This window comes from Hungatella hominis (assembly GCF_014288005.1).
Taxonomy (GTDB): Bacteria; Bacillota; Clostridia; order Lachnospirales; family Lachnospiraceae; genus Hungatella; species Hungatella effluvii.
In genome coordinates this window covers 403,700-461,244 of sequence record NZ_JACOPB010000004.1, presented here as the reverse complement: position 1 = coordinate 461,244, position 57,545 = coordinate 403,700, and the positions used below count along the sequence as shown (strand labels likewise).

General features: G+C 50.0%; 42 protein-coding genes and 1 pseudogene (1 of these 43 cut by a window edge). 31 read left to right on the top strand and 12 right to left on the bottom strand.

Features of this window, described 5'->3' with window-relative positions; translation table 11 throughout:
* Nucleotides 1-347: 347 nt before the first annotated feature.
* The 7 genes from rpsO to H8S75_RS12460 all read left to right on the top strand — a co-directional run bounded on the left by rpsO (nucleotide 348) and on the right by H8S75_RS12460 (nucleotide 11,995).
* Nucleotides 348-614, top strand: a complete 267-nt coding sequence (rpsO, locus tag H8S75_RS12490; RefSeq protein WP_055657257.1) for a 30S ribosomal protein S15 — start codon at nucleotides 348-350, stop codon at nucleotides 612-614.
* Between the two features lie 203 nt (nucleotides 615-817).
* Complete coding sequence (locus H8S75_RS12485; RefSeq protein WP_187021914.1) at nucleotides 818-3,073, top strand: polyribonucleotide nucleotidyltransferase; 2,256 nt, start codon at nucleotides 818-820, stop codon at nucleotides 3,071-3,073.
* Nucleotides 3,074-3,145: 72 nt separating this feature from the next.
* Nucleotides 3,146-4,774, top strand: coding sequence for an amidohydrolase (locus H8S75_RS12480; RefSeq protein ID WP_187021913.1), 1,629 nt, complete (start codon nucleotides 3,146-3,148; stop codon nucleotides 4,772-4,774).
* 21 nt (nucleotides 4,775-4,795) lie between these two features.
* Entirely contained in the window at nucleotides 4,796-6,823 is a 2,028-nt protein-coding gene (locus H8S75_RS12475; RefSeq protein ID WP_187021912.1) for a DUF2264 domain-containing protein, read from the top strand.
* 61 nt (nucleotides 6,824-6,884) lie between these two features.
* Entirely contained in the window at nucleotides 6,885-7,559 is a 675-nt protein-coding gene (locus H8S75_RS12470; protein WP_187021911.1) for a GNAT family N-acetyltransferase, read from the top strand.
* 456 nt (nucleotides 7,560-8,015) lie between these two features.
* The gene (locus H8S75_RS12465) at nucleotides 8,016-10,637 is read left to right on the top strand and encodes a cation-translocating P-type ATPase (protein WP_187021910.1); all 2,622 of its coding nucleotides are present in this window, start codon (nucleotides 8,016-8,018) and stop codon (nucleotides 10,635-10,637) included.
* Between the two features lie 56 nt (nucleotides 10,638-10,693).
* On the top strand, nucleotides 10,694-11,995 hold the full coding sequence (locus tag H8S75_RS12460) for a DUF1576 domain-containing protein (RefSeq protein ID WP_187021909.1): 1,302 nt from the start codon (nucleotides 10,694-10,696) through the stop codon (nucleotides 11,993-11,995).
* Nucleotides 11,996-12,074: 79 nt separating this feature from the next.
* On the opposite strand, the gene H8S75_RS12455 is transcribed toward H8S75_RS12460, so the two are convergent.
* The 4 genes from H8S75_RS12455 to H8S75_RS12440 form a co-directional block, all read right to left on the bottom strand.
* Complete coding sequence (locus H8S75_RS12455) at nucleotides 12,075-12,401, bottom strand: hypothetical protein (protein WP_187021908.1); 327 nt, start codon at nucleotides 12,399-12,401, stop codon at nucleotides 12,075-12,077.
* A gap of 90 nt (nucleotides 12,402-12,491) precedes the next feature.
* Nucleotides 12,492-12,761, bottom strand: a complete 270-nt coding sequence (locus tag H8S75_RS12450) for a hypothetical protein (protein WP_187021907.1) — start codon at nucleotides 12,759-12,761, stop codon at nucleotides 12,492-12,494.
* Nucleotides 12,762-12,899: 138 nt separating this feature from the next.
* Complete coding sequence (locus tag H8S75_RS12445; protein ID WP_243270259.1) at nucleotides 12,900-13,850, bottom strand: anti-sigma factor domain-containing protein; 951 nt, start codon at nucleotides 13,848-13,850, stop codon at nucleotides 12,900-12,902.
* On the bottom strand, nucleotides 13,834-14,553 hold the full coding sequence (locus H8S75_RS12440) for a sigma factor (protein ID WP_187021905.1): 720 nt from the start codon (nucleotides 14,551-14,553) through the stop codon (nucleotides 13,834-13,836). Before H8S75_RS12440 ends, H8S75_RS12445 begins: the two co-directional genes overlap by 17 nt.
* Nucleotides 14,554-14,695: 142 nt before the next feature.
* Here H8S75_RS12440 and H8S75_RS12435 point away from each other — a divergent pair, with 142 nt between their 5' ends.
* The 4 genes from H8S75_RS12435 (at nucleotide 14,696) to H8S75_RS12420 (ending at nucleotide 18,446) form a co-directional block, all read left to right on the top strand.
* A complete protein-coding gene (locus H8S75_RS12435; protein WP_187021904.1) occupies nucleotides 14,696-14,971 on the top strand; it encodes a hypothetical protein in 276 nt (91 codons plus the stop codon).
* A gap of 247 nt (nucleotides 14,972-15,218) precedes the next feature.
* On the top strand, nucleotides 15,219-17,162 hold the full coding sequence (locus tag H8S75_RS12430; RefSeq protein ID WP_187021903.1) for an ABC-F family ATP-binding cassette domain-containing protein: 1,944 nt from the start codon (nucleotides 15,219-15,221) through the stop codon (nucleotides 17,160-17,162).
* 97 nt (nucleotides 17,163-17,259) lie between these two features.
* Nucleotides 17,260-17,619, top strand: a complete 360-nt coding sequence (locus H8S75_RS12425) for a YccF domain-containing protein (RefSeq protein WP_002600776.1) — start codon at nucleotides 17,260-17,262, stop codon at nucleotides 17,617-17,619.
* 2 nt (nucleotides 17,620-17,621) lie between these two features.
* A complete protein-coding gene (locus tag H8S75_RS12420; RefSeq protein WP_187021902.1) occupies nucleotides 17,622-18,446 on the top strand; it encodes an EcsC family protein in 825 nt (274 codons plus the stop codon).
* A 185-nt stretch (nucleotides 18,447-18,631) separates the two neighbouring features.
* On the opposite strand, the gene H8S75_RS12415 is transcribed toward H8S75_RS12420, so the two are convergent.
* Complete coding sequence (locus H8S75_RS12415) at nucleotides 18,632-19,498, bottom strand: AraC family transcriptional regulator (RefSeq protein WP_187021901.1); 867 nt, start codon at nucleotides 19,496-19,498, stop codon at nucleotides 18,632-18,634.
* A 225-nt stretch (nucleotides 19,499-19,723) separates the two neighbouring features.
* Here H8S75_RS12415 and H8S75_RS12410 point away from each other — a divergent pair, with 225 nt between their 5' ends.
* From H8S75_RS12410 to H8S75_RS12375, 8 genes are all read left to right on the top strand, one after another.
* A complete protein-coding gene (locus H8S75_RS12410) occupies nucleotides 19,724-21,091 on the top strand; it encodes an ABC transporter substrate-binding protein (RefSeq protein ID WP_187021900.1) in 1,368 nt (455 codons plus the stop codon).
* A gap of 339 nt (nucleotides 21,092-21,430) precedes the next feature.
* Complete coding sequence (locus tag H8S75_RS12405) at nucleotides 21,431-22,315, top strand: carbohydrate ABC transporter permease (protein WP_055657284.1); 885 nt, start codon at nucleotides 21,431-21,433, stop codon at nucleotides 22,313-22,315.
* A 17-nt stretch (nucleotides 22,316-22,332) separates the two neighbouring features.
* Nucleotides 22,333-23,157, top strand: coding sequence for a carbohydrate ABC transporter permease (locus H8S75_RS12400; RefSeq protein ID WP_187021899.1), 825 nt, complete (start codon nucleotides 22,333-22,335; stop codon nucleotides 23,155-23,157).
* A gap of 7 nt (nucleotides 23,158-23,164) precedes the next feature.
* Entirely contained in the window at nucleotides 23,165-24,016 is an 852-nt protein-coding gene (locus H8S75_RS12395; RefSeq protein WP_187021898.1) for a sugar phosphate isomerase/epimerase family protein, read from the top strand.
* Nucleotides 24,013-25,065 (top strand): zinc-dependent alcohol dehydrogenase, encoded by a 1,053-nt coding sequence (locus tag H8S75_RS12390; protein ID WP_187021897.1) that lies wholly within the window; start codon nucleotides 24,013-24,015, stop codon nucleotides 25,063-25,065. Before H8S75_RS12395 ends, H8S75_RS12390 begins: the two co-directional genes overlap by 4 nt.
* A 1-nt stretch (nucleotide 25,066) precedes the next feature.
* A complete protein-coding gene (locus tag H8S75_RS12385) occupies nucleotides 25,067-26,452 on the top strand; it encodes a glycoside hydrolase family 57 (RefSeq protein WP_187021896.1) in 1,386 nt (461 codons plus the stop codon).
* Nucleotide 26,453: 1 nt separating this feature from the next.
* Nucleotides 26,454-27,464: a radical SAM protein gene (locus H8S75_RS12380; RefSeq protein ID WP_187021895.1), complete on the top strand. Its 1,011-nt coding sequence runs from the start codon at nucleotides 26,454-26,456 to the stop codon at nucleotides 27,462-27,464.
* A 201-nt stretch (nucleotides 27,465-27,665) separates the two neighbouring features.
* Nucleotides 27,666-30,365 (top strand): translation factor GTPase family protein, encoded by a 2,700-nt coding sequence (locus H8S75_RS12375; protein WP_187021894.1) that lies wholly within the window; start codon nucleotides 27,666-27,668, stop codon nucleotides 30,363-30,365.
* A gap of 36 nt (nucleotides 30,366-30,401) precedes the next feature.
* Here H8S75_RS12375 and H8S75_RS12370 read toward each other — a convergent pair whose 3' ends face one another.
* The gene (locus H8S75_RS12370; RefSeq protein WP_187021893.1) at nucleotides 30,402-32,258 is read right to left on the bottom strand and encodes an LTA synthase family protein; all 1,857 of its coding nucleotides are present in this window, start codon (nucleotides 32,256-32,258) and stop codon (nucleotides 30,402-30,404) included.
* Between the two features lie 201 nt (nucleotides 32,259-32,459).
* Between H8S75_RS12370 and H8S75_RS12365 the strand changes: the two genes are divergently transcribed.
* Both H8S75_RS12365 and clpA read left to right on the top strand, forming a co-directional pair.
* Nucleotides 32,460-32,756 (top strand): ATP-dependent Clp protease adaptor ClpS, encoded by a 297-nt coding sequence (locus tag H8S75_RS12365; protein ID WP_002600764.1) that lies wholly within the window; start codon nucleotides 32,460-32,462, stop codon nucleotides 32,754-32,756.
* Between the two features lie 75 nt (nucleotides 32,757-32,831).
* Nucleotides 32,832-35,021 carry an ATP-dependent Clp protease ATP-binding subunit ClpA gene (clpA, locus tag H8S75_RS12360; RefSeq protein ID WP_187021892.1) on the top strand — a complete coding sequence of 730 codons (2,190 nt, stop codon included), beginning with the start codon at nucleotides 32,832-32,834 and terminating at the stop codon, nucleotides 35,019-35,021.
* Nucleotides 35,022-35,072: 51 nt separating this feature from the next.
* On the opposite strand, the gene H8S75_RS12355 is transcribed toward clpA, so the two are convergent.
* Nucleotides 35,073-36,026: a ComEC/Rec2 family competence protein gene (locus tag H8S75_RS12355; RefSeq protein ID WP_187021891.1), complete on the bottom strand. Its 954-nt coding sequence runs from the start codon at nucleotides 36,024-36,026 to the stop codon at nucleotides 35,073-35,075.
* A 604-nt stretch (nucleotides 36,027-36,630) separates the two neighbouring features.
* Complete coding sequence (locus H8S75_RS12350; protein WP_187021890.1) at nucleotides 36,631-37,620, bottom strand: serine hydrolase domain-containing protein; 990 nt, start codon at nucleotides 37,618-37,620, stop codon at nucleotides 36,631-36,633.
* 291 nt (nucleotides 37,621-37,911) lie between these two features.
* Between H8S75_RS12350 and H8S75_RS12345 the strand changes: the two genes are divergently transcribed.
* The 5 genes from H8S75_RS12345 to H8S75_RS12325 all read left to right on the top strand — a co-directional run bounded on the left by H8S75_RS12345 (nucleotide 37,912) and on the right by H8S75_RS12325 (nucleotide 45,032).
* The gene (locus tag H8S75_RS12345; RefSeq protein ID WP_187021889.1) at nucleotides 37,912-39,318 is read left to right on the top strand and encodes an ABC transporter substrate-binding protein; all 1,407 of its coding nucleotides are present in this window, start codon (nucleotides 37,912-37,914) and stop codon (nucleotides 39,316-39,318) included.
* A gap of 84 nt (nucleotides 39,319-39,402) precedes the next feature.
* Nucleotides 39,403-40,290, top strand: coding sequence for a carbohydrate ABC transporter permease (locus H8S75_RS12340; RefSeq protein WP_187021888.1), 888 nt, complete (start codon nucleotides 39,403-39,405; stop codon nucleotides 40,288-40,290).
* Entirely contained in the window at nucleotides 40,290-41,144 is an 855-nt protein-coding gene (locus tag H8S75_RS12335; protein WP_034534560.1) for a carbohydrate ABC transporter permease, read from the top strand. Before H8S75_RS12340 ends, H8S75_RS12335 begins: the two co-directional genes overlap by 1 nt.
* 520 nt (nucleotides 41,145-41,664) lie before the next feature.
* The gene (locus H8S75_RS12330) at nucleotides 41,665-43,500 is read left to right on the top strand and encodes a sensor histidine kinase (RefSeq protein ID WP_187021887.1); all 1,836 of its coding nucleotides are present in this window, start codon (nucleotides 41,665-41,667) and stop codon (nucleotides 43,498-43,500) included.
* On the top strand, nucleotides 43,497-45,032 hold the full coding sequence (locus tag H8S75_RS12325) for a response regulator (protein ID WP_187021886.1): 1,536 nt from the start codon (nucleotides 43,497-43,499) through the stop codon (nucleotides 45,030-45,032). Before H8S75_RS12330 ends, H8S75_RS12325 begins: the two co-directional genes overlap by 4 nt.
* Nucleotides 45,033-45,036: 4 nt before the next feature.
* Here H8S75_RS12325 and H8S75_RS12320 read toward each other — a convergent pair.
* Together H8S75_RS12320 and H8S75_RS12315 are read right to left on the bottom strand one after the other, a co-directional pair.
* A pseudogene (locus H8S75_RS12320) lies at nucleotides 45,037-45,240 on the bottom strand (HDIG domain-containing metalloprotein); the annotation flags it as partial.
* Nucleotides 45,241-45,756: 516 nt separating this feature from the next.
* Nucleotides 45,757-48,000: a helix-turn-helix transcriptional regulator gene (locus H8S75_RS12315; RefSeq protein WP_187021885.1), complete on the bottom strand. Its 2,244-nt coding sequence runs from the start codon at nucleotides 47,998-48,000 to the stop codon at nucleotides 45,757-45,759.
* A gap of 233 nt (nucleotides 48,001-48,233) precedes the next feature.
* Here H8S75_RS12315 and H8S75_RS12310 point away from each other — a divergent pair, with 233 nt between their 5' ends.
* From H8S75_RS12310 to H8S75_RS12300, 3 genes are all read left to right on the top strand, one after another.
* A complete protein-coding gene (locus H8S75_RS12310) occupies nucleotides 48,234-49,160 on the top strand; it encodes an ABC transporter permease (RefSeq protein ID WP_055657343.1) in 927 nt (308 codons plus the stop codon).
* 130 nt (nucleotides 49,161-49,290) lie between these two features.
* Nucleotides 49,291-50,181, top strand: a complete 891-nt coding sequence (locus tag H8S75_RS12305) for a carbohydrate ABC transporter permease (protein WP_002600741.1) — start codon at nucleotides 49,291-49,293, stop codon at nucleotides 50,179-50,181.
* Nucleotides 50,182-50,275: 94 nt separating this feature from the next.
* Nucleotides 50,276-51,838 (top strand): extracellular solute-binding protein, encoded by a 1,563-nt coding sequence (locus H8S75_RS12300; RefSeq protein ID WP_187021884.1) that lies wholly within the window; start codon nucleotides 50,276-50,278, stop codon nucleotides 51,836-51,838.
* Between the two features lie 110 nt (nucleotides 51,839-51,948).
* On the opposite strand, the gene H8S75_RS12295 is transcribed toward H8S75_RS12300, so the two are convergent.
* Nucleotides 51,949-53,046 carry an alpha/beta hydrolase family protein gene (locus tag H8S75_RS12295; RefSeq protein ID WP_187021883.1) on the bottom strand — a complete coding sequence of 366 codons (1,098 nt, stop codon included), beginning with the start codon at nucleotides 53,044-53,046 and terminating at the stop codon, nucleotides 51,949-51,951.
* Nucleotides 53,047-53,286: 240 nt separating this feature from the next.
* On the opposite strand from H8S75_RS12295, the gene H8S75_RS12290 reads away from it, so the two are divergent.
* Entirely contained in the window at nucleotides 53,287-54,705 is a 1,419-nt protein-coding gene (locus H8S75_RS12290) for a glycoside hydrolase family 28 protein (protein ID WP_187021882.1), read from the top strand.
* Nucleotides 54,706-55,010: 305 nt separating this feature from the next.
* Here the strand turns inward: H8S75_RS12290 and H8S75_RS12285 are convergent, their stop codons facing one another.
* Entirely contained in the window at nucleotides 55,011-56,222 is a 1,212-nt protein-coding gene (locus tag H8S75_RS12285) for a winged helix DNA-binding domain-containing protein (protein ID WP_187021881.1), read from the bottom strand.
* Between the two features lie 269 nt (nucleotides 56,223-56,491).
* Between H8S75_RS12285 and H8S75_RS12280 the strand changes: the two genes are divergently transcribed.
* Nucleotides 56,492-57,545: the 5' portion of a glycoside hydrolase family 88 protein gene (locus H8S75_RS12280; RefSeq protein WP_187021880.1), read on the top strand. Its footprint extends 110 nt past the window's final position; 1,054 of the gene's 1,164 nt are visible here — the first part of the coding sequence; the start codon lies at nucleotides 56,492-56,494; the stop codon falls past the right edge of the window.

Here is a 57,545-nt window from a genome sequence, read left to right as displayed (position 1 = left end):
AATTGGACATCTAATTTTAAAATCTCCATGTAGCTAGGCTTATTTAAGTTACCCTTTTTTAGGATAATAAAAATATCAACTTTTTTCACATCACCTCTTGACATTTCTTAGCTGGACTTTTGCAGACATTTTCAAAAGGAAACGAAAACCGCGCCGGCCCGGTACCGCCGTCTGAACGGTTATAAAAAATAGAAAAGAAGGCGGAAATATGAGGAAAAAATCATTGACAACAGAGGACAGCTTATGATAAAATAGATCGGTATGAAAACGCGCCAATGCTCAGCGCTTTGGAAACTCCAACCAGCGCCTGGTATTTGGTGAGACTGAAAATTAAGGAGGAAATCATCATGATTTCAAAGGAAAAGAAAGCAGCAATTATCGAACAGTATGGCAGAAAGGCTGGCGACACAGGTTCACCGGAAGTACAGATCGCAATCTTAACAGAGAGAATCACAGAATTAACCGATCACCTTCAGAAGAACCCGAAAGACCATCACTCCAGAAGAGGACTTTTAATGATGGTTGGACAGAGAAGAGGACTTCTTGACTACTTAAAGAAGACCGACTTAGACGGCTACCGTGCATTAATCGAGAAGTTAGGAATCAGAAAATAAAACCATTTAGGGTGGAGAAACTTCTCCACCCTATCTGTCTATTATCAGAGAATTGAAACGTGCGTATTAAAAGCGGAGGGAAAATCCGAGACCGCTGATGTACGCGTAATAAGCAGCATCGTTTCTTATTGCGCGCAGATCAGTAGTTTCGGCCCTCCTCTGCTTATAATATATATTAATTATAATCAAAAGGAGATTCAAACATGTTCAAGAGTTACAGCATGGAACTTGCCGGCCGTACCTTAACGGTAGAGGTTGGAAGAGTAGCGAAGCAGGCCAGCGGCGCTGCATTTATGCATTACGGAGATACTGTTGTATTATCGACTGCGACAGCATCTGACAAGCCAAGAGAGGGTATCGATTTCTTCCCGTTAAGTGTAGAGTACGAAGAGAAATTATACGCAGTAGGTAAGATTCCTGGCGGTTTCAATAAGAGAGAGGGAAAGGCTTCTGAGAATTCCGTTCTGACTTCCCGTGTTATCGATCGTCCGATGAGACCGTTATTCCCGAAGGATTACCGCAACGACGTGACTCTGGACAACATCGTTATGTCCGTAGACCAGGACTGCAGCCCTGAGCTTACCGCTATGTTAGGCTCTGCGATTGCAACCTGTATATCCGATATCCCGTTTGACGGTCCATGTGCGACGACCCAGATCGGTATGGTTGACGGTGAACTGGTTGTGAACCCGACTCAGGCGCAGAAACAGGCGTCCGATATGGCGCTCACAGTCGCTTCTACCAGAGAAAAAGTAATCATGATCGAAGCAGGAGCCAATGAGGTTCCGGAAGATATCATGATCGAAGCTATATTTAAGGCTCATTCCGTAAACCAGGAAGTGATCAAATTTATCGATACCATCGTGGCGGAGTGCGGAAAACCGAAGCATACCTACATCAGCTGTGCGGTTCCGGAAGAGTTATTCGCAGCCATCCGGGAGATCGTTCCGCAGGAAGAGATGGAAGTAGCGGTCTTTACAGATGACAAGCAGACAAGAGAAGAGAATATCAGAAACATTACCGCTAAATTGGAAGAAGCATTTGCTGATAAGGAAGAATGGCTGGCAGTATTGGGAGAGGCCATCTATCAGTATCAGAAGAAGACTGTTCGTAAGATGATCTTAAAAGACCACAAGCGTCCGGATGGCCGTGCTGTCGATCAGATCCGTCCTCTGGCGGCTGAGATCGATATGCTCCCGAGAGTACACGGTTCCGCCATGTTTACACGTGGACAGACTCAGATTTTAAACATCTGTACACTCGCTCCGTTATCCGAGAGCCAGAGATTAGACGGCATCGACGATATGGAGACATCCAAGAGATATATGCACCATTACAATTTCCCGTCATTTTCCGTAGGCGAGACAAAGCCATCCAGAGGACCGGGACGCCGTGAGATCGGCCATGGCGCGCTGGCAGAGAGAGCCCTTGTTCCGGTGCTTCCATCAGAAGAAGAGTTCCCATATGCAATCCGTACCGTATCCGAGACCATGGAATCCAATGGTTCCACCTCTCAGGCGAGCATCTGTTCCTCCTCCATGTCCTTAATGGCGGCTGGTGTTCCGATCAAATCCGCGGTAGCAGGTATTTCCTGCGGCCTGGTGACCGGCGATACTGATGATGACTATATCGTATTAACCGATATCCAGGGGCTGGAAGATTTCTTCGGCGACATGGATTTCAAGGTTGGCGGTACTCACAAGGGTATCACCGCGATTCAGATGGATATCAAGATTCACGGCCTGACAAGACCGATCATCGAAGAGGCCATCAGAAGAACGAGAGAAGCAAGAATCTACATCCTTGACGAGGTTATGGCAAAGGCAATCGCAGAGCCGCGCACAGAGGTTGGCAAGTACGCTCCGAAGATCGAGCAGATATCCATCGATCCTCAGAAGATCGGCGATGTTGTCGGCAAGCAGGGTAAGGTAATCAATAAGATTATCGAGGAGACCGGCGTTAAGATCGACATTTCCGACGACGGAAGCGTATCCGTATGCGGAACCGATAAGGAGATGATTGCACGCGCGATTGAGATTATCAAGAGCATCGTGACAGACATCGAAGCGGGCGCCATCATGAAGGGCAAGGTTGTCAGAATTATGAACTTCGGCGCATTTGTGGAGCTGGCACCGAACAAGGATGGTATGGTTCACATCTCCAAATTATCCGACAAGCGCGTAGAGAAAGTGGAAGACGCGGTAAATATCGGCGATGAAGTGACTGTAAGGGTTATGGAAGTCGATAAGATGGGAAGAATCAACTTAAGCATGAAGCCGGGCGATATGGATCCCAACGTGGACGTATCGACTCTGGACAGCGGCAGAAGAGATTCTGACAGAAGAGACTCCGGAAGAAGAGATTCCGGCAGACGCGACGGCGGCAGAAGAGATTCTGACAGACGTGATTCTGATCGTAGAGATTCTGACAGAAGAGATTCCGACAGAAGAAATTCCTAAAAAATCTGACAGGCGGCAGAAACGGAGAATATCCGGTTTTGCTGCCTGTTTTTTCAGAGAGGTATATAAAAAATGAGGGAAATCTATTATAATGGAGTTATCTATACGGGAACCGGGAGGGATGCAGAGGCGATGGCCGTCGAGGACGGACGGATTGCCGCCGTGGGGAACTTTACTGATCTGGAGACTTGTTCCGAAGCGGTGTACCATAATCTGGACGGCCATTTTGTCGTTCCGGGATTTAACGATTCCCATATGCATCTGCTGAATTACGGCCACACGCTGAAGCTTGTGGATTTAACGGCGGCAACCTCGTCCCTGGAAGCGATGTGCTCCGCCCTTTCCCATTTTATTTCAAAGGAAAAGCCTGCACCGGGTACATGGGTAGTAGGGCGGGGCTGGAATCACGATTACTTTCAGGATGAGAAACGTTTTCCCAACCGGTACGATTTGGACCGGGTGTCCACGGAGCATCCCATTCTGGTGATCCGCGCCTGCGGCCACATTGCCTGTGCCAATACGAAAGCCATGGAGGCGGCCGGCATTACGAGGCTGACACCGCAGCCGGAAGGCGGCTGTTTCGACATGGATGAGGACGGAGAACCTGTCGGGATTTTCCGGGAATTCGGCGTGGATCTGATCCATGGGAACATCCCGAAGCCGGCGAAGAAGGAGCTGAAACAGTATCTCCGTCTGGCCATGAGGGATTTGAACAGCCGCGGCGTCACATCGAGCCAGACCGATGATCTGGCGGCATTTCCCGGCGTACCCTTTGAGACGGTGCTGGAGGCGTATCGGGAACTGGAACGGGAGGGGGCGATGACGGTACGGGTCTACGAACAGTGCCTGCTTCCGACCATGAAGCAGCTGGAGGATTTTCTGGCCCGCGGCTACCGCACGGGCCAGGGAAGCGCATATTTAAAAATCGGGCCGCTGAAGCTTCTGTTGGACGGATCCTTGGGGGCCAGAACTGCTTTCCTCAGTCAGCCTTACGAGGATGGGGAGCCCCCCGCTGAGAGAGGGATCGCCATCTACAGCCAGGAAGAGCTGGAGAAGCTGATCACCCTGGCCGATGGGGCGGGGATGCAGATCGCTGTACACGCTATCGGAGACGGCGCCATGGAGATGGCAGTGAGGGCGTATGAACGGGCTGTGGAAGCCAATCCGGACCGCACGGACAGACGGCATGGAATTGTCCACTGCCAGATTACGACGGGCAGGCTTCTGGAGGCATTTCGAAGGTTAAAGCTGCACGCCTACATTCAGTCCATTTTTCTCGATTACGACAATCATATCGTGGAGGCCCGGATCGGAGCAGAGCGGGCTGGAGAGACATATCAGTTTAAGACGCTGCTATCCATGGGAGTCTCAGTCTCTAACGGGTCAGACTGCCCGGTGGAGAGGCCGGATGTCATGGCGGGAATTCAGTGCGCGGTGACCCGCACCACATTGGATGGGTCGAAGACATTTCTGAAGGAGCAGGCGCTTACGGTGGAAGAGGCAATATCCACTTATACTGCCATGGGTGCGGAGGCCAGTTTTGAGGAACAGGAAAAGGGGACGCTGTCAGTGGGAAAGCTGGCGGACTTTGCCGTGCTGGAACGGGACATCAGGGCGTGCGCACCCGACAGAATAAAGGACACGGCCGTGCTGGAAACGTATGTGGGCGGTGTCTGTGTATACAAAAAAGAGAACAGCTGAGAGGCGGAGAGGGGAAGAACGATGAAGTTTACAGTAGAAAATCCGGATGAGAAACGGAGTCCCTATACGGGAATGACAAGAGAACACTGGATTGGTATCAGCCATTTTTTCCTGGAAGGGATTTTTGAGCATGTGGAGAAGCTGGAGGATCCGATCGTGGTTTTGCGCCATGAGACAAAGGTCAGCTATCCGCAGCCGGACGGGCCGAAATGGAGAATTGCGGCGGAACGGTTCGAGGGACTTGCCAGGAGCTTTTTGATCGCTGCTCCGCTGCTTCATAACGAGCCGGAGGCAGCGGCGGGAGGCTACTCTCTGAAGGAGTATTACTCGAAACAGATTCTTCTCTCCGTCACGCCCGGAACGCCCAATTATCTGCTTCGGGTGGAGGAGATATTTCCGGAGGCGCAGGAGGGGGAGATGGCGTTCCAGCACACGTGTGAGTGCGCCTCCCTGGTGATCGGCCTGTCCATATGCCGGGAAATAATCTGGGAGAATTATACGAAGGCAGAGAAGGACCGCATTGCGGATTACCTGTCGAATTTCGGCCACTCGTATACGGGCCACCACAACTGGCGTCTGTTCAACATGCTGATTCTGGCATTTCTGGACAGGGAGGGATATCCGATCGATCATGGGATGATGCGGGATCACGCGGCCGCCATTCTCTCTTATTACGCGGGGGACGGCTGGTACCGCGACGGCCATTTATTTGATTATTACTGTCCGTGGGCCTTTCATGTGTACGGACCGCTGTGGAACCAGTGGTACGGTTATGAAAAGGAGCCGTACATAGCGGCGAAGATTGAGGAATATTCCAACCGCCTGGTGGAGACCTTCCATCGCATGTTCGATGAGGAGGGGCATGTGACCATGTGGGGGAGAAGCGGCATCTACAGAAGTGCGGCATCGGCCCCGCTGGCGGCCAATTTCCTCCTGAAGAATCCGGCTGCGGAGCCGGGGCTGGCCAGAAGGATCGCCTCAGGCGCCGTGCTGCAGTTTGCTTCCAGGGAGGAGTGTTTCTATGAGGGTGTTCCATGCCTCGGCTTCTACGGGCCGTTCCAGCCATTGATTCAGACTTACAGCTGCGCAGCCAGCCCCTTCTGGATCGCCAATGCGTTCGTCTGCCTGGCGCTTCCGGAGGACCATCCGTTCTGGACCGATACGGAGACAAACGGAGTATGGGAGGAGATGAAGGACAGAGAAGTGAGGACCACGGTGCTGGACGGTCCGGGAATCGTGGTGGACAACCACAAGGACACCGGAATTACGGAATTCAGGACGGCGAAGGTCCTGATGAAGAAAGAGAATCCGTCCCTCAATACGTATTCCCGACTGTCCTTTAACAGCCAGTTTTTATGGGAAGACTTTGATTTCAAGGGAATCGAGGCCATGCAGTACAGCGTGACCTACGACGGCAGGGTGAAGAGCCTGATCCCGAATATCCTGATGTACGGCGGTGTGAAGGATGGAGTGCTCTACCGGAAAGAATATTTTGAATACGAATTTACCTTCCAGAACAAGGCGTCGATCGATCTGGCCGATTTTCCGGTGGCGGACGGCATCGTGCGCGTGGACAGGACCAGGATCCCGGATAAGCCGTATACCCTGACACTGGGCTCCTATGGAATGCCGGATGTGGACCGTTCGGGAGTCGATGTGAGAATCCGCACGGATCAGAAGACAGGGGCCAAGGCCATTCTTTTGAAGTCCTCGGAAGGGCAGATGGCGATGGTCATCTATGGCGGATTCGATGACATTGAAATCATGTCGAGACAGGGCGTAAGCGCCGTGACGAAACAGAGCTGCATCATGTATGGCGTCAGCCGCAGGAAGAGATACTATGAATATCTTCCGTATGCGATGATCAGCGTAATTCTGACAAAGAAGAGCCAGGAAGAATGGCGGGATGAAGACCTCTTCCCAATCCGCAGCATCACCTATACCGATAAAGAGAAATGCGGGGCTTACGGTCCTGTTGTTCTGGAGATGAAGGATGGAAGGACGGTTACGGTCGATTATGATGGACTGGAAGGGCGGCTCCATATATAATGAGATTGGAATGATATAATTTCCTTTGGAAGGGAAATGGAAACGGAGACTGAGACGGCAAATGGATGTAATGATCAGAAACGAGAGACCCGGGGATTACCGTGAGACAGAGGAAGTGACGAGAGAGGCGTTCTGGAACGTCCACGAGCCGGGATGCTGTGAGCATTATCTGGCACATCTTATGAGAGAGAGGCCGGAATTTATCAGGGAGTTGGATTTCGTGGCAGTGCGGGACGGTCGGATTGTCGGAAATATCATGTATGCCCGCACGGAGATTCAGTGTGACGATGGAACGACTCATGCGGCAGTGACCTTTGGGCCGATCAGCGTCCTGCCGGCATATCAGGGGCAGGGGATCGGAAAACGGCTCATTGAAACCTCGAAGGAGCTGGCGGCAGACATGGGAGCAGACGTTATTATTATCTACGGAGATCCGGATTACTATTCAAAGACCGGTTTTGTGCCTGCGGAAACGTACGGCGTCAGAAACGGGGAGAATCAGTGTGCGGCGGCGCTTCTGGCCTGTTTGCTGAAACCGGAGGCCGCGGCATCGATAAAAGGCCGATATTCGGAAGGACCGGCCTACGAGCTTCCGCCGGTGACAGATCCGGCGTTCCTGGAATTTGAGGAGACATTTCCTCCCAAAATCAAGGGGAAAGCGCCGTCCCAGGAGCGTTTTGCAGAGCTGGTGAACAGCACGGTTCCATGGGAAGAGAGGGCAAAGGGGCGGGATTAAGAATCTGTGAAGATTGCCTCAGATGAGAAAAAATGTCAAATATGCCTTGACACCCCTTACGAAAACGGATATACTACTAATCACAAATCGAATACGAAACATCTGCTGAATCAGATTCATTAAGAGGGAGTAGTTTTAGTGCATCATCAACATCCTGGCTGTGAAAACAGTCTGGTGATGCATACCAACAGTTGGTTACCAGACTTTTAATGTATTTATTTTGAGAAATGGGTTATTTCTTAATAATAGGTACATTAAGAGTCTTTTTTGTTTCATAGGAAAGTTGGTTCTATGAAATAAAAACCCTCCGGGCAGGATGCGCACTCCGCGCTGAGGAAGTATGGCCGCTGAAGCGACCGCGCTCCGGCGCGAGAGGCTGGTGAACCGGACGTTTTGTGGATTCTGCTTAAGTCTGATGCAGAGCCGTTTTTTGAAAACGGCAGAATGGAGGAAAATTTGAAGGATTGGTATCAGAAAGATGAACAGGAAATATTAAAGGAACTGCATGTGACGAAGGAGGGACTTACGGCCGGTCAGGCGGAAACGCTTCTCCTCGAAAAGGGCGAAAATGTGTTAATGGAAGGAAAGAAAAAGAGTGTGCTTGCGGTGTTTGCTGAGCAGTTCTGTGATCTTCTGGTGGTGATCCTGATTGCGGCGGCCATCATTTCCATGTTTTCGGGAAATGTGGAGAGCACCATCGTCATCGTGGCGGTTATTATTTTGAATGCTGTCTTAGGAACCGTACAGCATGAAAAAGCGAAGAAGTCCCTGGAGAGCTTAAAGAGCCTTTCATCACCCAATGCAAAGGTGATCCGCGGCGGACAGAAGATTGAGGTCCCATCTGCCAGGGTGGTTCCCGGCGACATTCTCCTCCTGGAAGCGGGAGACATGGTTGTGGCCGATGGAAGAATCTTAAATAACTATTCGCTTCAGGTCAATGAGAGCTCCCTGACAGGAGAGTCGACCAACGTGGATAAGGAGGAAGGGACGATCGACGGCGAGATGCCGTTGGCGGACCGGACCAATATGGTATATTCCGGAAGCCTGGTCACTTATGGAAGGGCCATGGTGGTGGTGACCGGAACGGGAATGGATACGGAGATCGGTAAGATCGCCAGTCTGATGAACGCGACAAAGGAAAAGAAGACACCTCTTCAGGTGAGTCTGGACCAGTTCTCCGGACGTTTGGCAGCGGTGATCATGGTCATCTGTGCCATTGTATTCGCCTTAAGCTTATACCGGAAAATGCCGGTTCTCGACTCTCTGATGTTTGCCGTGGCGCTGGCCGTGGCGGCGATTCCGGAGGCACTCAGTTCCATCGTAACTATCGTGCAGGCCATGGGAACACAGAAGATGGCAAAGGAAAACGCCATCATCAAGGAGCTGAAGGCGGTAGAGAGTCTGGGGTGCGTCTCTGTTATCTGCTCCGATAAGACAGGAACCCTGACCCAGAATAAGATGACGGTCCAGGAGATTTACATTGACGGAAATACATTCCGTCCGGAAGAACTGGATCTGCACGAGCAGCTTCACCGTTATATCTTATACGACTCGATTCTTACCAATGATTCCACCCTCGTTGACGGTAAGGGAATCGGAGATCCCACCGAGTACGCCCTTCTGGAAATGGCCAGAAAAGTAAGTGTCAATGACGATGTCCTACGGACGATGATGCTCCGTCTGGAAGAGATTCCCTTTGATTCAGACCGAAAGCTGATGAGTACCAAATATGAACTGCACGGTGTGCCTACTATTTTGACGAAGGGTGCTGTCGATGTCCTTTTAGACCGGACAACCCATATCCGCACTGCGGAAGGAATCCGGGACTTTACGGAGGCAGACCGGGAGGAGATCAACCGGCAGAATATGGAATTCTCCCAGAACGGTCTGCGTGTGCTGGCATTTGCCTATAAAGAGGTGGAAGATGACCACGTCCTCTCCTTAAAAACGGAGAACGGCTTTACATTCCTCGGACTGGTAGCCATGGTGGATCCGCCGAGGGAGGAATCGAAAGAGGCCGTGTCCGACGCTAAACGGGCCGGAATTCGACCGGTTATGATCACTGGTGACCATAAGATCACGGCGACGGCCATTGCGAAGCAAATCGGTATCTTTGAAGAAGGCGATCTGGCGGTGACAGGAACGGAACTGGACGCCATGAGCGATCAGGAGCTGGATGGGAAGATTACGAAGATATCCGTTTACGCCAGGGTGTCTCCGGAAAATAAGATCCGGATTGTCGATGCATGGCAGAGACGGGGCAACATTGTATCCATGACGGGAGACGGTGTCAATGACGCGCCGGCCCTTAAGAAAGCAGACATCGGTGTAGCCATGGGAATTACGGGAACCGAGGTGTCCAAGGATGCGGCTTCCATGATTCTGGCGGACGATAATTTCGCAACCATCATCAAGGCTGTGGCCAACGGCCGTAACGTATACCGGAACATCAAAAATGCAATACAGTTTCTATTATCAGGCAACATGGCGGGGATCCTGTCGGTACTGTACACGTCCATCATGGCTCTTCCCGTTCCGTTTGCACCGGTACATCTGCTGTTTATCAACCTTCTGACGGACTCGCTTCCGGCCATCGCAATCGGTATGGAGCCGGCGGAAAAGGATTTGCTGTCACAGAAACCGAGAAATCCGAAAGAAGGAATATTGACAAAGGAATTCATGATGAAGCTGTTCCTGCAGGGCGGCCTGATCGCTGTCTGTACCATGACAGCCTTCCATCTGGGACTGAACCAGGGCGGTGCCGCGGTCGCCAGCACCATGGCGTTCTGTACGCTGACACTGGCGCGTCTGTTCCATGGATTTAACTGTCGAAGCAGCCATTCGATTTTCCGAATTGGATTTTCCGGAAACTGGTACAGTCTGGGTGCATTTCTGGCGGGTGTCGCACTCCTGAGCCTGGTGATGTTTGTACCGTTCCTGGAAAGACTGTTTTCTGTCGCACCTCTGACAGGCAGCCAGATCGGACTGGTCTATCTGCTGGCGGTAATACCGACTGTGGTGATACAGCTTACGAAGATAGTCAGAGAACAGAGACTAAATAACGCTTTTCACCAATAAAATAGTATGATAAAATAATCCGGTACCGATATTACGTAATATGGGAAGGAAACGACATGACAGGACAATTATTACACAAGTTCAGAAATCACGGACCTTTGTCAAGACGGACGAAGTTTCTGATTCTTGCCCTGGTGCCGGTTTATTTTATGGCTGCGGGGCTGTTTCTCCAGCCGTTAAATGAAGTATTAAAGGGAATTATTACGATTATCAGGGAACCGGATTTCCTGATCACGGATTATATTGCGATCGGAGGAATTGGGGCCGCGTTTGTCAACGCCGGTGTGATGGCTCTGATTTCCATTGCCATTGTCTATTATCTGGGGATGGAGATGAGCGGTCACACGATTACCTCCTGCTTTCTAATGTTTGGTTTTTCTCTGTTCGGAAAGAATATTTTAAATATCTGGTCGATCATGATGGGCGTCTGTCTTTATGCCTTTTATCATAAGACCTCAGTTACGCGGTACATCTATGTTGGTTTCTATGGAACCAGCCTGTCACCGATTATCACCCAGCTTATGACGGTGGGACATCTGCCGCTGGCCGTAAGGCTGCCGCTTAGTATACTTGTGGGTATTATTATCGGGTTCGTACTGCCGCCGCTTTCCACACATACTCATTACTCCCATAAGGGCTACTCCCTTTATAATGTGGGCTTTGCATCTGGAATTATAGCGACGGTTATCGTCTCTCTGATGAGATCCTTTGGGCTTCAGACGGAGGCTCGTCTGATCTGGTCCACGGGAAATGATTTGCTTTTTACCAGACTGCTTCTCGGGCTGTTCGGCGGTATGATCCTGTTTTCCTGCCTCATCGCGGAGTCGGTCTGGAAACGTTATATGGAAATCTGGAAGACGTATGGCTTAAGCGGCACAGATTACGTGAAAAGCGAGGGCTTTGCGCCGACGCTGTTTAACATGGGTATTAATGGAATCGCTTCCACGCTGATTGTGCTGCTGGTTGGAGGAGATTTGAACGGTCCCACCATCGGAGGTATCTTTACCATCGTCGGATTCAGTGCCACGGGAAAGCATCTGAGGAACATACTTCCGGTTATGGCCGGAGTGATTCTGGGAAGTTTTGTGAAGACGTGGAATATCACCGATCCCAGCGCCATGCTGGCCCTTTTACTCTCCACGACACTGGCGCCGATCGCCGGTGAGTTCGGCGTGGTAGCGGGGGTGCTGGCCGGATTCCTGCATGCATCTGTGGCGCTGAACGTGGGAATTGTCTACGGAGGAATGAATCTTTATAACAATGGATTTGCCGGTGGTATTATCGCCATGTTCCTGGTACCGGTGATTCAGTCGGTCCGGGACAGAAGAGCGAGAGCGCGCACGCATGATTCCCTGTAAAAAAGTCGAAAACTGCTGAGAATTATTTCGGCAGTTTTCGACTTTTTATGTGGGTATTATTGTGAGGAAAAACTGGTATTTATGCGGGGAAAACCTGCGTACAGTTTTCCAGGTCTTCTGTTTCATTTTCTGAAATATATAGTTCTGCTGACAGGGATAAGTCGTTGTCTAAAAATTTCTCTTCGTGGAACAGCTTGTCGATGACAGGCCAGCTCTGGGCGGCGTTCTCTGTCTCAAGCCATATTCCCAGCAGCGGGCCGGCGCCTTCGCAGTCAATATAATCGTAACCGTTATCACGTATGGCGCCTTCTGTGATCTCGCTGACGCGGTCTGGTATGAGATAGCGTAAGTCCAGATCGGGATTTGTTAGTTTACCCGGGTTTAATACTATAATGATAGTCTGCATATCGTTTTCTCCTTATGGTTTGATTTTTTGATTGTTTTTTGAGGGGAAGACTGGAATTATGCTGCGATCCTGGGAGGGGAATGTGCCGCATTAGGAATCGGGTGAGATCGCTCTTTCATACTGAACATTTTCCATATACTCTTCGAGCGTTTCAACATCGAACCACATTCCGGCCTTATCCATCTCGAAAAGCTTTTCATACCCATATAAATGAATTAGAAAGTCCCAGCCTTCTTTGGTGATCAGGCCTTCTAAAATACCGCAGTAGCCGAATAACTCAATAACTTTATCCGGCTCTTCGAGATCGGCCGCTGTGTATTCAGTTCCTTTGGGCGGCGGATAAATATATATGCCTAACATGATTGATCCCCCCTTAGATTCAGTTTTCGTTCTTTTATAATGATACGCATGTAGAGATTTTAGACTGCATTCGGCAAAGGATTTTTTCAGGATGGAATCGGAGGTGTCTTAGCTGGAAATGCCTGAATGCGAGTATTTCTAATTAGAGTATCCCGATCTTGAATGTTTCCAATCCGAGCGTTCCGCCCCGGAGTGCCCTGACCCGGAATGTTCCAAATTTGAACGTTCCGAATTTGAGCGTTCCGAATCTGATTGTTCCGAATCCGAGCGTTCCGAATCTGAGTGTTCGGAATCCGAGTGCCTCGAATCTGCGTGTTCGGATCCGGAATATTTCGATCCGGATCCCGCCTTTCCGGATCCCTCGTAATCTGGCTGGTGCCGGCTTTCACAGCTGGAGATATGTTCCTTGATTTCATCGATAGAGCAATGGCTATACTGGGTAATATCCGTTTCAGGTGCCGCTGCCTCCAGTTTCTGCAGGTAAATATATTTGCCTGCGGTCACTCCGCAGGAATGAGCGGCTTCCACCTCCTCAGAGGTCACAGCCCGGTATTCCGTATTCCCGTCTGGGCGCAGCGTGGTTACGGTAGTATCTGCCGTCTCTCGAATTTCCTTCAGGAGCCGGGATTGTCTGGCCTCATTGGCTGAGTAGACGGTGACTACCACGTTCTTATTTCCGGACAAATACGGTTCTCCGCTCTCGGATTGCAGCAATTTTTTTACCGCTTCCCCGCACTCCATGCCGGTCAGCCGGACGCCCGAGAGCAGAACTTCCCCTTCTTCATTGAGAGACGAGGAAGAGGTTACGCGGTCCAGGCGGTTGACAGACAGTTCAATGGAAGGATTGACGTCCACACTGATTAATGCCGCCTGTGCATAATAATAGTGGTAACCGCCTCCGGTTACTACGAAGCACAGGCAGGCTGCAATGGCAGTGGCGGCTGTGAGAAAATGGCGGGATCGCTGTTTCGTCTTTACAGGGACGATATCCCCCTTTTTCCAGCCTTTTTTTGCCGGGAGTGAGACGAAATCTCCGCCATTTTTCATTATAACAGCTTCTTTTCCTGTTATTTCAATGATAATTCCCATCTTCAATCGGTATCACCTCCCTGTATTGTGGAAGAAATGCTCTGATTCCGGGATAATCTCCGGATAAGAGGATGATCAGAGTTACAATGTATTTCCGGTGCTTTTCTATGGTTTTCGGAGAAATAAAGAGAGCCGAGGCAAGCTGTGCCTGCGGGAGTTTTTTCTGTTCAAAAAACATGGCGTGAAATTCCGGATTTAAAAGTACGGCCGCAGCTAACTGGCGGCACGTGGCTTTTGCACGCTCCTGTTTGGGGCAAATACGGGGCAGATCTTTCCAGACGACGCCGTATACGCCGATTGCCTCAGAAAGGCGGTCAATCTCCTCGCAGAGGGAGAGACGTTCCTGTTCCCTGTCGTAGGCCTCTAAGGAGGCTTTCCACGCTGCGGCTTCCAGCTCGGCCGCATCGAAACCAGACGGCTGGATACTCTTCAAATACCGGTTCTGCCTGCGGATTTCATCATTGATCCGGTTATGAAAGCAGACGGAGAAAAATGAAATAAAGCTGCCCCTGTTCTCCGTGTACTGGCGGACGCAGCTGACAAAAGTCAGCATGGCGAGACTGAGCCGGTCTTCATAATCCAGAAGCGGAGATGCGGCCGCGCCGGCCTGCTTTTTTAGGAGAGGCAGATAGTCGCCTAAAAGCTTCTCAAGCTCTGCGGAATCGGACTGAGCTATTTTTATGCGGTTTTCAATGTCGTTCACGGTTCCACCTCCTGTTCCATGCCATTGTACAGCTTTTTCCAGGTTATGTAAATCAATAAAATTTTTTTCAGACCCTACATTTTGGAAGAGAGCCGTCGTATTCTTTAAACGAGAATAAAAAATGAAATGAGGATATGAATTTATGAAGAAAATAATAACCGGCATTCTTGCATCTGCAGTTGTATTGAGTATGGCGTTTCCGGCGCTGGCATCGACACGTGTCTGCGACCGGTATGAGTCGTGCGCCGTGGAAGGCTGTGAGACAGAGACCTGCCATGAGCATGATGGAGTGACCTATCGTGGAACGTGCCAGGATGGAACCTGCTCGTATCACAGTGAGAACTGCGGACCGGGAAGCGGAAGCCAGCGGGGGCACCACAGAAGCCATGGGAACCATGGAAGTCACGGCTGCCATTGACAATGGGAGAAGTAAGTGAAAGGTATCAGGCTGGAAAAGGAACTCAGGCGGAATCATTGATTCTTCCGGGTTTCTTTTTTATTACAGGAAAGTGCTTTCTAAGAAACAAAAAAACTTTGGACAGCACGTTACGGAGGTATGGGTATAAAATCCCGCGTCATCGGTGTAAAATAGGGATAGCGCCGGCGGAAATGGTGTGATAAGATTAAGAGGCAGAAATAAAATAAAACAGAAAAAAGGGATTGTTATGTTATACCAGATAATGGATGGGACGGTGAGCGCCGGCGGAGTGCCGATACTGTCCCATATTGATTTTGAAATAAGGGGAACGGAAAAGATTGCAGTTGCCGGGAAGAACGGGGCGGGAAAGACGACTCTTTTAAGACTCTTAGCGGGCGAGATTTCTCTGGACCGGGACGATAAACGGAATGGGCCGGGAATCATGGCTTCCAGAAGACTTACCGTGGGCATGATGAGGCAGCAGCCTTTCGGTGATACGTCATGCACGGTGGAGGAGGAACTCCTTAAGGGCTGCCCTGGAAGAGAGGTCGCGGGTAAAAATGGAACAGGCCTAAGCAGCTCCGCAATTTTTTCGGAATGGGACCGGGAACGGTTCGACTATGAGCGGGAGTATGACATCCTGTTTACCGGTTTCGGATTCTCAAAAGAGGATAAGAAAAAGAAACTGTCGGAATTTTCCGGAGGAGAGCAGACGAAGATCGCACTGATCCGGCTTTTGCTGGAAAAACCGGATATTCTGCTGCTCGATGAGCCGACGAATCATCTGGACTTAGAGACGGTGCAGTGGCTGGAGGAGTATTTAAGGCAGTATGACAAGGCAGTGGTGATGGTATCCCATGACCGCTTTTTTTTAGACCGGACGGCTGATGTGGTCTATGAAGTGGCGGGAGGGAAGCTTACCCGCTATGTGGGGAATTACTCCGCGTACAGGGAGCAGAAACGAAAGCAGCTTAGCTTACAGAAAAAGGCGTATGAGAGCCAGCAGGAGGAACTGGAGCGGCTGAATTCCGTGGTGGAACGGTTTAAACACAAACCGACCAAGGCGTCGTTTGCCAGAGCGAAGAAGAAGGCCATGGAACGGATGAACCGGGTGGAGAAGCCGGAGGAAGACGATATCCATATCTTTACCGGGGAACTGACGCCGCTCATAATCGGCAGCAAATGGGTCTTTGAATCGGAACATTTAAAGATCGGTTATGACCGCGCCCTGCTGGAGATCACCATGAGAATCCGGCGGGGACAGAAGATCGGCATTTTGGGGCCAAATGGCTCCGGAAAGACGACCTTTTTAAAGACGGTTGCAGGTTTCCTTCCGCCGCTGGACGGGGAAATGTCCGTCGGAGTCAATATTACCATGGGATATTTTGACCAGCTTTCGGCCCAGGTGACGTCTGAAAAAAAAGTGGCAGATCATTTTCACGACTTATTTCCTGCGCTGACGGAAAAGGAGGCACGCACCATCCTGGGGGCCTATCTGTTTGGAGGGCGCGTGGCGCAGAGATCTGTATCCTCTCTCTCGGGAGGGGAGAAGGCGAGGCTGGTGCTTGCAGAGCTTTTGCAGAGCAGACCTAATTTCCTCGTTCTGGACGAGCCGACGAACCACATGGATATTCAGGCGAAGGAAACACTGGAATCCGCGTTCCGCGCCTATACCGGAACGCTGCTGTTCGTCTCCCATGACCGGTACTTTTTGAGTGAGGTAGCCGATTCACTCCTGATTTTTGAAAATCAGTCGGTGATGTATTACCCGTTTGGTTATGCGCATTACCTGGAAAGAAAGCGAAAATCGGAGGGAGAAGGCGGTCTGGCAGCCCAGATGAAGGCAGAGGAACAGGCATTGATCGCCGGTATGAGGGCGGTTCCGAAGGCGGAGCGTCACAGACTTAAGGAAATATCCGCGGAGGATGCGTATATCGACTGGCGGCTTCGTCTGGTATCCGAAAAAATGATTCCGGCCGGAGCGCAGGCAGGAGAACTGTACGCGGTGATGGACGCGATGAAACAGGAGTGGATGGCGTCGGAAGACTTCTGGTCCGGAAAGAGGTGGGAGAAGGAAACGGAATATACGGAGCTCTGCCGCCGGTATGAGGAAACGGTTGCTGTCTGGCATGAGCTCTGTCTGGAGTGGTACGCCGTCTGGTCCGGAGAGGAAAACGGAGAAAATTCTTAGCGAACCCTTATTTTTTTCTAAAAGCTGTTGTCCAGGGATTGCACCGCGTGCGGCGGCATGGTACAGTGTAGTGGAATGAATAGAAATGAGGGATAATATGGGTTGTCTTGGTAATTTACTTTGGTTTATATTCGGCGGTTTCATCAGCGGACTGAGCTGGACGCTTACGGGCTGCCTCTGGTGTATTACGATTATCGGCATTCCGGTGGGGATGCAGTGCTTTAAATTTGCCGCGCTCAGCTTCTTTCCGTTTGGAAAAGAGGTCCGGTATGGCGGCGGCGCGGGATCCTTTCTTTTAAATTTAATCTGGCTCATTGTGTCGGGGCTGCCCTTAGCGATCGAGTCGGCCCTGATCGGAGTGGTGCTGTGCATCACGGTGATTGGAATTCCTTTTGGGCTTCAGCAGTTTAAACTGGCGAAGCTGGCTCTGATGCCGTTTGGAAGTGAGGTGTATTAATCATGGAAATTCCGGGAAAGCGGCTGGGGAAAAAGAGTACGGCGCTGGAAAAGGAGTGGGCCGCGCTTAAGAAGAGCGAGGCGCGTTTCGTGGAACGGCAAAAGGAAAAGGGGCCGTCGATTATCAATCAGAAGCTGGACCGGGTAGTCCCGGAGAAGTTAAAGGGAACGCTGGATGCCGCATTTTACAAGGCGTTTCAGCTGGTTTTCGAAAAAGGCGGAATGGTGATCAATAAGACGTACCGGAAGGAAGACGGGGAGTACAGGCAGAAGCTGAACGCTTACGCCGCCAGTCTGAAGGAAAACAGGAAGAATTTGAAGGCATTTTCGAAGCAGGCGGCGGTGTCTAAGACAAAGAATCTGCTGATTTCCGGAGTGGAGGGAATCGGCACAGGGGTCTTCGGAATCGGGATACCGGATATCCCCCTGTTTACAGGCGTGATCTTAAAGAGCCTTTATGAAATTGCCGTCAGTTACGGGTACGCCTACGAGTCCGAGCGGGAGCAGGAGTTTTTGCTGGAGATTATCAAGACTGCTTTGGAACGGGGCGGAGAACTGGCTGAGGATAACGAACGGATTAACCGCTGGATCGAAGGAACCGGCGGGCTGGAAGAGAAGAAGGTTCTGATGCGCAAGACGGCGGACCGGCTCTCGGAGGAACTTCTGTATATGAAGTTTGTACAGGGACTGCCTGTTGTGGGAGTCGCGGGAGGTTTGTCGGACTGCATTTATCTAAAGAAAATTACGGATTATGCGGAACTTAAGTATCGAAGAAGATTTCTGTGGGAGCGGAATGCTGCCGCAGAAGGAGCCCGGAGCAGGGGATGAACCTGCCGGGCTCCTTTTTTTGTTTCACAGGAAAGTTCGTTCTATGAAACAAAAAAACTTCGGGGGATGCGCACTCCGCGCTTAGGAAATATGGCCGCTAAAGCGACCGCGCTCCGGCGCGAGAGTCCAGCGAGTCGGACTCTTTATATTTGTCCTGATTACAGTTCAACCGCTCCCGCTGTCTTCTACTGCTTTTGTTCAACCTCAATCATCTGGAAAGAAAGCTGCTGAATTCCATCGATCTTCCGGAACTGCTGGGGAGTGAAGCCTAAGTATTTTTTGAAACAGATGGAGAAGAGGGAGGTGTCGGTAAAACCGCAGGCGTAGCTGATCTCCTTTATAGACTGGTTTGTCGTGGACAGCATGACCGTGGCCATACGGATCCTGTACTGGGTTAAGTATTCTTTGGGGCATATACCCACTTCTTTCTTAAACAGGCGGTAAAGATAAGTCCGGTCAACCCGGACCTGGTCGGCCAGCCACTGGATGGTGAGCTTCTCAAAATAGTTGCTCCGGATCACGCCTATCGTGCGGCGGACAATCTCATTCTTATAGGCGTTCTGCGTGTTGATGACCGGTCTGGAGAGATGGTAAAAAATGTTGTACAGCCGGGAGAGAAGGTAGTAATCGTTTTCATCACCGGACTGCATGTGGCGGATGATGTCGTCGATGGATTCGATCAGTTCCGGGGAATCGGGATAGGTCGCCACGGGACTGTAGGCAAAGCCGCAGCTTTCCGTAATCTGCGCCGCATCGCTTCCAACGAATGCGACCCACGCATATTCCCAGGGATCCTCCTCGTCCGCATAGTAAAATGTTGTCTCTCCGGGCCGGATTAAAAACATGTCCCTCTGTTTTAATACGTATTTTTTCTCATCAGCAAAGAAGACCCCCTTTCCTTTTATAATGAAATGAATCAGATAATGGGCCCTCTTGGCGGGACCAAAGGAGTGGCTGCCCATACATTGTTCCCGGCCGGCAAAACCAAAGGAAAGGGATGAAGATTCCCCGGAAATATTCTTTCGAAAGATTTCTATCATATTTCTCTGCATAAGTTCCTCCTGAAAGACAACATTTTTTATATAAAATACAACAAAACATATTGTTTTTGATGAATCTTTATTATATTATAATATTAACAAAAATAAGTTTGCAAATCAATAAAAAATAAACAGAGTGCACTATAAACCGCGGTTTCTTTGTTTTAAAAGGCTACAGATGAGGTTGAAACTATTCATGAACCATATTAAAAATGTTGATTACAGGAGGAGAAGGAAATGAAGAAAAAGACACTGGCACTCGTAATGACAGCAGCAATGGCATTTTCTGCCCTGACCGGATGCGGATCGACCGGATCAGCGCCTGCCACGAAGGAAGAGACGACTACGGCTGCGGAGAAAAAGGAGACAGAGGCTGTGACGGAGGCGGCTTCAGAGCGTGAGAAGCCGGCGGAAAGGCCGGAGGTAAGAGTCCTCATTAAATGGTCGGAGAGCCAGATTTCCAACTGGCCCGTTCTTGTGGACGAGTACAACGCAGATGACGGTAATCCGGTAAAGATTAATCTGGAGTTTTACGGCTCAGAGGGCTATGACGACAAGGTGAAGGCGGAGCTGATGGGGGATAATCCGCCGGAGATTGTACAGCTGATGAAGACGACCTTCAACGAATATTCCGCCAATGGACAGCTCATGGAACTGACCGGTTTCCTTGGAAAAGAGGGCTGGAATTACAACAAAGGCGCGCTTGCATGGGCAGGCCCGCTCAATAATCCGGAAAATGGCGTGTACGGAATCCCGGATTTTGCAAATACAAGCTGTATCTTCTATAACACGAAGCTGTTTGCGGAGCTGGGAATTGAAGAACCTGCAAATCTTGAGGAACTTACAAATGCCGCGAAGACTTTAAATGACAATGGGTACAAAGCGATTGTGACCGGCGGCGGGAACTGGTGTGCACCAGATCTTCTGGCTAAGGTACAGGCTCAGCTTGTGGGTACGGACCTGCTGATCAAAGCCTATAATAACGAGGCGAAATACAACGATCCTTCCATGGTGGAAGCAATGACGATTGTCGATGAGATGGTTAAGAGCGGCGTAATTGATAAGTCCAGCGCCGACTATATTTCCGACGATGACGCGATTGCCGAGTTCGTTATGGGGAAGGCCGGCATGTACACGGCTCACACGGGCATGGCATCGGCTATCGATTCTTCGAAGGAAGACGATTTCGAGTACAATATCATTGAAAAGATGGATTTTGTTGAGAATCCAAAGACGAGTGTGTCGGTTACCTGGGGCAGCATGTGGTGTATTCCGGCAAACGTGAAGAATCAGGAGGCAGCCGAGGACGCACTGGCATTTTTATTTGGTGAAAAGGTTCAGAAGAGTGATGTAACAGAATTAGGAAAGATAGTCAATGTGGATGAATGGAACGCAGGTCTTACCCATCCGGCTCTCCTTACAGCGGCAGAGCAGTTAAAGGGCGCGGGAACCGCAGATTCCTTCTACCTTCTGGACATGGTGTCCTCCAAGGTACTGGATAATATGATCAAGGGCATCCAGGAGATGATTCAGGGAAATCAGACTCCGGCCGGTGTGCTGGATCATGTCCAGAAGATCTGGGAAGAGGAGCAGGCTCAGAAATAGCGTTTGTTTCAATCCACGTTCGGTAATTTCACAGAGTGCGGCCACATCTTATAGAGATGTGTAGTTTGACTTCATGTCAGTGGGGGGATACCGATTTCTCTCCGCCCGCCACTACCGTTAAACTTGTTTTGGCGATTTACCCTTCCGCCTATAGATGTGGGGGAATCTTCACTTTCCTAGTTAAATTGAGGGGCCGGATTAATACATCCGGCTCCTCTCTTAAAACCAGTACAACATATATAGCAATTGAAAATTATTAAAAAGGAGAAGGAGCTCACCAAGGAGTCAAGAGAGGCATAATTCCTCTCATGTCTAAAGCTGAGTCTTCAAGTACACTTTATGAAAGAGAGAAGGAACCGAAAATATTTTCTGATGTTTTCCCTTCCTGCGCTGGCCGTGTACACTGTGTTCTGGATATTTCCCGTATTTTTGGGATTCTATATCAGCTTTACCAACTGGAACGGCATTGTGAATCTGGCGGACGCGCAGTTTACGGGATTTAAGAATTATGTGAATCTGTTGTATGACAGCATCTTAAGAGTATCGGTTCTCAACAACATTAAATATGGAATCATCACCCTGATCGTCGTTCCGGTGGCCGCATTTGCCGTCGCCTATCTGGTTGAGAATTTCACGAGGAAAAAGTCCTTCTGGAGGACTGTAACATACCTGCCGGCTATGATACCGACGATTGTAACCGTGTTTCTCTGGAAGTGGATCTATAATCCGCAGTACGGTATTTTAAACGAGATATTAAAGGCGGTGGGACTGGGAGGGCTGGCCACAGGCTGGATTACCAATACGAAGACGGCCCTGTATGCGGTGACCTTTACCTCTCTCTGGAAGATGGTTCCGGTCTATTTCGTTCTGTTTCTTGCGGGTCTCCAGTCCGTGTCCATCGATCTGATCGAAGCCGCGGTGCTGGACGGAGCAGGCAGGTGGCAGGTGATCAGAAATGTCACCATCCCGTGTATGAAACGAATTATCACAATTGTCTATGTTTTAGTATTTATAGATATATTCAGAGTTTTTGACCTGATATACACAATGACAAAAGGAGGACCGGGGTATTATACCACGGAGATGATTCTTACGTATTCGTATAAAACTGTATTTACGAATTCCAACGCCGGATACGGGATGGCAATCATCTCAGCACTGACCCTGTTTGTGATCATCTGTTCCTTTATCCAGATGAAAATACAGAACAGGACTGCGGATTGAGAAGGGAGACGGACAGCATGAAGACAGTAAAAAAGTTATTTTTAGGTTTCGTACTTGCGATGGTATTCAGCGTCACGATGATCCCGATTATCTGGGTTTTCTTTTCTTCCTTTAAATCTAAAAAGGAATTGATGACTAAGCCCTGGAGCCTTCCGGAAAAGTTCCTGTTTTCCAATTACAGTGATGCGTGGCAGAAAGCGGATTTTGCCGCTCTCACGAAAAACAGCGTGACGATTACCGCTTTCTCTCTGTTATTGATGCTGGTTTTTGCGACGATGCTGGCTTTTGCCATTTCCCGGTATAAGGGAAATTTAAGTCAGGTGACCTTGATTTATCTTCTGGCAGGACAAACGATTTCGGCTGGAATGATCATATTTCCCATCGTTATTGTCTTAAGAAAGCTGGGATTCGGCAGCTCCCACGCGGGACTGATTTTGACCTATGCGGCGGGCGGCCTGCCCTTCGCAGTCTTTGTCCTTCAGGGATTTTTTGCGGGAATCCCGTATGAACTTTACGAGGCGGGAGAGATAGACGGAGCAGGGGAATTTAAAATTTTCGCCAACATTGCCATTCCTCTGGCGAAACCGGCTCTGGCCACCGTGCTTCTCTATCAGTTTATGTGGGTGTGGAACGAGTTTGTGCTGGCATTTACCATTGTGAGCAGGCCGGAAAAGAGGACAATTATCGCAGGGCTCTACTCGGTGGTAAACGGATATTTAAATACGGATTATGTGACGGCGTTTGCCGGAGCCATGATCGTGTGTATTCCAATCATTATTATTTATCTGATTTTCCAGAAATATTTGATTCAGGGACTGATCGCGGGAGCGGTGAAAGGATGAGTGAGGCATGAAGGAGATTAGAATCGGAGCAGCTGCGTGGGGCTTTCGGGAGCTTACACTGCAGCAGCAGCTTGACTTGGTAAGGCGCCTGGGGCTCGTTTCCCTGGAACTGGGAATCGCCAATACGCCTGCGGATGTGCAGACAGACGCAGATGTACGTCTTCTTGAGCAGGTAAAGAAGGAGTATGAAGCATTTGGGATTTCTCTGGATACCGCGGCGACGGGCAATGACTTTACGCTTGAAGACAGGAACGCAGCAGCGGAGGATATCGGGAAGATTAAGAGGGTAATCGATATCTGCTCCTTTTTAGGAGTGGAAACGCTGCGGATATTTGCTGGTTTTACGCCTTACAGGGAAGTGGATGAGACGCGTTTTTCACGTATGATAGATGCGCTGAACACGGTAGCCCGGTATGGAAAGGAGCATGGAGTGGTGACAGCCATGGAGACCCATGGGGGAGTGACGGCGTATCCGGACGGAGTGGTTCATTTCCAATCGGCAGCCACGGAGACCGGGTGTCTAAAGAGAATTCTACGGCAAACGGATGACAGCTTGAAATTCGTCTTCGATCCGGCCAATCTCTATGCCATTGCGGGATGCGACGTGGAAGAGACGGCGGAGCTTGTCGGCAGCCGCATCGCCTATGCCCATATCAAGGATTTTGTGAAGCTGCCGGGCGGTCACTTAAAACCTGGAGCCATCGGAGATGAGAAGAGAGACTGGAAGCGCACCATAGAAACGATCTTGAGATGGACGGATACCCTGATGATCGAATATGAGGAACCACAGGACATAGAAGAAGGGACCAGGCGCAGCAAACAGTACCTGGAGACTATTTTGAAGGAGGTCTGGCTATGAGTACTATTTACGATTATAAAAAGACAAAGGCCGTCGTGATCGAGAGACCATATGAAGTCCGCTTAAGGGAGATCACTCTGACGGAGCCAAAAAAGGATGCCTATATCGCGCGGACGTATTACAGCAGTATTTCCAGCGGAACGGATATGAAGACCTATAAGGGACTTCAGCATCCGGAACAGTGCTACTATCCGCTGGTGCCTGGTTATGAAACCGCCGGTGAGGTAGTCGCGGCAGGGGAGGAGAGCGATGGAAGCCTGAAACCAGGAGACCGGGTTATGATTAACGAATGCCGGAAATACGGTGATGTCTGTGCCGCATGGGGCGGCGGCTCCGAATATACGGTAAAGGATTCCGATACCACGAATGACACGTTTGACTATATGGTCAAGATTCCAGAAAACCTCTCCTATATTGACGGTGTGCTGGCTTATCTTCCATGTGTGGCCCTAAAGGGAATCCGGATGCTGAATCTGGAGGGCAGACAGACAATCGTGGTGAGCGGCGCAGGCATGGTGGGAATCAGCGCCATGCAGATTTTAAAGATCGTAAATCCGAATTTGAGAGTCATTGCCATTGAGCCGAATAAATTCAGGCGTGACATTGCGAAGAAGTATGCGGACCTTGTGGCCGATCCGTTTGAAGCGGAACTGGTGATCAGGAAGGCCACCGGAGGCGCCATGGCGGATCAGATCATCGAGTGCTCCGGCAATGCGGAGGTGCCAGGTATTCTCCATAAATATTTGAAAGACGGCGGCTGGGGAACCGACGATGCGCCGGGCCATATTCACTGGCAGGGGGATTATCCGGAGAAAATCATCATGGACAGCTATCACCGCTGGTTTACAAAGAACTGCACAATTTCCATGTCCTGTGCACTGGCGCCCGGCTGTAAGGAGCAGATTCTTACCTGGATCAGCGAGGGGAAATTCGATACGAACGGCCTTCCGGTGGAGATCTGGCCGGTGTCGAAGTGTGCGGAGGCATTTGAATACAAGATGGCAAAGGGCGAGGATGTATTTAAAATAATCTTTGATTGGAGCAAATAATATGAGGCCTAAAGTTATTTTTCTTCCACATGCGAACATCCAGTATTCCCAGCTGAAAATGGAACGGCGGGAATGGGTCGTGAAAAACTGCTATGAAAAGCTGTTTGATCTGGTTCGAGACAATCAGTATAAAATAGGATTTGAGGCCAGCGGCAAGACGCTGGATGAAATAGAGAGGCTGGCTCCCGAGGTCATGGAAAAGCTGAAGGCGCTGATTCTGGACGGTCAGGTGGAGCCGGTGGCATCCCCGTATACACATCTGATGATGGGAAATGTACCGCGTGAGGTGGCGGTACATACCTTGCTAAGGAGCCTGGATACATGGGAGCGTTATACGGGAATCCGCCCGAAGGTTGGATGGAATCCGGAATGCAGCTGGAACGCACAGATTCCGGGCATCTATAAGGAGGTGGGAATCGAGACACTCATTATGGACGCCGATTCCTTCTTCCTCTCATTTCCCGAGATAAGAAAGGCCACCGGACTGTGCTATGACGTGCAGGGGCACAGCAATAAAAACCAGCTGTTTCTTATCGAGGAATATATAAAGGATAAGCCGGAGTATTTAAAGTATCTGACGAATCCCTCTATCTGTGATAACGGGCTGAAGCTGATCTTCCGTTCCGATTGTATGGCAAATCTGCTGCTCTGGTATCTGATGGGGGCGACGGAGGGCGTGAGAAACGAGGCGGTCCGCTATGAGGAGATTCAGTCCATGTTCTGCCGCTGGAACGCGCGTGCACAGGAGACAGGCTCCTTTATCATGCCGTATGCCGAGGATGCGGAATACATAGGAAGTTCGGCATACTTCTATGTTAAACAGTTTAATCAGGCCAGGTTCTTTGAGGAAGAAGGCGACAGCTTGAAACGGTTTAAGGAAATCATGGACCTATCCATAGAAAGCGGATTTGTTCCGGCGACACCTTCGGAGGTGGTGGAATCCGCAGAGCTTCTGGAGAACCTGTCCATTTTGAAAATTGAAAATGGGGCTGCGTGGCACGGGGGAACCGCAAAGGCATGGCTGAATACGGATCAGGCGCTGCAGCTGGATCCGGTCTGCCGCATGATTCTGGAGGGGATCGAGGGGATCGCCGCCTATAAGCAGATCGACTGGCATGAGAATGAAGCGCTGGCTGCGGCCTTTCGGGCGGTTACCGAAGGGTGGGTGTCGGATGCGAGATGGCCGCCTGCTCCGACTTCTCCCGGCAGATTTAATGTGAGAGAGGCGCTGGAGGCATTGTACCGGGCAAATGACCGGGTGGCGGGGGCGATGGAGGAACTGGGAATCGCCGGGCTCCGTTCCCTGTATTCACCCGATATTATGAGCTCCCAGCTTGGTTTGATCGAGGAGAGGCTGATGGAGATGCGATATTTTGAGGAAGAGTGAGATGGAACGACGACTGGAGATGATTCATTTACAGCTGACCAGGCAGTGTAATTTAAACTGCTGGTTTTGCGGACAGAGGAAAAACAGCGCGCTGCGTGACGGCAAGGAGAGCATGGCCCTGAAAACGGAAGAGTGGCTTGGGATCGTAAATGAGCTGGACGCGGCCGCCGGAAAGAAGCCATCGGTCATGCTCTGGGGCGGGGAACCGCTCATGAGCCCGTGCTTTGATGAGATCGCCTCCACACTTCATGAACGGGGGTACCGGGTCGGAATCGTTACAAACGGGACTCTGCTGGACCGGCATGCGGAGACTGTCCCGTACTGTCTGGACAAGATTTACGTGTCTGTTGACGGACCGGAGCAGCTCCATGACAGCATCCGCGGCGCGGGAACATTCCGGAAGATCCGGGAGAATCTGCTTGCAGTAAAGAGGGCGGCGCCTTTACTGCCGGTGGTCTGTATGGCCGTTATGACGGAGGAGCTGAAAGGGCAGCTGAAGGAGTTTTTTGCTGAATTGTCGGATTTTCCCGTGGATGAGGTGCTGCTTCAGGATATGATCGTTTTAAACGGCCGGGAGATTGGAGAATATAAAGCCGTGATGGAACGGGAATTTTCCATCGAAGCGGAGGCGGTTGAATCGTGGAGGCAGAGTGGCGAGGGGGATTCGGAGATGGAGAAGGCCGGATTACGCCTGGAGGAGCCTGGGACGCATGCTTTTAAGGAGCCTGGGACGCATGCTTTTAAAGTCCGGTATCTGCCGCATGTTCGTTCCGGAGAAATCGTGAGGCCCTGTCTTTCCCCATGGCGTCATCTCCATATTATGTGGAACGGGGAGACATCGTTTTGTACTGATTTTACCGACTTTTCCGTGGGGAATGTGCGGGAACAGCCGCTTGAGGCACTGTTTCGGGGAGAACAAGCCGAAAAGTTCCGGAAGCTGGTGGAAAATGGGAGAAATCCGGCGTGCAGACACTGCTCCTGGGGGGACAAGGAGTGTTTTTATGAGCTGTAAAAGAGAAAAACCGCTTTCAACGGTTTGATTTACCGGAAGTGGATTGGAAAAACATCTTTCGCTTTTTCACTGTGAATGTTATAATACTCATAAACAGCAGGCTGTCTGTGTTTTTTGCAGGCAGCTTGCTTTCGGTATTGAGGCGGAAAACGACAAAACCATGAGAGTTTCTGCTGCACATAGAAGGAGAACGATACAAAGATGAAGAAGCTGGCAGTCGGTATTTTGGCCCACGTAGACGCGGGAAAAACGACATTGTCGGAGGCGATGCTCTATATGGGCGGAAGCATCCGGAAAATGGGACGGGTGGACCGGGGGGACGCGTTTCTCGATACGTATGAACTGGAGAAGAAGCGGGGGATTACGATCTTCTCGAAACAGGCCATTTTGAAGTGGAAGGATATGGAGATGACCCTTCTCGACACTCCGGGGCACGTGGATTTCTCGGCGGAGATGGAACGGACCCTGCAGGTGCTGGATTACGCCATTCTGGTGATCAGCGGAACGGACGGAGTACAGGAGCATACGAGGACGCTGTGGCGTCTTCTTGCCAGATACCGGGTTCCCACATTTCTCTTTATCAATAAGATGGACCTGGCGGGGCTGGGGAAAGGGGCTATCCTGGATGACCTAAGAAAAGTCTTAAAGGAAAACTTTGTGGATTTCGGAGAGGCCGGAACGGATCATTTTTATGAGCAGATCGCCATGACCAGTGAGGAGATGCTGGATGAATATCTGGAGACCGGCCGTGTGGAGATGGCCGGGATACGGGAGCAGATTATAAACAGACGCCTTTTTCCATGCTTTTTCGGTTCTGCGCTTAAGTTTACGGGCGTGGAGGAATTCATGAAGGGACTTGAGGAGTATACGGAGGCGCCTGAATATCCGCAGGAATTCGGAGCGAAGATTTTCAAGATATCGAGAGATGCCCAGGGAAACCGTATGAGCCATATGAAGATTACGGGCGGCAGATTATCGACGAGGGAGCTTATCGACGAGGAGAAGGTAAACCAGATACGCCTCTATTCCGGGGAGAAATTCGAGACGGTGCGGGAGGCGTCGGCCGGCACCGTCTGCGCCGTGCTGGGGCTTGCCAAAACGGTTCCGGGACAGGGGCTGGGGATCGAAGCGGCCTCGGCCATGCCGCTCTTAGAGCCGGTGATGACATACCGGATTGGTCTGCCGGAGGGCGTCGATGCGGCGGCTGTACTTCCGAAGTTCCGGGAGCTGGAGGAGGAAGATCCGGAGCTGCATCTGACATGGGAGGAGAGCAAGAAGGAGATCCATGTCCAGATTATGGGCGAGATTCAGATGGAGATTTTAAAAAGTGTAATTGAGGAACGTTTCGGTCTCTGTGTGGAATTTGGAGACCGGAGCATCGTCTACCGGGAGACGATCGCGAACACGGTGGAAGGCGTGGGGCATTTCGAACCGCTCCGTCATTACGCGGAGGTCCATCTTCTTTTGGAACCCGGGGAGCCGGGGAGCGGTATGCAGTTTGCTTCCGCCTGCAGCGAGGATATTCTGGGAAGAAACTGGCAGCGGCTGGTTCTGACCCATCTGGCGGAGAAGGAGCACAAGGGAGTGCTGACGGGTTCTTCGGTCACGGATATGAAGATCACGCTGATGTCGGGGCGGGCCCATTTAAAGCATACGGAGGGCGGCGATTTCCGCCAGGCTGTCTACCGGGCAGTCCGCCAGGGACTGATGCAGGCGGAATCCATGCTGCTGGAGCCATTTTACGATTTTCGCCTTGAACTTCCGGACCGTTACGTGGGACGGGCGATGAGCGATGTGGAACGTATGGCAGGGAAAGTGATGCCTCCTGTCATGGAGGGAGACCGGGCGGTTCTCACCGGAAGCGCCCCGGCGGCCTGTATGGGGGGATATCAGAAAGAGGTAACCGCCTATACGGGCGGCGCGGGACGGCTGTCATTTACATTTTCCGGCTACGGGCCGTGCCACAATACGGAGGAAGTGGTGGCCGCAATCGGCTATGATGCGGACGGAGACACGGCGAACCCGGCTGGGTCCGTATTCTGTGCCCACGGGGCGGGATTCTTAGTGGAATGGGACCAGGTCCCGGAGTATATGCATCTGGAAAGCTGTCTGGAACCACAGAAAGACATGGGGCCGGATGGAATAGCCGGGCTTGCCGGTGCTGCCGCCAGAAAAGGTCAGGCGCCGAACGGCAGGAACGATGAGCCGGAGAGTGACAGGGAATGGATCGGCACGGAGGAAGTGGATGCCATTCTGGAACGCACCTTTTACTCCAACCGGCGGGGGAATTCAGCCGGGGTTAAATCCGGGTGGAAGAACAGGGAGAAATACAGGGAGAACTCTCACAGTGTTCCTGCGGTGAGGAACTATAAGAAGGAGGCCCCCAGGGAAGAGTATCTTTTGGTTGACGGGTATAACATCATTTTTGCATGGGATGAACTGAAGGAGCTGGCGGAGCAAACCATCGACGGCGCCCGAGGAAAACTCCTCGATATTCTCTGCAATTACCAGGGCATGAAGAAATGCCGGCTGATTGCCGTGTTCGACGCCTACCGGGTCCAGGGCCATGTGACCGAGTGCCTGGACTACCACAACATCCAGGTGGTCTTTACAAAGGAGGCGGAGACGGCAGACCAGTATATTGAGAAGTTCGCCCACGAAAATGGCAGAAAATACGATGTGACAGTGGCCACTTCGGACCATTTGGAACAGATTATCATACACGGCCAGGGCTGCCGGCTGATATCGGCCAGGGAGCTGAAGGAAGAGATCCGCCGTTTGAGCGAGACGGTTCATCAGGAGTATCAGGAGAGAAAGACAGGGGAAAAGCATAAAAATTATCTGCTGGATTCGGTGTCTGAGGAGATGATGAAACAGATAAAGGAACTTCCGGAAGAATGACGGAAGTTCCTTTATCTGTGAACGGTGTCCTGTTCTTTATGGTTCGGCTATATACATGTCCTTATATTTCTTCGGATCGAAGCTGTGGTTGTAAACGAGATACTCGTAATCCCTTATGGTATCCCGGTATGGAAAACTGTCAAGACCAGTCTCCTCCCAGGAGTAGTAGGTTCCCGAGGCATCATAGCAGCCAAGCGGATGTATGACGGGCAGTGTTTCCTCCATGGAAAGCAGAAAACGCTGGTACGGCGTCATATCCAGGCCGGCCTGATCCAGCAGCTCGGAAGCGAGATAGATGGCGCTCATCTTCCCTTTCTGCTCCGATCCGGATTCATAGTTTGTCCAGATAAGAAACGGTGTCTCATACCACATTAAGTGGTCTCCGGCGGGAACGTCGGCGCTGGGCATGCCTGCAATCTCATCGAAAAATTCATCCTCCACGCTGGGCTGATGGTCTCCGAACATCACGATCATGGTGGGCTCGTCGCTGGCCTCAAAGTATCGGATCAGGTATTCCAGGGCCTCATCGGAACGCTTCATCAGTGATAAATACTGATCGGTCTTCGGATACTTGTCCTTTAGGGAGCCGGTCAGCCACACCTCCTGCGGAAAGTTGTCGTAGATTCCCTCATAGCCGCCGTGGTTCTGCATGGTCACATTGAACAGAAAAAGGCGGTCGGCAGGATTCTCCTTATTCTCCACCTGTTTGATCAGGTTCTCGTAATTGGACTGGTCGCTCACGTAATTTCTAAGAAAATCCCGTTCTTCATAGCGGTTTTCATCAATGAAATCGTCGAATCCCATATTCTTGTAACACGTATCGCGGTTCCAGTTTTCACCTGGATAAGGATGCATGGCGACGGTCCGGTAGCCCTGGTCCTTTAAGGTGCTGACAAGGCTGTACGTTCCGGGCTTTATGTAGAACTGGTAGGCGCTGCAGTTGGAAGGCAGGAAGGCGATGGAATCGCCCGTCAGAAATTCGAATTCCGAATTGCACGTCATGGAGCCGAAGACGGGAACACACAGGCTTCCGCTTATCGTGTTCTCTTTCAGGCTGTACAGGAATGGGAAATACGCCTGATTCGTCTGAAAGAAACCTCCTGTGCGTAAGTCGGACAAGCTCTCATTCATGATGCAGATAATATTGACCGGGGTGATGATATCTTCACCCAGGGCCACCTCCTCGGCAGAGGCCAGAAGGACATCTTCCGCCTTGTAATCGTTATAGATCCGTTTTATCTGTGATGTGCCGTACCCCGCAGGCTTCTGCTTCACCGCATAGCGGAAGGACACCGCCGTGGAGAGGACGTAACCGTATTCCTTATAGGTCTCGTTGACCTCCCACATGTTGATTCCCAGGCCCCAGGAGGGCATGAGAAATGTAAAAAACCATACGCCGTAGGCGGCGGTGACACCGGCCGCCGTGCCTGCGAAAGCGAGCCTGTATTTGCGGCCGGAGATCCGTCTTGGAAATGCGGCTGCGGCTATATTGATGACGAGAAGAATCACTCCGGCTTCTTTCATGGCCTTCGTTATGGTAAATACGTAGTTCTGGGAAACCGTCATGGCTGTTCCAAAGGCCAGGATGTCCCAGAACATGATGGGACGGCTCCGGAAAGACACCACGAAGGCCTCGGCCAGGGAGAGGATGAACAGGAGAATGGACACGACGGGTATGGCGATTCTGGTCCGCCCGCTCGCCGCAAACACCAGGAGATAGAGGACATAAATCCAGCCGATGTTCAGGGCGGCCATATAGGAAGGGATCGTCGCCAGATTGCCGGTTACATACTCAAATAAAAAATAGGAAATACATGGAACCGTCATAAGAAATACGGTAAAAAGTATGTGGGCCGCTTTGCGGGCCAGTGGAAGTATATTTTCTTTTGTCATTGGTAAGCCTCACTGTTCATGGGAATGAGGTTATCGTACCACAAAGATTTTTTGGGTTCAAGAGAGAAAATAAAAAATATAAAATGCAGCAGAAACTGAGCTGATCAGGAGATTTTCAGCCTTCCGTTACCGCTTGCATTTCCATGCATGATGGATTAAAATGGTGTTTAAATGATCCGGATCAGGAGGTAATGATACAGTATGCCGGCAAATACAGGATTGTCAGAAAAAACAGAAATCAGGCTGAAACAGCCAAAACAGTATAAAGTGGTCATGTACAACGATGATTTTACGCCCATGGATGTGGTGGTGGAGATTCTCATTGACGTGTTCCGCAAAAATTATGAGGAAGCGGTAGCCATCATGATGACGGTCCATAAGGGACAGAAAGCCGTGGTGGGCGTTTATTCCTACGATATTGCAAAGACGAAGGCGGCCAGGGCGGTAAAAATTGCCCGAGAGCAGGGATATCCGTTCCGGGTGGAAGTGGAGTCTTAGGACGACGCTGTGCAGATTACGGTGAAGACAGGACGCGGATAAAGGCTGCCGATTATGACTGGAGGAAGAAGAAATTTGAAGATAGCAAAAGAAGTGGAAGAGCTGCTGAACGACGCAGTTTTAAATGCAGGGAGGCGGGGAAATGAGTATGTGACCCCGGAGCACGTGTGGTTTGTGCTTGCAGACCGGCCAGCCTTCCAGGCTGCATTTAAAAGCTGTGGAGGCGACGTGAAAAAGTTAAAGTCACGGCTGGAGGACTACCTGGGGCAGATGGACACTGTGGAGAAGGATGAAGGCGGTATCGAGGTCAGCTACGGCTTGAACCAGACCATAGAGGAGGCGGCAAGGAAGGCGATTTCCTCGGACCGCGATACGATTGAACTGCCGCATCTGCTGTACAGCATGATGGAACTGGAGGAGAGCTACGGCGCGTATTTTGTTCAGATGCAGGGCGTGGAATGCGTGGACCTCCTGGTGGAACTGGGCTCCTCTAATATGGATAATGAGGAAGATGCAAAAGAGGAGCGGGAGAGCGTTCTGCTTCAATACGCGGTCTGTATCAATGATGAGGTGAAAAACAGCTGCCCTTTAATAGGAAGGGAGGCGGAGCTGGAACGCACCATGCAGGTATTGTGCCGGCGTCAGAAGAATAATCCGCTCCATGTGGGGGAACCCGGTGTGGGAAAGACGGCCATCACGTATGGGCTGGCAGCCAGAATCAACGAGGGCCGCGTACCGGAGAAGCTGAAAAATGCCAGAATCTACGGGATTGATTTGGGATCCATGTTGGCGGGCACCCAGTTTCGGGGCGATTTCGAGAAGCGGCTCAAGGCGGTGATGGAAGAGCTGAAGGAGGAAGAAAATCCCATTCTCTATATCGACGAGATTCATAATCTGGTAGGGGCCGGCGCGGTAAACGGCGGATCCATGGATGCCTCCAATCTGCTGAAGCCGTATTTAACCGACGGAAAGCTTAAATTTATCGGGGCTACCACTTATGAGGAATATAAGAAGTATTTTTCAAAGGATAAGAGCCTGGTAAGGCGTTTTCAGAATATCGATATCAAGGAACCGACGGTGGAAGAGACGGTGGAGATATTAAATGGCCTAAAGCCGTACTATGAAAAATTCCACCATGTCCGCTATCAGAAGGGGACCATGGAGCACGCGGCCAGTCTCTCGGAACAGTATATCAATGAGCGGTATCTGCCTGACAAGGCCATTGACTTAATTGACGAGGCGGGGGCCTATCTGGAGCTGCATCCGAAAAATAAGAAGATCCAGGTGGTGGATAAGAAACTGGTGGAAGAGGTGCTGGCGAAGATCTGCAGGATTCCGAAGCAGACGGTGGAGATGGAGGAACGGCAGAAGCTGGCACGCCTGGAGCGGGAGCTGAAGGGAAGAGTCTTCGGTCAGGAGGCGGCGGTGGATCAGCTGACCAATGCCATCAAGCTGTCGAAGGCGGGCCTGAGCGAGGAGAATAAACCGGTGGGGAGTCTCTTGTTCGTCGGACCGACCGGAGTGGGAAAGACAGAGCTTGCAAAGTCGGTGGCTGAGGTGCTTGGAATCCGCCTTGTGCGGTTTGATATGAGCGAGTACGCGGAAAAACATACGGTGGCGAAGCTGATCGGATCGCCGGCCGGCTACGTGGGATATGAGGAAGGCGGCCTTCTGACGGAAGCGATCAGGAAGAACCCGCACTGTGTCCTCCTGCTCGATGAGATCGAGAAAGCGCATTCGGACATCTATAACATTCTGCTTCAGATTATGGATTATGCGACGCTGACCGACAACCAGGGCAGGAAGGCGGATTTTCGCAGCGTTATTTTAATCATGACCTCCAACGCGGGGGCGGAAAAGGCCGACCGCGCCTCCATCGGATTCGGGGGACGGCAGTTGAATGAGGAAGGAATCACCGATGAGGTGAAGCGCGTGTTCCGGCCGGAGTTCAGAAACCGCCTCGACCGGATCATTATATTCCGTCCGCTGGATGCGGCCATGGCGGACCGGATTGTGGGAAAAGAATTCGGTAATCTGGCCCGGAAGGCGGCGGAGAAAAACGTGGAGCTGACCCTGTCAAGAGCGTGCAGGAAATACCTGGCGGCGAAAGGCGTGAGCCGCGAATACGGAGCCAGGGAGATTAAGCGGATCATCGGTCAGGAGATTAAGCCGCTCCTGGTGGATGAGATGCTGTTCGGGCGGCTGAAGAAGGGCGGAAGCTGTGAGATTGATTATGATGGAGTTAAAATCAGAATCCTGCCGTAACAGGATTCTGATTTATGAGAGAAAAGGGATATATTTTTAAATAAAATTCTGTCAGGTAGCTTTTATCTGTCTTGCTTTATTTATCGTTGTAATAATTATGGAACTACTGCAGAGTCCGGTTATTTCATAGAGATAACCTTTTTTTGTCAGTTCCAGGAGATGCGTAAAAAGAGGATGTTTTTCATTATCTCCCGAAGCGCAAATGATGGCCCGGCCCTGAAGGGAGTCTGTAACCGGAACCCCTTTATATATCATATTAGATGCATGATGAGGAACGAGCAGATAACTGCATTTTGGCGGAACTTTAATGGTAGAGATGCAGGACGGCCAGGTGGAGTATTCTGCGTCTCCGGCCAGAAGCGTGTAACCCTCCTCTCCTTCCATTCTTATGACAATACCGGTATTATTTATTTTGGTTAACATTCCACCGCCTTTCGCCATGCCGATCGTCACTTTATCATTTTTGAATATCTGCCTTCCTTTCTTTGTAAATTTTTTAGTGGTAAGCGGAATAAGGTTTAACTGTCCTCTTAATTCCAGATACTTTGCAAGACGTTTCGCTGAAGCTTTGGCAGGATGCGCGTCATCATTTAAATCCGGAGCAATCCAGGGAATCATAAATATATGTTCTCCTGCATAAACAACCCCTAAAATATGATCCAAATCCCAGTGTGAGAGGATTACCATATCAGGTTTTCTGGTATTCAGATGATTCTCGGCATATGGATAATGTGATATGACTTCGCCTTCTTCGGTGGTTAAGCTGCATATATACCGGTATCCAATATCAAAATAGAATTTTTTTTTGCTTTTTCCTGTGGCAGTTATGTAAATGCAATTTCCATCGCCAACGTTAAAGCTTTCTATTTTAAAGTCAGTGATATCTGTAAACAGCTCTGACAGTAATGATTCAATGTCAGAATCCTCACGGACGGAGTCCTCCGTCTGATATAAGTTCTCTATCATAGTCTGTTCTTCTTCAGAAAGTAAATGATCAGTTATCATGAGCGACGAGCGGCGGAAACGAACAGGGCTTGCACTGGTCATAAGGATTCCGGGAATGGTATCATCGTAGACTCCCATAATGCTTTGAGCCTCCTTTAACTTCTGAAGATCAGGAGCGACATTGCTGCTGTCGGGAAGTAAATATCCTCCATGCCACATTCCGTCCATCAGACTGAACAGCTTCTGATACTTAGATAAACAAGCCGCGTTTACCTGAAATTCTATAAAATAGGGATGATATTCAATATCTTCATCGGACGAAACATAATCCGCAAATTCAGGCGGAAGCTGTCTAAACGGTATTACGAAGGGGGCCTGTCTGCCATGCTCTTCAAGGTACTGAAAGACAGCCTGATCGTAAGAAAGCAAGTCTTTTGACAGAATGCTGAAACTGATTATCTCATTATCACGGTTTTCTGACGATATGTTCTCTTCATAAAATTCTTCGGGAAAATGTTCTATTTTAAAATAAATCTCTGTTTTATTCCCCAAAATATCCTCAAATAATTTGCTTATCAGCTTGTTATGCTGTTGTAAATGTATAGTTTCCTGTATCATGGAGCGCCTCCTCTTTTGTTATGGTGATGTCAATATATCTGTATGGTTAATACAATTCTGCTGTCAACTTTCTGTGAAGCTGCCAGACATCATCTCCATAGTTGCTGACCAGAGTTACCACAGTCCCTGTTTCTCTCTTATAAGAAGAGATAAAACTGACTCCGGGATCACTGCCCTGAAAATAGGGGGTATAAGTTCCATTTTGTTCCCGTAGCCAGATCCCGTATCCGTAGCACCGCGCATTCCCGCTGTGATTTTCAGTCATATTCGCAGCCATGTCCGGGGAAATCACTTTGCCGGACATGAGGTGTTCCCAGAACCGTCCGATATCGCCAACCGTCGTAAATGCGCCGCCCGCACCCGTGCCTTTTGCGTCAACGCTGAATATGTTGGTTCGGTACGTCTGCGTTTCTGCATCATAGATATAGTTTGACGCGCATTTGGCCGGGAGCCGGTCCAACTCATAGTATCCCGTTGAGGTCATGCCGCAGGGGATAAACAGGCAGTCTCTCAAGTATTCATCAAACGCGGCGCCTGTCACGGATTCCATGATTATGGCCAGCACGACAAAACCGGTATTGTTGTATTGAAAACGGCTTCCGCGGGGATACGTCATGGGTTTATCAAGGAACAGCGGCAGTAAGTCCCTGTTGGAGCGTATCTTATAATTGGGGTAATCTCTCCATAAGTCCCCGTACTCCTCCATGATACTCTCGTCAAAGTAGTCCGGTATGCCGGAGGTATGGGTCAGCAGCTCCTCCACGGTGATATTCCGGTCGATGGCTCTTAAGTCAAAGTCAAGTAAATCACCGATCCGGTCGCTGAAATTCAGCCGTCCCCGTTCGATCAGCTGTAATATTCCCGCCGCCACAAACACCTTTCCGGCCGAAGCGGTTGCAAATTTTGTGTCGGGTTCATTTGGCACCCGGTTGGCCAGGTCGGCGAATCCGTATGCCTTTTCCAATATCGTCCCGCCGTGTCGGACTGCCTGGATGCAGCCCCTGAAATCGGCGTTTATGAGTGTTTCTATGTTCATGGAAGAAGGTTTCCTTTCTGTAAGCGTATTGTGAGTTGATGTGCTGTCCGGAAATGGGCTTTAGCTCCAGCCCTGGTATTGTGTCTCATATCAGTCTTTATTGTATCGTTATTGGGTTACGTTGTCTATCGAATTTGGCCAACGATCTTTAAAAATTGCATGAATATCTTAAAAAACAGAGTTTTTTCGGAATGTATTTCCTGATATAGTTATGACAGAAAGAAAAAACAAGTATTGCACGTGAGCAGCCCAAAGGCGTCTGCTAAGTGCTCATAGCAAGGAGGATACAACATGAAAAAGAGATTACTGGCTTCTGTATTATGTGCAGCCATGGCGGGAACACTTCTGGCCGGCTGCGGTTCCAAGGATTCTTCAGGCGGCGCGTCACAGGCCCCAGCGGCGGGAACGGAGGCAAAGACCGAGACGGCAAAAACGGAGGCGGCAAAGACCGAATCAGATACGACGGCAGCGGGGACAGACGCTTCCATCGTGACGGAGCCGACAGAGTTGACTTTTATATTTGCTGACGGCGACGAGGGGGCAAAAGCTTCCATGAACGAAATTGTAAACCGCTTTAATGAGGCGTATCCGGATATTACCGTGAAGATCCAGCCAGGCAACGGCGGAGCTTACAGCGAGTTCTTAAAGACAAAGGAAAGTGTCGGGGAATTCCCGGATGTGATGGAAATGAGAGATACTCCGGTCTATGTGCGTGCCGATATGCTGGAACCGCTGCCGGAAGATATCGTTTCTTTATTTAAAACGACAGTTGCATTTGACGGAAAGACGTATACGGCTCCTCTGGGCGGTGAGAATACGCAGGGAATTATTTATAATAAGAAGTATTTTGATGAGAACGGGTTCACGGAGCCGAAGACATACGATGAATTTATGGAACTCTGTCAGAAGATCAGGGATAAGGGGGATATGGCCCCTCTCGTGATCGGCGGACAGGATATCTGGCATGTAGGATTCTGGTTCTACAAGGCTTACAATGATCAGGTTATGAGCCAGGACACTGATTTTATCAAACATTGCTATGAGGGAACAAAGGATTTTACGGATCCGGCAATCACTGCCACCTTTGAAGAAATGAAGAACATCTTCCAGTATGCGCAGGATGGCTGGGTATCGACCCCGGATGCGCAGATTACAACATTCCTGGTCAGTGATATGGCGGCAATGATGTATTCCGGTACTCATATGTTCTCCCAGATTACAGATGCAGATCCGAACTTTGAGATAGGATGGTTTGCGGTGCCAAGCCCTGATGGAAAGACCCGTCTCGTAGGTGGCGGCGGAGCAGGCGGCCTGGCAATCTCCGCAGAATCCGCAAAGGATGCGAATAAGAAGGCTGCGGCTGAGGAGTTCATCCGTTTCTTCTACGCACCGGATAATTATAAGGTTTACTGTGACAAGTTAAATGCCATTCCGTCTACCGTTGCGACACCTGATCTGGCTGCCGCTCCGGTCATGATGGAAGTCATCGAGGCTACCAATACGGCTGATGATTTAAGCGTTATGTGGAACGGACGAGTAGGTGAAAATGAGCTTCCTCCGGATTTCAGAAATTTCATGTATAAGACAACGATTGAAATAATTCAGGGACAGAGGGATATTCCGTCCGCATGTGAGGAATTAAACAAGACGTGGCAGGTTGCCATGCAGAGCTTTAACCCGTTAAAGAACGCGGAATAGAGTGATGAAAAGGGGGGTGTTACAGAGCCGGAATGGTTCTCTAACAGCCCCTTAGATAAGAAAAGGAAAGGAGATGGGGGACAGATGGGAAAGAAAAAAGCAAAGTTTGATTTCGTATCAATAGGATTTATCGCACCGGCTTTCCTGTTTTTTACGCTGTTTATTATCGTGCCGACGATTGCCAGCGTTTATTACAGCTTTACCTCATGGGACGGACTGAATCCGGTCGTCAAGTTTGTCGGGCTGGCAAACTACAAAGAGATTTTTACCAGCGCCCGTTTTGGAAATGCACTGAAAAATACGGTAATTCTTACCGCGTTCATATCGATTCTGGAAAACAGCATGGCGTTAATTCTGGCGCTGATCGTGGATAATGTGAGATGGGGAAAGAATTTTTTCCGGAGCGCTTTCTACGTTCCCGTACTGATCAGCGGCATCGTGTCCGGCTTTATCTGGAAGATCATGTACAACTACAATTTCGGTGCGGTCAATACGATATTCCGTTCGCTGGGAATGGGCGAGTATTGCCAGGACTGGCTGGGAAATCCGAAGCTGGCTCTGATCATGGTCGGTGTCGTGCTGGTATGGAAAGGCGCCGGTTACTACATGATTATCTACCTGGCTTCACTGCAGAGTGTACCTACCGATGTGGTGGAGGCGGCGGCTATCGACGGCGCGTCACCGCTTCAGCGTTTCAAGGCAATCACACTGCCTCTGATCTCCGGTGCATTTACCATCAATCTGACACTTTCCCTGATTAACGGTCTGAAGGTGTTCGATCAGATATCCGTCATGACGGACGGCGGTCCCGGATTTACGACAGAGACCATCGTGTACCTGCTGTATAAGGTGGGCTTCAATGAAGGCCGGCAGGGCTTCGGAACGGCGGTCGGCATCGTGCTCCTGTTTATTATTCTGATTCTCAACGCGATCCAGCAGAGCATTCTAAAACGCAGGGAGGTGCAGTTATAATGAAAGAAGTAGGAATTAAAGCCAGCAGACGGAAGGTACGACCGGGAAACGGTATTCTCTTTGCCGCAACGATTATACTGGCCGTTCTGTTCCTGGCTCCCGTATTCTTTGCGATTATATCCGCATTTAAGAGCAACGGCGAAATCCTGAAGAATCCCATGTCTCTGCCAACTACGCTGTACTTAAAGAACTTTCAGGATTTATTTGCCCAGTCGGATTTTGTGACTGCCATTTTCCACAGTGTGGTTTTAACGCTGGTATCCGAAGTGCTGATTGTCTTTATCGTTCCCATGGCGGCCTATGCGATGGAGCGGCGCAGGACGAGGACAACTATATTTATCTATACATACTTTCTGGCGGGCATGATGATTCCATTTCATCTCTATATGTTCCCGCTGTTTAAAGAGATGAAGATGTTTGGACTGTTCGGCAATTTGGCAGGCCCCATCGCCTGTTATATCTCAGGCTCAGTGGCTTTCGGCTCCCTGCTGTACTGCAGCTTTTTAAAGGGAGTGCCGTTAGAGATCGAGGAGGCGGCCCAGATCGATGGCTGCAATCCGTTCCAGACATTCTGGAAGGTGACATTTCCCCTTCTTGGACCGTGTACTGCTTCCATGGTGGTGTTAAACGGACTCGGTATCTGGAATGACTTTTTAATGCCGTATCTAGTTCTTCCTTCAGACCGGGCGAAAACGATTACGGTTGAGGTATACTCCTTTGTCGGTCAGTATACGGCGCGGTGGGATATTGTGTTTGCGGGTACGGTTTGTTCCATCATTCCGGCACTCATTATCTTTGTGCTGCTGCAGAAGTATTTTGTGAAGGGGATTACGGCGGGGGCTGCAAAAGGGTAATGTGCCGGGGGGGGGTACGCCCCAACGCTTGCGGAGAGCCCGGGGACGGCAGGAGCAGAAGATTCAGCTGCTTCTTGTTTCCTCGGTGGCAGGAACTAAAGCAGGAAGACAGGAAAAAAGGGCGGATCGCGCAAACTACGGAAGAAATCCTGAAGGATTTTTCCTCCGTGTGCGCTTGAAAGCAGGCTTTGAGGCCTGCTTTCACCACCCTTTTTTCCTGCCTTCCTGCTTAAGTTCCTGCGTACCTCGGAAAAGGAAGCAGCTGAATCTTCTGCTCCTGCCGTCCCCGGGCTCTCCGCAAGCGCTGGGGCTGTGTACTGGCTGTGCGAGGAGAGAAGGGCTGTTGTACTGGCTGCGCGAGGAGAGAAGGGCTGTTGTACTGGCTGCGTGAGGAGGGAAGGGCTGTTGTACTGGCTGCGTGAGGAGGGAAGGGCTGAAGATGGGGTGGAAATTGAGGTTAAGTGGGATGTATGGTATAATGGTGGGTAAGAGTTTTGGGGAGTAAGGGGGAGAAAATAATATGAAGAAGCGCTGGAAAAGGAATTTGAGCCTGTATCAGAAATTCTGTCTCGTTATTATTACGCTGGGGTTAATTCCCATGCTTTTTCTCTCGACGGTGATCGTAAACCGGATGTTTAAGGAGTATGGTAATTCTTTGAGGAGTAATTACGTTCAGGCGGCGTCTTATGTGAGTGAGTCGCTGGCTGATATGATGGAGAGCTATAATGGGGTATCGAAGATGCCTTATTATTATAATTATTCCAGCGAGGGGGAGTTACAGTTTAATTATATGTCGTATGATAATCTGAGACGGATTATCTATGGGATAGGCGAGGATCCGGAGTACATGGAGGCCAACCGGTATAAAAGCATGATGGTGTTTCTGGGAAATGTCCAGGCGGTGGACAGTTATATTTCCGGAGCTCATTTTGCGGGAGAGGGAATTCAGGGGGAGAAGCTGGCATTTCACCGGTCGCGGCGGAATATTCCTTCGGAGGAAGAGACGGTGTTTGACGCCAGGATGGGGCTCGATGGACTGGATAGAAACAGTAAGAATCTGATGTTGATTCTGACTCATAAGAACGACTATTTTCGTATGCAGGATTCCTGGGTCTTTACACTGGCCAGGAATTACTTTGATTTAACGGGGACAGTAGGAAATTATAAGTATGTCGGTACGCTGTTTATCGATGTGGATTTAGAGCGGATGGAGGCGGCGTTTAAGAACCTGAATCTAAATGCAAGGGACCAGGTCTATGTGTGCGATCGGGAAAATAATTGCTATTACAGCAGTGATGAGTTACTGATCGGGAAGAATCTGACGTCGGAGGGAGTCCGGTTTGAGGAGACGAAGGAAGAGTTCGTCGTGGATACACCGTATAATGCCAGCGGGCTGAAGGTGATTATTACGATGAAGACGGCGACCGCCTATGAGAAGATCAGACGTATGCAGACGATGATGTATGTGTTCATCGGTGCGTCTCTGGCGGCGCTTCTGGGCGGTTCGGTGTGGTTTTCCAGGCGTCTGACAAAGCCGATTCGGAATATGATGGAACAGATGTCGGAGATTGAAACCGGTAACTTTCAGGTTCGCCTCCCTGTAACCTCGGGGGATGAGATTGGGGTGCTGTCGAAGCGGTTCAATCAGATGTCGAAGGAGCTGGAGAGTTATATCAATCAGTCCTATGTGGCGCATATGAAGCAGGCGGAGGCGGAGATGACGGCGCTGAAATCCCAGATTTATCCGCATTTCCTCTATAATACACTGGAAATTATCCGGATGACGGCGCTGGACAAGGATGATACGGTCGTATCTGAGATGATCGAGGCGCTGTCCAGCCAGATCCACTATATGATTGGCCCCATGCAGGACATGGTGCCGTTGGAAAAAGAGGTGGAGATCATAAGGCAGTATGTCTATCTGTTAAACTGCCGGATCAAGGGAAAGGTCCATTTTACCGCGGATTTAAACGGACTCAGTGAGGTTCACGTCCCCAAGCTGATTCTGCAGCCGATCGTGGAGAATGCCTATGTCCATGGAATCAAACCGAAGGACGGGTCAGGACACGTGATGATCGAGGCGGAGCATGTGGAGAACCGTATGGAAATCTCGGTCATGGACAATGGCGCTGGTATGAGCAGCGGGGAACTGGAACAGCTGAAGCTGCTTCTGGATGGAAATGAGCCAGGGATTAAAAATGAACATAACTGGCAGAGCATTGGCCTGAAAAATGTACATGACCGCGTGCGGTATTTATACGGAGAGGCGTACGGAATTGAAATCACCAGCACGCCCGGGGTCGGAACCATGGTTCGGATTATCATGCCGTGGAAAGAAGGGGGAGAAGAGGAATGATAAAAATGATTCTGGCGGACGATGAGCCCGTGATCATAAGAGGATTACAGAAGCTTGTGGATTTTAACCGTCTGGGTATCGAGATCGTGGGGGAATACGAAGACGGGAAAGCCGCGTTTGATGGGATTCTCACAGAGAAACCGGATATTGCGCTTCTCGATATCTATATGCCGAAGAAGACGGGTATCGATATTTTAAAAGAGCTGAAGGCGCTGGGGATTGAGACGAAGGTGATCTTCGTAAGCGGGTTCCAGGATTTCCAGTATGCCAAGGATGCTCTGACGTACGGCGCCGTGAACTATCTGCTGAAGCCCGTTATCCGCGAGGAACTGGTGGAGACGCTGGAGAAATGCATCACCATGCTGAAAAATGATGCGGATGGCGAAGGCGGCGGCCCGGAGCACCCGGATTACCCGGAGGAAGAGGGGCCAGCGGCGGCGTACGATAAGCTGGTGGAAATAGAAGAGTGCAGATATTTACCGATCCTGACGGAAATTCTCTACAGCAGACAGACGGGGAAACAGGAGCGAAGGTTGGTCCAGTTTTCGGTATTGAGCTTTCTGGAGCAATATCTGGAAAAGCGGCATCTGGGGATTGTTTTCTTAAAAAATGGGCACATTGTCATGGTGCTCAAGAATCCCGAGAAGGAGGAAACGGGAAGGACACTCGGTTCCATCCTGGAGGAAGCAGAGGTGCAGCTTCACATTCCGCGCTGCCGGCTTGGTTTTATCGTGGGTAATCCGGTAGACTCCATGGGAGAGATACCGAAGGCGTATGAAGCGTGTCTGTCCATGACTGGATATTTCTATTTCAGCAGCCAGATCAAAATTCCGGTTCTGCATGTCGGGGAGCCGGTCTTTAAGAAGCCCGCCACACTCGATGAGATACGGGAAGTGAGAAATCAGATGATCGAAGGGATGGTGGCCCAGGATGAAAAGGTGTTTACGGATGCGGCCGCCCGTTTCCGGCGTCTGGTGTGCCTGATTTCGGAGGGAAGAAGGGACGACGCCTGCTTCCACTACGGAAGCACGATTCGTATCATAGAGGAACGGTTTGAAACCATGGGCATTAATGGAATGCCCGTGGAGTTTAAGGATATTCTGGAGCAGGCAAGGCAGAGCGAGTCCTATGAATGCCTTACGGGTCTGTTTGAAGGATACTTTAAGGAGTATAAGGACCGGATAAAAAAGGCGGTCGTGAGCAGTGAGAAAAAGGATATTATCCATGCCAGAGAGTATATTGAGAGGCATTACAGCGAGAACCTGACCCTGGAGGTGCTGGCCGGGGAAATACATATGAATCCCTACTATTTCAGCAGCTTTTTTAAGAAGAATTCCGGAGAGAATTTTAAGGATTACTTAAACAAGGTGCGGATGAAACATGCGATCAACCTGCTGGTATCCACCGATAAAAAAACTGCGGATATAGCGTCGGAAGTTGGCTTTCGGGACAGCAGAGCCTTTTCGGAGCTGTTTTCCAGAATCTACGGAGAGACGCCTTCCAATTACAGGAAACGGGTGAAGGGGAGTTAAGATACCAACAGGGAATCTTTTCAGGGAATCCCTTTTCCAGAAGAAATTTACGGGCCTTTTCGGCGCCTGCGACGGCATGGCATAACGACGGATTCTCAAACTGCTCCTGGCGTCCGATATCGTGCAGCAGGCAGGCGGCTATAAGAACGTCGCAGTCAACATGACGTTCCTGTTCTGCAATATCCAGTGCAACATAGAGGACTCTGATCCATGTCTGTATCCCCTTTTATTTATATATTTTCTATGTAACAGATTGTACCATACTTTGAGGGAGACTACTATCATGGATTTTGGCTGTGATGAGTATTAATTTTTTAATATGATTGAGAAAAATATAAAAGGGTACTTGAAAAAAACAAGTACCCAGTGTATAATTTACTTAGAAGTAATCAAAAGACAATTCTGGTCTGATGATTGCGCTTCGGATTCTGTAGTAATTTATAGTTACCAGCTATCCTCTAATGCCAGTAGAGGATAGCTATTTTCTTTTCTGATGATTTTCTATGTAAGTCAGCGCGGCAAAGATCACCAGCACTAATGTCAACACTTCAAGTGTATTCATATTACATGTCCTCCTGCGGTTATTTCCGAAGGAAACCATCAGACTATCCTCTGACTTCTATAATCAATTATACAAAAATATTATAACATTAAATAGGAGTGAATACAACATAAAAACAGAGTGAAATATTCGATGATCCCCCATCCTCCACATTCCCCATCCTTACCCATTCCTCTGCCCCGCATTCCTGTATGCGGCCGGCGTCAGTCCTGTCTCTTTTTTGAATATGGAATAAAAGTAGTTCGGGTTGGAGAATCCGGTTGCCTCGGCGATGGTGGTGATGGTCATATCGCTGTTCATCAGAAGCTCCTGAGCCTTAACGATGCGGATCTGGCGTATGTAGTCATTGATATAAAAGCCGGTGATGGACTTAAAGATTCTGGAAAAATAATTGGTAGAATAGCCTAAGTACTCGGCCACCATTCCGGCGCTTAAGTTGTAATCATTATAGTGCTCTTCAATGTACTTTCTGCTTTCCTCAATCCGTTCAAAATGCTTGTTGTCCTTTAACTGTTCGGCTGCGGCCTTCCGTTCCTGGTACCATTCAAAGATGGTCAGGAGGACGCCGGCCCCTTCCGTCAGAGTGGCAGGAGTGTGGAGTGTCTCGGCAGATAAATAGGAGTCCTTGTCGGGAGCGTTTAATTTCTGCATCTGGAACAGGAGGTCTAAGTACAGCCGGTTAAACAGCAGGGAGGCGGGCTGATATGAATACTGCTTTAAAATAGAAAGGAACTCCTGAACATTTTCCGTGAATTCCTTTTGTTTTCCGTGCAGCATGCAGGCGAGAATCTCATCAGCCAGCTTATCGGGATACGTCATGTATTCCGGCATCAGTTCCATCACACGCCCCGGATAGATAATCTGATTGGTACCCAGCACGAAACGGTAGTTCTTAAGCTCCAATACGCGCCGGTACACCCGGTTCAAATCCTCAATTCCACTGGTCACGCCGTCGAGACTGATGGTTAAAACCAGATGGTTGTCTGTAAGAAGTTCGTCCTTAGCCGCCTCCAGAAGCCGTACCAGTTCATCGAAGGTGATGGGAATGCCCTCTATGGTATTAATCAGACAGATGACCTGGTCAGATGCGACGGGAACGCATTCCGTGTAGAAGAGGGGGCTTAAGGTTTCATGAAGATGCTGGCTGATCCTGGTCTGCACAATGGGGGCAAGGACATCGCTGCTGTCACTGTTCTCTATGAAATAACAGGCTAAAAACATCCCTTCAAAGGGGATCTCCCACCCATTCTTTTCCAGAAGCTCCTTCGTTTGGGCGATATCGCGGTTTCCCAGAATTAGACCACGGATCAGGTCTGATTTCATACGGGGCTGATAGAAGGCATTTTCCTCCTCCAGCTCCCTGATTTCATCGATGGCATTTTCATAGACGTGGCGGATCAGGGAGAATTCATCCATGTCCGAGCCGCCGGCGTACTTGGAATCCCGGAGCTCTTCGGTAATCGCCTCCAAGGGCCGGTAGAGCCGTTTCGTAATGATATACTGCAGCAGAATGGCAGTCAGGAAGATCGCCGCTGCCACAGCCAGAGACAAGTTTCTCTGAACCTTCATGGGGCCGACAATTTCACTGTACGGGACACCGCTTAAAAAGGTGAAATTCTGGGCGGGATCCTTGTAAAAGGCGCATAAATAATCGTCTCCGTGAAAGGTTCTTAAGCTGCTGGCGGATTCGCCCTCTGTCAGACCGGGCCAGGCGAGAAACGCCTCGCAGGCTTCCGGATCTGAGGTAAAATCTTCCGTCAAGTCGGAGAGCAGAACCATACCATTATCCCCCAGAACCATACCTGCCTGGGAACCGGTTCCCAGCACGTGCTCCGAGAGCTTCTTCATATCCAGATTGATGAATATGCCTCCGCTCAGCTCATCAAAATTATCCGCATAGACCGGATAGGCGAAGGTAAGGGCCTCTTCCGACGTTCCTGTCAGAGGGGAAGGGAAGACGGAAGCCTTTTTTGCCTCCTTTAAATACTCCCAGCAGTAATCGAGGTTGAAACGGTAAGAGCCGCAGGTTATGGCGTCGTCTGCTGTGGCATTGTAAATATAAAGGGAGCTTACGTATGGATTGATGTTGTAGAATTTCTTTACAATCAGATACGTAGCATAGTTCTCTGCCGGATCGAATTCCTTTAGTGAGCTGAAGCCGACAACTCTGGAATCCAGGATGACCGTATTGTAGAGCTGTGATATCTCACTGACCAGATCGTTCATGGTGCGGGCGCTCTTTTCCAGATTCTTTTCCTGGCCGTCATACAGATTTTTAGAGAGAGAATCTGCGTATCTCTGATAAAAAAATACCGTCAGGATGAAAATTGTGACGGAGATGACCAGCAGGCATGTGCTGAGCATCTTTCTGAAATAATTCTTGCCACCAATCAATTTCTTTATCATATCTCTTTTTACCCCAATCGTAATTGTTCTCTATTCAATCAGTATAGCGAAAAGCGGCCCTGGAATCAATCATCAGGAGGGCTGATCTTTGGAAATGAGAGTAAAGTGTTAGATTTTAAAGTCTGAAAACCCCGCTTTTTAAAGCCATTACGGAGTATCCGCAGTTTACGGAGGCATGCCTGGGAGCGTATAGTGAAATCATGCAGGGAGCAGGAAAGGAGTAGAAAAGTGATATGAAAGGAAAGGGATTTTTTAAGGAACTTTATAAGAACAGGGCTCTGTACAGCATGTTTCTTCCGGCCGCCGCGGTATTAATTCTGTTTAATTATCTGCCCATGTTTGGTATGGTAACGGCGTTTAAGGATTTTAACTTTGCGGACGGAATATTCGGAAGCCCCTGGATTTCACCGCTGACGAAAAACTTTGAATATCTGTTTTCGTCGGGATCGGCGACAAGGGCCACATGGAATACGATCTTGCTAAATCTGTTATTTATCGTATTCGGACTGGTATTTGAACTGGGATTTGCATTGATGTTTAATGAACTGAGGATGAAGAAATTTAAATCTGCCGTGCAGTTTGGTATCTTTCTCCCCTATTTCATTTCCTGGATTGTGGTAGGACTGTTTTCCTATAACTTATTTAACTATGAACACGGAAGTCTGAATACACTGCTCAAGTTGTTTGGAATGGAGGCCATTAACTGGTACGAGAATCCGAAGATGTGGGTCGTAATCCTGGTGGTGTTCCGTGTCTGGAAGATGACAGGGTACGGCATGATCATGTACATAGCGGCATTGGGCGGTATTGATACGACATACTATGAGGCGGCGAAGATTGACGGTGCATCGAGATGGCAGCAGATTAAGAGCATCAGCCTGCCGCTGCTGGCGCCGACAGCAATTACGCTTCTTCTGCTGAACTGCGGCAAAATCATGAACGCGGATTTCGGAATGTTCTACTCCATGATTGGAAATAACGCGCAGCTCTATTCCACCACGGATGTGCTGGATACGTTCATTTACCGTAACTTAAGGCTCAACGGAGACGTGGGGATGTCGTCGGCCGCAGGGCTTTACCAGTCGGTGCTGTCCACGGCAATCCTGCTTTTTATGAACCGTCTGGCAAGAAAGCACAATCCTGACGGAGCACTGTTTTAAGTCACTCCACTAGGTTCGTGGAAAACCTCGCCATGCCCGATGAAGCGGGGCACGCTGAGTGGAGATGACATGCATCGCACGTAAGCGCCTAAAAGACAGGCGCTAAGTGCTCATAGCAAGGGAGGAGAAAATGATGAAACAAGGAAAAAAACTGTCATGGAAAAATTTCCCCATCAGCATTCTGCTGGCGGTCAGCGCACTCATCTGTATCGTGCCGTTCTGGCTGGTTCTGGTCAGCTCACTGACGCCGGAAGCTGATATTATATCATACGGATACTCGCTGTTTCCAAGGCGGATCGATTTTACGGCGTATAAGATCCTTCTGGCGGACGCGGGAAGAATCTTAAATGGATATAAGATTTCTATTTTTGTAACTGTGGTGGGAACGATTCTGAGTGTTGCGGTGATTACGCTGGCTGCATACCCCATTTCCCAGGACCGCGTGAAGTATCACAGGGCTCTCAATTTCTTCGTCTTGTTTACCATGCTGTTCAATGGAGGAATGGTGCCGTGGTTTATCGTCTGCCGGAATATGCTTCATCTGAAGGATTCCGTATGGGCCCTGATTCTGCCGTATCTGGCTAATGCCTGGTATATTTTCCTGACGAGAAACTATTACCGGAGCATTCCGGCGGAACTGGTGGAGTCTGCGAAAATCGACGGAGCGTCGGAATACCGAATCTTTTTCCAGATTATTCTGCCTTTGGCGAAACCGGTTATCGCCACCATCAGCCTGTTTATCAGCTTAAACTACTGGAATGACTGGTGGCTGGGGATCATGCTGATCGACAACACGGATTTACAGCCGCTGCAGCTGCTCCTGCGAACGATCACCTCCAATATTCAGTTCTTAAGCTCCTCCTCCAATGTCAACGCGATCACACAGGCGGCGGGGAGCATACCATCGGAGGGAATCAAGATGGCGACCTGTATCGCCACCATCGGTCCGATTATTCTGGTCTATCCGTTTGTACAGAAGTATTTTGTAAAAGGCATTATGGTAGGGGCTGTAAAAGGGTGAGAATACCTGACAGAGGCATCACCGCAAAATGATACAGATGTTTTTGCAATGCGCAACAAAAAAATATATAATAATCAAAAGGAGAGAGGTTACAATGAAAAAAAGAACAGGTACAAAGGCATTATCGATTGCACTGGCCGCTGTGCTGTGCATGACAGGACTTGCAGGATGCGGGTCACAAACGCAGGAGACACAGGGAAGCACCGCGGCAAAGACAGAGGCGGGAGAGACTCCCGCGGATTTAAAACCAGTGACGCTGAAGCTTTGGTCCTGCAGCGATAAGTATCAGGCGCAGGAGGAGGTACTGGACAAATTTTGCGAAACGTATAGAGACAAACTGAATATTGATAAGATAGAGTTCAATTACGTGCCGTTCGGCGATTACGAGGATAAGATGACCTCCCTGGTCGCAGGCGGAGATGATTTTGATGGAATGTATGTTTCTGACTGGATGCTCTATAATAAGATGTCCAACAAGGGCGGTCTGATGCCGTTAAATGATTTCATGCAGCAGTATGCGCCGTCACTCTATGCGACGTATCAGGAAAATGGCTCTATGACCGCATGCAGCATCGACGGCCAGCTGGTGGCCATGCCGTGGACGAAAAAGAAGAGCTCCAAAGCGATTCTTCTTTACCGGAAGGATCTGGCGGATCAGTACGGAGTCGATACCTCCAGGCTTGAGACGATCGAGGATCTGGATGCCATGCTGACAGAGGCCAAGGCAAAGGTACCGGATATTACGATATTCGAATCAGGTTTCCCGAGAGGTAATACATACAGCGATGTTCTGGCTGTACTTCATGCAAAATATGAAATGGATAACATGAATTATCACACCCTGACTTTTGATTTTAACGAAGAAAAGCCGGTACTTAAGGCTGTGGAAGAGACGGCCATGTTTAAAGAGGCAGTCACCTGGATGAATAAGTGGTATAACGAGGGCATCGTATCGAAAAATGAGCTTTCCGAGACCGATACTAAGATGTTTGAGAACGGCAAGACATTTGCAAAGGTGGGACTTCACGAGAATGCCATGCAGGGCGTTGTATTCAACATTCCAAATGCAGAACTGGGATATGCAGAAATTTATCCGGACGGAAAGTACCGCTATGATTCCCCGTTAAACAATGCATTTGCAGTCAACAAGAATGCGGCCAACCCGGAACGGCTTCTGATGCTCCTGGAACTGTTAAACACGGATGAGGATGCATATGATTTATTCATGTATGGAATTGAGGGGGAAACATACGTAAAGGGCGAAGACGGCTCCATCCAGTATCCGGAAGGCCAGGATGCAGCAAATTCCACATTCCTGGGCTGGTTCTGCTGGCCGTTTGTCAGAGGCCAGTTTGATAAGCCATCGGGAATGATCACACCAAAGGCGCTGGAGATGGAAAATGAATGGCTTGAAAAGGACAGCCTTGTCGTATCTCCACTGACAGGCTTTAACCCTGACACCAGCAGCATCAAGACAGAGCTGGCGCAGAGAGACCAGTTATACGACGAGCAGGGCAAGCTGCTCCTGGCAGGCATTGTGGAAAATAATGATGTGGATGCAGCCGTCAATAAGTATATAGAGAGTCAGAAGGCGGCAGGACTCGATAAGATCCTGGAATTCATGCAGACGGAAGCAGATAAAATGACCGGGAAGTAAGCCGGAAGGGCAGATGATATGACCGGCGAACAAGCCGGAAAAGCAAATAAAAGGCGGGAGCGAAAAGTGGACAATCAATCATGGTCCGGTTTAACGCTCCCACTATTTTACTACAATGAAGATGCAATGGATTCGTCTATGAAATCGTATCCCAGCCCATACCACATATGTGGACCGTCGAAGGTGCGGTGGCGCACATGGCCGGCTTTGCCGAACAGGGAGTAGATTCTCTGGATTTTGTGGAACTGGCTGATGGGATCATCAATGCCTTTTGGCCCGTTCAGCACATCCTGGAGTCCATTTTCAAAGAACGCGGGCCGGGGAGCAATGAGAGAGGCGATGTCACACAGATCGAAATCACGCCACAGTCCGGGAACGAAATTGCAGGGGCATAAATGGGTTTCCAGGATACTTTCTTTTGCACTGTGTAAGTACCCGCTGATCACTGCAAGGCGGATTCGGTCGTCCATGGCGGCAAGCCACATGGTATAGAGACCGCCCCCGGAAAAGCCGCAGCAGCCGAGTCTCTCTGAATCGATCGTGGGAAGTGTCTCTGTATAATCGACGAGCCGCATCAGATCCCACAGGGCGAGACCGGCAAAGGTAAGTCCCAGGGCTTCCGCGGTCATGGTCAGATTTTTACAGGAAGAGCCAAGAGGATTCGGTAAGACATCGCCCAGGAAGGTACGATCCTCCATGGATACCGGCTCTAAGCGTTCTCCATATCCCGGGGGATCGGGGCAGAATACGGTATAGCCCATTTTGACCAGCTGAAGGCCGTAACTCTCCTTGGGATCGGCCGCCAGCTTTTCCCTGACTCCGGGAGCGGTGAGAACGCCGGCCACACTTTCCTTGCTGGCGCCGTGGGCCGGAATAGCGATCATGGCCTTATGGGGCCGGGAATCCGAAAGCCCGTTTGGAACCAGCATGTAAAAAGGCATGAAAACATCCGGCAGAGTCTGTATTTTCAGTTTATACCGGGTATATCCGTCCTCCTGAAAGGTACTTATGAGCTCTGCTTCCCTGCTGTACGGAGCAGAATCGGCAATAAACTGCTCCAGACGTGAAAGGCCGAGTAATTCCCGGAGACGGTCTCTGGATTTGTCCTTCCAGATTAGAAAGGAAGCGGCATCCGCTGCGGTGCAGGCGTATTTGGGAGGGGCGGATTCATAGATCTGCCGAAAAAATTGTTTATAAGAGTAAGTCATAATGATACCCCGCTTTCATAATAATGGTATTCGTGCTGCCATTTTCATTATAAAAGAAGATTCGGGAGCCTGAAAGTATAAAAACAGGGGATTGCGGCCGGGATTAGTTTTTGTAACAGAAAGAAACAGGAAGACTCCTGAAAAATGTGCATGGAAACCTAAAAAAAGCGGCACTCAAATTTTCAGGATATGGCTTATACTGACAGTAAAAAGAGAGAAGACAGTCAAAGGAGAGATGATATGGAAACATTTTATTCAGTAAAAGATTTTGGCGCGGCGGGGGACGGAAAAAGTCTGGACACGGAAGCGATTCAGGCGGCAATCAATCGGTGCAGCCAGGAGGGCGGCGGGTACGTTCTGCTGGAAAAGGGCGAATTCATCTCCGGAACATTGTATATGAAGTCGGGCGTCTATTTGATCGTGACGGCGTCGGCAAAGCTGACAGCAAGCGGTTCCATTGCCGCGTACGGGACGGACACTCATTACAACCGCTATGTCAACGAGCATGACATGGACCGCTGTTTCATCTACGCGGAGGAGGCGGAGAATTTCGGAATCATGGGGGAGGGGATCATCGACGGAAATGCGGAAAGCTTTCCGAATGAAGGAAGCATTTACCGGCCCATGATGATTCGTTTCCTGAGATGCCGCGATGTGAAGCTGAAGGGGATAAAGCTCTATCAGTCCGCCGCATGGACAACCGCATTTCTGGATAGTGAAAACATCTGGGTGGAAGATTTGGAGATCTGCAACGATAGGAGATACAATGGAGACGGCCTCGATTTCGACGGATGCAGAAATGTCTTTGTGGCACGGTGCAGGATATCCGGTACGGATGACAATCTCTGCCTTCAGGCGGGCAGCAGGGAGTACCCCGTGGAAAATGTCCACATATCGGACTGCCATTTTACCTCCATCTGTGCGGGAATCCGGATCGGCCTCAAATCCATCGGGGATATCCGAAATGTGACGGTCTCCGGCTGTACCTTCCAGAATGTATGGCGGGAGGGAATTAAGATCGAGTGCACCGAGGGCGGAAATATCTCGGATATCTGCATTCAGGGAAACATCATGCACAATGTGAGCAGGCCCGTCTTCATTCTGTTGAACAACCGCATGGAGGAGATCGGTTCCTCTGTGGAACTGAAGGAAATGCCGGAAATCGGAACGCTTAGGAGGGTAACCATTTCCGGGCTGACTGCAAGGGACGATGAAGAAATGGAAAAGATTCACTACCGTTTCCAGGACGATGTCATGGGGAGACCGGAATTCGGTGGAATCCGGGTGGATGCGAATAAGGATCATCCGATTGAAAATCTGGTGTTCCAGAACATCGACTATACGGCGATCGGAGGAGTCCGGCTGGATGAGATTCCGGAGGGATATCCGGAAGTACCGGACTATAAGGCGGGAGATACGGCAAAGTATAACAAGACAGGTGATAAGTCCGGTATCGGGCTGGATACGGGCAAAACGGAAGCCGCAGTGAGTGAAAACTATTATCCGGATTGGAGCCGGACCACCCATCTGGATATCCGGAATGTGAAAAATCTTATTCTGGCGCAGGTCATTCTTTCAACGGTGCATGAGGATGAACGGCCGAAGTATCTGGTGGAAGGATGCAGATGTCTGAAGGAAGAGATTTATGATTTGGATTAAATCTGTTTCATACGCAGTGCAGAGAATTTTCCGGGGCCGCTTGTAAACAATCAGCTCTGGCTTCAAAATCGGTGTAGCAGGCAAGAACCACCTGCATCAATTTGTTCCAGCACATCGTAATAAGCATCCTTGGTTTCCTCAATCTTTTTTTCAACACTGATACACTTATAAGCAGATAAAAAACAACTGGGCAATTACATTTGTGCAAGGGCAGAAATGCCATCCACGTTTTTAACTAACCGAACAGCTCGGACAATAAAACCGGCAGAATGCATCCCTCTCCGGGAGCAAGCCGGTGGCAAGGTCTAAAGTTGAGCGATTTCCAGGTTCATCAGCGCCTGCTGCCGGAACGCCGCGTATTCCTCTGCGAGATTCTGAAGTGGTGTTTTCCCGGCGGCATCGGTCCACAGGGTCATTTTCATATCCATTCCTTTGGCCTTCTTTTTCGTTGTCCAGATTCCGATCACCTCCCCACGGTATACAACCGCTCCCGGGTTGGTCACAAGCTTCCAGATCTGTTTCTGAAGTGTTTTATCGGGTTGAAGGATCGCGCGGTCACGCTGGTCCAGGTAAGGATCGTGCCCTCCGAGAAGCAGGAGGTCCCTCTGCAAATCTTCCGGGTGATTCCTGGTAAAAGAGGCCGGAGCAAAGAGGCGTTCCCTGTCCTCTGACAGGATAAATGCCTTTTTTCCGAAGACTGTGACAGGCTCCATTTCTTCTGAAATGGTGTTCCACATACGCCGCGCCTGTTTGCCGGAGCAGCCCAGCCAGCTTGCAAACATATCGGCGGTCGCCGGTCCATAGCAATGCAGGTATTTTCGAACCAGCTTCTTTTCCGCATCACGATCCGGGGGGATAGGGCTGCCTGTCCAGTTTTTAAATGAGGTAAACGTCGGGCTGATCCCATCCCGTTTTCCGAATACGACGAGCCCGTGAAACGCACACGGCCGAAGCAGAAAGGAGACAACGGCTCCGCCGACAGTCTGGACATCGGGGCTGCCGTACATGGAGGGCTTATTCCATAGCTCCCGTTTTTGGATGGGAATCAGAGGCGTCATCCACCCGGCCAGAGTCTGATCAAGGGCGCTCTTGCTGACGATGACGTGATCGTCCAGCTGTGGAATTACCTGCTTCAGTATTTCGAGCAGGCTGTCAAAATCCATCTGCAGGAAGTCGAGGGCCAGCGCGATTCCCTGCGTGTAAATCCATGGCTCCGGTTCATCCGGTATGAGCGCAGACAGAAAAGCATTGCTCTCCGAAACCGGAAACACGACCGGCGTGCCCCGGTAGCTCCATGCCTGCAGGAGCGTTTTCTGTTCATACAGCAGGTGTTCCATATCCGATAAGGTACAGTCCGGCACCCGGTTAAAGAGTGCGGTTTCCCATGCTCCGGGCGGCGTGTTCTGCATACCGCACGCACCGGCCAGCCTGTCTGTTTCCGATTTCGAGTACACGGAATCCAGGTGATGGGAGCGAAGCCTGAAAATTCTGATCTGTTCAATACTCGGTTCTGTCATGGCTTTTTTCCTTTCCTTTCTTTATCCTTATAATACGTTAGAGGGAGGAAAAAAGCAAGGTGAGGACAAAAAGTCAAAATCAGAACCTGTGAGTGAAGAATAAGGGAAAGGATGTATAAAAAGTGTACTCAATAGTTAAAAAATGCAGTTTCTTTTCCCTTCTCCTTCTGCTATTTTAATGATGAACCCAATGTTACACAAAAGCGGTGAACTCCCGGCAGAGACTTGGGCCGGAGCCGCAAAACAGAATGAGAACAGGAGAGAATAGTATGATAAGTCTGCAGGATAACGCCTGGATCGATGAGGCGGCAGAAAAAATTGTGAAAAAAATGGATCTGGTCAGTGAGCGGTCAAGGAATAAGATTCCCTACACGGCCAAAAACGGTGTTCATGATGACAGAAGCAGGGAAGATCAGACATTTTCAGCGGATGATGGGCTGAACTGGTGGTGCAACGGATTCTGGGCGGGCATGCTCTGGCAGATGTACCATGCGGCGGGAAATGAGAAGTATGCGGAAATCGCCCGGATTTCGGAGGAGAAGCTGGACCGGTGTTTCAGCGATTATTACGGGCTGCATCATGACGTCGGCTTCATGTTCCTGCCGAGCGCAGTGGCGGATTACCGTCTGACAGGGAACCCGGATTCGAGGAAACGGGGGCTGCACGCTGCCAATCTTCTGGCAGGCCGGTTCAATCCGGTGGGGAAATTTATCCGTGCCTGGAATGACATTCCGGGCAGCCAGGATGATACGAGAGGCTGGGCGATTATTGACTGCTTGTTTAATATTCCACTGCTGTATTGGGCCAGTGAAGAAACGAAGGATCCAAGGTTTGGGCAGATAGCCAGAATGCACGCAGATACGGTTATGGAAACGTTTGTGAGACCGGATGGCTCGGTACGCCACATTGTGGAATTCGATCCGTTTACAGGGGAAATGGTGCGGGATTACGGCGGCCAGGGATATGGCCAGGGCTCTTCCTGGACGAGGGGGCAGACGTGGGGACTGTACGGCTTCCTCATGAGCTACCGCCATACCGGAAAGCAGGAATACTTAGATACCGCGAAACGGATTGCCCATTATTTTATCGCCAATATCCCCGAAGACGGCCTGATTCCGGTGGATTTCAGGCAGCCTGCAGCGCCTTTGTGGTATGACGATACGGCCGCTGCGATCGCCGCCTGCGGCCTGCTGGAGATTGCAAAAGAAGTGGGAGACTTAGAAAAAGAGCTGTACGAGAGGGCCGCCCTTAAGCTTCTGCATGCATTATGCCGGGAACACTGTGATTTCAGCATGGACAGCGACTGCTTCCTGACAAAATGCA

Bases quoted from the DNA above. Each gene is read 5' to 3' on its own strand.
- H8S75_RS12285 (WP_187021881.1), bottom strand. From the start codon at position 56,222: ATGACAGAACCGAGTATTGAACAGATCAGAATTTTCAGGCTTCGCTCC.
- H8S75_RS12350 (WP_187021890.1), bottom strand. From the start codon at position 37,620: ATGAACATAGAAACACTCATAAACGCCGATTTCAGGGGCTGCATCCAG.
- H8S75_RS12330 (WP_187021887.1), top strand. From the start codon at position 41,665: ATGAAGAAGCGCTGGAAAAGGAATTTGAGCCTGTATCAGAAATTCTGT.
- H8S75_RS12475 (WP_187021912.1), top strand. From the start codon at position 4,796: ATGAAGTTTACAGTAGAAAATCCGGATGAGAAACGGAGTCCCTATACG.
- H8S75_RS12415 (WP_187021901.1), bottom strand. From the start codon at position 19,498: ATGCAGAGAAATATGATAGAAATCTTTCGAAAGAATATTTCCGGGGAA.
- H8S75_RS12295 (WP_187021883.1), bottom strand. From the start codon at position 53,046: ATGACTTACTCTTATAAACAATTTTTTCGGCAGATCTATGAATCCGCC.
- H8S75_RS12485 (WP_187021914.1), top strand. From the start codon at position 818: ATGTTCAAGAGTTACAGCATGGAACTTGCCGGCCGTACCTTAACGGTA.
- H8S75_RS12355 (WP_187021891.1), bottom strand. From the start codon at position 36,026: ATGATAACTGATCATTTACTTTCTGAAGAAGAACAGACTATGATAGAG.
- H8S75_RS12340 (WP_187021888.1), top strand. From the start codon at position 39,403: ATGGGAAAGAAAAAAGCAAAGTTTGATTTCGTATCAATAGGATTTATC.
- H8S75_RS12425 (WP_002600776.1), top strand. From the start codon at position 17,260: ATGGGTTGTCTTGGTAATTTACTTTGGTTTATATTCGGCGGTTTCATC.
- H8S75_RS12430 (WP_187021903.1), top strand. From the start codon at position 15,219: ATGTTATACCAGATAATGGATGGGACGGTGAGCGCCGGCGGAGTGCCG.
- H8S75_RS12345 (WP_187021889.1), top strand. From the start codon at position 37,912: ATGAAAAAGAGATTACTGGCTTCTGTATTATGTGCAGCCATGGCGGGA.
- H8S75_RS12470 (WP_187021911.1), top strand. From the start codon at position 6,885: ATGGATGTAATGATCAGAAACGAGAGACCCGGGGATTACCGTGAGACA.
- H8S75_RS12445 (WP_243270259.1), bottom strand. From the start codon at position 13,850: ATGGGAATTATCATTGAAATAACAGGAAAAGAAGCTGTTATAATGAAA.
- H8S75_RS12405 (WP_055657284.1), top strand. From the start codon at position 21,431: ATGAAAGAGAGAAGGAACCGAAAATATTTTCTGATGTTTTCCCTTCCT.
- rpsO (WP_055657257.1), top strand. From the start codon at position 348: ATGATTTCAAAGGAAAAGAAAGCAGCAATTATCGAACAGTATGGCAGA.
- H8S75_RS12370 (WP_187021893.1), bottom strand. From the start codon at position 32,258: ATGACAAAAGAAAATATACTTCCACTGGCCCGCAAAGCGGCCCACATA.
- H8S75_RS12420 (WP_187021902.1), top strand. From the start codon at position 17,622: ATGGAAATTCCGGGAAAGCGGCTGGGGAAAAAGAGTACGGCGCTGGAA.
- H8S75_RS12480 (WP_187021913.1), top strand. From the start codon at position 3,146: ATGAGGGAAATCTATTATAATGGAGTTATCTATACGGGAACCGGGAGG.
- H8S75_RS12305 (WP_002600741.1), top strand. From the start codon at position 49,291: ATGATGAAACAAGGAAAAAAACTGTCATGGAAAAATTTCCCCATCAGC.
- H8S75_RS12315 (WP_187021885.1), bottom strand. From the start codon at position 48,000: ATGATAAAGAAATTGATTGGTGGCAAGAATTATTTCAGAAAGATGCTC.
- H8S75_RS12325 (WP_187021886.1), top strand. From the start codon at position 43,497: ATGATAAAAATGATTCTGGCGGACGATGAGCCCGTGATCATAAGAGGA.
- H8S75_RS12365 (WP_002600764.1), top strand. From the start codon at position 32,460: ATGCCGGCAAATACAGGATTGTCAGAAAAAACAGAAATCAGGCTGAAA.
- H8S75_RS12455 (WP_187021908.1), bottom strand. From the start codon at position 12,401: ATGCAGACTATCATTATAGTATTAAACCCGGGTAAACTAACAAATCCC.
- H8S75_RS12380 (WP_187021895.1), top strand. From the start codon at position 26,454: ATGGAACGACGACTGGAGATGATTCATTTACAGCTGACCAGGCAGTGT.
- H8S75_RS12335 (WP_034534560.1), top strand. From the start codon at position 40,290: ATGAAAGAAGTAGGAATTAAAGCCAGCAGACGGAAGGTACGACCGGGA.
- H8S75_RS12435 (WP_187021904.1), top strand. From the start codon at position 14,696: ATGAAGAAAATAATAACCGGCATTCTTGCATCTGCAGTTGTATTGAGT.
- H8S75_RS12395 (WP_187021898.1), top strand. From the start codon at position 23,165: ATGAAGGAGATTAGAATCGGAGCAGCTGCGTGGGGCTTTCGGGAGCTT.
- H8S75_RS12385 (WP_187021896.1), top strand. From the start codon at position 25,067: ATGAGGCCTAAAGTTATTTTTCTTCCACATGCGAACATCCAGTATTCC.
- H8S75_RS12310 (WP_055657343.1), top strand. From the start codon at position 48,234: ATGAAAGGAAAGGGATTTTTTAAGGAACTTTATAAGAACAGGGCTCTG.
- H8S75_RS12400 (WP_187021899.1), top strand. From the start codon at position 22,333: ATGAAGACAGTAAAAAAGTTATTTTTAGGTTTCGTACTTGCGATGGTA.
- H8S75_RS12375 (WP_187021894.1), top strand. From the start codon at position 27,666: ATGAAGAAGCTGGCAGTCGGTATTTTGGCCCACGTAGACGCGGGAAAA.
- H8S75_RS12410 (WP_187021900.1), top strand. From the start codon at position 19,724: ATGAAGAAAAAGACACTGGCACTCGTAATGACAGCAGCAATGGCATTT.
- H8S75_RS12390 (WP_187021897.1), top strand. From the start codon at position 24,013: ATGAGTACTATTTACGATTATAAAAAGACAAAGGCCGTCGTGATCGAG.
- H8S75_RS12290 (WP_187021882.1), top strand. From the start codon at position 53,287: ATGGAAACATTTTATTCAGTAAAAGATTTTGGCGCGGCGGGGGACGGA.
- H8S75_RS12460 (WP_187021909.1), top strand. From the start codon at position 10,694: ATGACAGGACAATTATTACACAAGTTCAGAAATCACGGACCTTTGTCA.
- H8S75_RS12450 (WP_187021907.1), bottom strand. From the start codon at position 12,761: ATGTTAGGCATATATATTTATCCGCCGCCCAAAGGAACTGAATACACA.
- H8S75_RS12300 (WP_187021884.1), top strand. From the start codon at position 50,276: ATGAAAAAAAGAACAGGTACAAAGGCATTATCGATTGCACTGGCCGCT.